Origin of the sequence: Streptomyces sp. NPDC088725 (genome assembly GCF_044751305.1) — a bacterium.
In the GTDB taxonomy this organism is placed as follows: Bacteria; Actinomycetota; Actinomycetes; order Streptomycetales; family Streptomycetaceae; genus Streptomyces.
On record NZ_JBIVLO010000002.1, the window covers coordinates 471,876 to 529,237 of the forward strand.

Annotated in this window: 46 protein-coding genes, 1 other RNA gene and 2 pseudogenes (2 of these 49 cut by a window edge); 27 read left to right on the plus strand and 22 right to left on the minus strand. The window is 70.6% G+C overall.

Features of this window, described 5'->3' with window-relative positions:
• On the plus strand, positions 1-282 hold the 3' portion of the coding sequence (locus ACIP6N_RS05980; protein WP_401813224.1) for a heme oxygenase (biliverdin-producing). It extends 384 nt beyond the left edge of the window; 282 of the gene's 666 nt are visible here — the last part of the coding sequence; the start codon falls outside the window, past its left edge; it ends in the stop codon at positions 280-282.
• Positions 283-378: 96 nt separating this feature from the next.
• Here ACIP6N_RS05980 and ACIP6N_RS05985 read toward each other — a convergent pair whose 3' ends face one another.
• The 3 genes from ACIP6N_RS05985 to ACIP6N_RS05995 all read right to left on the minus strand — a co-directional run bounded on the left by ACIP6N_RS05985 (position 379) and on the right by ACIP6N_RS05995 (position 4,394).
• A complete protein-coding gene (locus tag ACIP6N_RS05985; protein ID WP_401813226.1) occupies positions 379-1,032 on the minus strand; it encodes a PhzF family phenazine biosynthesis protein in 654 nt (217 codons plus the stop codon).
• 97 nt (positions 1,033-1,129) lie between these two features.
• Positions 1,130-2,821: an HtaA domain-containing protein gene (locus ACIP6N_RS05990; protein WP_401813227.1), complete on the minus strand. Its 1,692-nt coding sequence runs from the start codon at positions 2,819-2,821 to the stop codon at positions 1,130-1,132.
• A 133-nt stretch (positions 2,822-2,954) separates the two neighbouring features.
• Complete coding sequence (locus ACIP6N_RS05995) at positions 2,955-4,394, minus strand: HtaA domain-containing protein (protein ID WP_401813229.1); 1,440 nt, start codon at positions 4,392-4,394, stop codon at positions 2,955-2,957.
• Between the two features lie 219 nt (positions 4,395-4,613).
• Here ACIP6N_RS05995 and ACIP6N_RS06000 point away from each other — a divergent pair, with 219 nt between their 5' ends.
• The 7 genes from ACIP6N_RS06000 to ACIP6N_RS06030 all read left to right on the plus strand — a co-directional run bounded on the left by ACIP6N_RS06000 (position 4,614) and on the right by ACIP6N_RS06030 (position 12,076).
• The gene (locus ACIP6N_RS06000; RefSeq protein ID WP_401813230.1) at positions 4,614-5,645 is read left to right on the plus strand and encodes a hemin ABC transporter substrate-binding protein; all 1,032 of its coding nucleotides are present in this window, start codon (positions 4,614-4,616) and stop codon (positions 5,643-5,645) included.
• A gap of 1 nt (position 5,646) precedes the next feature.
• On the plus strand, positions 5,647-6,759 hold the full coding sequence (locus ACIP6N_RS06005) for a FecCD family ABC transporter permease (protein WP_401813232.1): 1,113 nt from the start codon (positions 5,647-5,649) through the stop codon (positions 6,757-6,759).
• Positions 6,756-7,604, plus strand: a complete 849-nt coding sequence (locus ACIP6N_RS06010) for a heme ABC transporter ATP-binding protein (protein WP_401813234.1) — start codon at positions 6,756-6,758, stop codon at positions 7,602-7,604. The genes ACIP6N_RS06005 and ACIP6N_RS06010 overlap by 4 nt, the downstream gene beginning before the upstream one ends.
• A gap of 155 nt (positions 7,605-7,759) precedes the next feature.
• Positions 7,760-8,905 carry an iron uptake system protein EfeO gene (gene efeO, locus ACIP6N_RS06015; protein WP_401813235.1) on the plus strand — a complete coding sequence of 382 codons (1,146 nt, stop codon included), beginning with the start codon at positions 7,760-7,762 and terminating at the stop codon, positions 8,903-8,905.
• A 13-nt stretch (positions 8,906-8,918) separates the two neighbouring features.
• Positions 8,919-10,169 (plus strand): iron uptake transporter deferrochelatase/peroxidase subunit, encoded by a 1,251-nt coding sequence (gene efeB, locus ACIP6N_RS06020; protein ID WP_401813237.1) that lies wholly within the window; start codon positions 8,919-8,921, stop codon positions 10,167-10,169.
• Between the two features lie 76 nt (positions 10,170-10,245).
• Positions 10,246-11,220, plus strand: coding sequence for an iron uptake transporter permease EfeU (gene efeU / locus ACIP6N_RS06025; protein WP_401813239.1), 975 nt, complete (start codon positions 10,246-10,248; stop codon positions 11,218-11,220).
• Complete coding sequence (locus ACIP6N_RS06030) at positions 11,141-12,076, plus strand: hypothetical protein (protein WP_401813512.1); 936 nt, start codon at positions 11,141-11,143, stop codon at positions 12,074-12,076. The genes efeU and ACIP6N_RS06030 overlap by 80 nt, the downstream gene beginning before the upstream one ends.
• Before the next feature lie 96 nt (positions 12,077-12,172).
• Here ACIP6N_RS06030 and ACIP6N_RS06035 read toward each other — a convergent pair whose 3' ends face one another.
• Positions 12,173-12,910, minus strand: a complete 738-nt coding sequence (locus ACIP6N_RS06035) for a bifunctional DNA primase/polymerase (protein WP_401813240.1) — start codon at positions 12,908-12,910, stop codon at positions 12,173-12,175.
• 117 nt (positions 12,911-13,027) lie between these two features.
• Positions 13,028-13,633, minus strand: a complete 606-nt coding sequence (locus ACIP6N_RS06040; RefSeq protein WP_401813242.1) for a TetR/AcrR family transcriptional regulator — start codon at positions 13,631-13,633, stop codon at positions 13,028-13,030.
• Positions 13,634-13,707: 74 nt separating this feature from the next.
• On the opposite strand from ACIP6N_RS06040, the gene ddaH reads away from it, so the two are divergent.
• On the plus strand, positions 13,708-14,553 hold the full coding sequence (ddaH, locus tag ACIP6N_RS06045; protein ID WP_401813243.1) for a dimethylargininase: 846 nt from the start codon (positions 13,708-13,710) through the stop codon (positions 14,551-14,553).
• A 57-nt stretch (positions 14,554-14,610) separates the two neighbouring features.
• On the opposite strand, the gene ACIP6N_RS06050 is transcribed toward ddaH, so the two are convergent.
• Both ACIP6N_RS06050 and ACIP6N_RS06055 read right to left on the minus strand, forming a co-directional pair.
• Positions 14,611-15,612, minus strand: coding sequence for a small ribosomal subunit Rsm22 family protein (locus tag ACIP6N_RS06050; RefSeq protein WP_401813244.1), 1,002 nt, complete (start codon positions 15,610-15,612; stop codon positions 14,611-14,613).
• Positions 15,613-15,673: 61 nt separating this feature from the next.
• Complete coding sequence (locus ACIP6N_RS06055) at positions 15,674-16,987, minus strand: multidrug effflux MFS transporter (protein ID WP_401813245.1); 1,314 nt, start codon at positions 16,985-16,987, stop codon at positions 15,674-15,676.
• Between the two features lie 78 nt (positions 16,988-17,065).
• Between ACIP6N_RS06055 and ACIP6N_RS06060 the strand changes: the two genes are divergently transcribed.
• The gene (locus tag ACIP6N_RS06060; RefSeq protein WP_401813246.1) at positions 17,066-18,076 is read left to right on the plus strand and encodes a Gfo/Idh/MocA family protein; all 1,011 of its coding nucleotides are present in this window, start codon (positions 17,066-17,068) and stop codon (positions 18,074-18,076) included.
• A gap of 40 nt (positions 18,077-18,116) precedes the next feature.
• On the opposite strand, the gene ACIP6N_RS06065 is transcribed toward ACIP6N_RS06060, so the two are convergent.
• Entirely contained in the window at positions 18,117-19,763 is a 1,647-nt protein-coding gene (locus tag ACIP6N_RS06065) for an alkaline phosphatase D family protein (RefSeq protein ID WP_401813247.1), read from the minus strand.
• 294 nt (positions 19,764-20,057) lie between these two features.
• Between ACIP6N_RS06065 and ACIP6N_RS06070 the strand changes: the two are divergent.
• The 4 genes and pseudogenes from ACIP6N_RS06070 to ACIP6N_RS06085 all read left to right on the plus strand — a co-directional run.
• A pseudogene (locus ACIP6N_RS06070) lies at positions 20,058-20,265 on the plus strand (PhzF family phenazine biosynthesis protein); the annotation flags it as partial.
• A 162-nt stretch (positions 20,266-20,427) separates the two neighbouring features.
• Complete coding sequence (locus ACIP6N_RS06075) at positions 20,428-22,143, plus strand: N,N-dimethylformamidase beta subunit family domain-containing protein (protein ID WP_401813249.1); 1,716 nt, start codon at positions 20,428-20,430, stop codon at positions 22,141-22,143.
• 355 nt (positions 22,144-22,498) lie between these two features.
• Positions 22,499-26,089 carry a DNA polymerase III subunit alpha gene (gene dnaE / locus ACIP6N_RS06080; protein ID WP_401813250.1) on the plus strand — a complete coding sequence of 1,197 codons (3,591 nt, stop codon included), beginning with the start codon at positions 22,499-22,501 and terminating at the stop codon, positions 26,087-26,089.
• Positions 26,086-26,436 (plus strand): DUF6300 family protein, encoded by a 351-nt coding sequence (locus tag ACIP6N_RS06085; protein WP_401813252.1) that lies wholly within the window; start codon positions 26,086-26,088, stop codon positions 26,434-26,436. The genes dnaE and ACIP6N_RS06085 overlap by 4 nt, the downstream gene beginning before the upstream one ends.
• A gap of 283 nt (positions 26,437-26,719) precedes the next feature.
• Here the strand turns inward: ACIP6N_RS06085 and rnpB are convergent.
• Positions 26,720-27,119: RNase P RNA component class A (gene rnpB, locus ACIP6N_RS06090), an RNA gene on the minus strand.
• A gap of 116 nt (positions 27,120-27,235) precedes the next feature.
• Here rnpB and yaaA point away from each other — a divergent pair.
• Positions 27,236-28,042 carry a peroxide stress protein YaaA gene (gene yaaA, locus ACIP6N_RS06095; RefSeq protein ID WP_401813253.1) on the plus strand — a complete coding sequence of 269 codons (807 nt, stop codon included), beginning with the start codon at positions 27,236-27,238 and terminating at the stop codon, positions 28,040-28,042.
• A gap of 71 nt (positions 28,043-28,113) precedes the next feature.
• On the plus strand, positions 28,114-28,743 hold the full coding sequence (locus tag ACIP6N_RS06100) for a bifunctional 4-hydroxy-2-oxoglutarate aldolase/2-dehydro-3-deoxy-phosphogluconate aldolase (protein WP_401813255.1): 630 nt from the start codon (positions 28,114-28,116) through the stop codon (positions 28,741-28,743).
• 48 nt (positions 28,744-28,791) lie between these two features.
• On the opposite strand, the gene ACIP6N_RS06105 is transcribed toward ACIP6N_RS06100, so the two are convergent.
• From ACIP6N_RS06105 to ACIP6N_RS06120, 4 genes are all read right to left on the minus strand, one after another.
• Positions 28,792-30,087: a bifunctional RNase H/acid phosphatase gene (locus ACIP6N_RS06105; protein ID WP_401813257.1), complete on the minus strand. Its 1,296-nt coding sequence runs from the start codon at positions 30,085-30,087 to the stop codon at positions 28,792-28,794.
• A gap of 2 nt (positions 30,088-30,089) precedes the next feature.
• Complete coding sequence (locus tag ACIP6N_RS06110) at positions 30,090-30,833, minus strand: zinc ribbon domain-containing protein (RefSeq protein ID WP_401813513.1); 744 nt, start codon at positions 30,831-30,833, stop codon at positions 30,090-30,092.
• Positions 30,830-31,693: a Nif3-like dinuclear metal center hexameric protein gene (locus ACIP6N_RS06115; protein WP_401813258.1), complete on the minus strand. Its 864-nt coding sequence runs from the start codon at positions 31,691-31,693 to the stop codon at positions 30,830-30,832. The genes ACIP6N_RS06110 and ACIP6N_RS06115 overlap by 4 nt, the downstream gene beginning before the upstream one ends.
• Positions 31,694-31,908: 215 nt before the next feature.
• Positions 31,909-32,949 carry an ABC transporter substrate-binding protein gene (locus ACIP6N_RS06120; RefSeq protein WP_401813259.1) on the minus strand — a complete coding sequence of 347 codons (1,041 nt, stop codon included), beginning with the start codon at positions 32,947-32,949 and terminating at the stop codon, positions 31,909-31,911.
• A 191-nt stretch (positions 32,950-33,140) separates the two neighbouring features.
• Here ACIP6N_RS06120 and ACIP6N_RS06125 point away from each other — a divergent pair, with 191 nt between their 5' ends.
• The 6 genes from ACIP6N_RS06125 to ACIP6N_RS06150 all read left to right on the plus strand — a co-directional run bounded on the left by ACIP6N_RS06125 (position 33,141) and on the right by ACIP6N_RS06150 (position 40,794).
• Positions 33,141-34,445: a hypothetical protein gene (locus ACIP6N_RS06125; protein WP_401813260.1), complete on the plus strand. Its 1,305-nt coding sequence runs from the start codon at positions 33,141-33,143 to the stop codon at positions 34,443-34,445.
• Between the two features lie 1,145 nt (positions 34,446-35,590).
• A complete protein-coding gene (locus ACIP6N_RS06130; RefSeq protein ID WP_401813261.1) occupies positions 35,591-37,378 on the plus strand; it encodes an MFS transporter in 1,788 nt (595 codons plus the stop codon).
• A 204-nt stretch (positions 37,379-37,582) separates the two neighbouring features.
• The gene (locus ACIP6N_RS06135) at positions 37,583-38,233 is read left to right on the plus strand and encodes a class I SAM-dependent methyltransferase (RefSeq protein ID WP_401813263.1); all 651 of its coding nucleotides are present in this window, start codon (positions 37,583-37,585) and stop codon (positions 38,231-38,233) included.
• A gap of 23 nt (positions 38,234-38,256) precedes the next feature.
• Positions 38,257-39,228, plus strand: coding sequence for an N-acetylmuramoyl-L-alanine amidase (locus tag ACIP6N_RS06140; protein ID WP_401813264.1), 972 nt, complete (start codon positions 38,257-38,259; stop codon positions 39,226-39,228).
• Between the two features lie 170 nt (positions 39,229-39,398).
• Entirely contained in the window at positions 39,399-40,268 is an 870-nt protein-coding gene (locus ACIP6N_RS06145; protein ID WP_401813265.1) for a hypothetical protein, read from the plus strand.
• Positions 40,269-40,500: 232 nt separating this feature from the next.
• Positions 40,501-40,794: a hypothetical protein gene (locus tag ACIP6N_RS06150; RefSeq protein WP_401813267.1), complete on the plus strand. Its 294-nt coding sequence runs from the start codon at positions 40,501-40,503 to the stop codon at positions 40,792-40,794.
• 59 nt (positions 40,795-40,853) lie between these two features.
• Here ACIP6N_RS06150 and ACIP6N_RS06155 read toward each other — a convergent pair whose 3' ends face one another.
• The 4 genes from ACIP6N_RS06155 to ACIP6N_RS06170 all read right to left on the minus strand — a co-directional run bounded on the left by ACIP6N_RS06155 (position 40,854) and on the right by ACIP6N_RS06170 (position 45,892).
• Entirely contained in the window at positions 40,854-41,906 is a 1,053-nt protein-coding gene (locus ACIP6N_RS06155) for a prenyltransferase (RefSeq protein ID WP_401813515.1), read from the minus strand.
• Positions 41,907-41,983: 77 nt separating this feature from the next.
• Positions 41,984-42,718: a methyltransferase domain-containing protein gene (locus tag ACIP6N_RS06160; protein ID WP_401813269.1), complete on the minus strand. Its 735-nt coding sequence runs from the start codon at positions 42,716-42,718 to the stop codon at positions 41,984-41,986.
• A 235-nt stretch (positions 42,719-42,953) separates the two neighbouring features.
• Entirely contained in the window at positions 42,954-44,315 is a 1,362-nt protein-coding gene (locus tag ACIP6N_RS06165; RefSeq protein ID WP_401813270.1) for a glycosyltransferase family 4 protein, read from the minus strand.
• Positions 44,316-44,674: 359 nt separating this feature from the next.
• The gene (locus ACIP6N_RS06170; protein ID WP_401813272.1) at positions 44,675-45,892 is read right to left on the minus strand and encodes an epoxide hydrolase family protein; all 1,218 of its coding nucleotides are present in this window, start codon (positions 45,890-45,892) and stop codon (positions 44,675-44,677) included.
• Positions 45,893-46,259: 367 nt separating this feature from the next.
• Here ACIP6N_RS06170 and ACIP6N_RS06175 point away from each other — a divergent pair, with 367 nt between their 5' ends.
• The gene (locus tag ACIP6N_RS06175; protein WP_401813273.1) at positions 46,260-47,666 is read left to right on the plus strand and encodes a prenyltransferase/squalene oxidase repeat-containing protein; all 1,407 of its coding nucleotides are present in this window, start codon (positions 46,260-46,262) and stop codon (positions 47,664-47,666) included.
• 61 nt (positions 47,667-47,727) lie between these two features.
• On the opposite strand, the gene ACIP6N_RS06180 is transcribed toward ACIP6N_RS06175, so the two are convergent.
• Positions 47,728-49,782 (minus strand): bifunctional glycosyltransferase 87/phosphatase PAP2 family protein, encoded by a 2,055-nt coding sequence (locus tag ACIP6N_RS06180; protein ID WP_401813274.1) that lies wholly within the window; start codon positions 49,780-49,782, stop codon positions 47,728-47,730.
• A gap of 365 nt (positions 49,783-50,147) precedes the next feature.
• On the opposite strand from ACIP6N_RS06180, the gene ACIP6N_RS06185 reads away from it, so the two are divergent.
• Positions 50,148-50,816: an O-methyltransferase gene (locus ACIP6N_RS06185; RefSeq protein WP_401813276.1), complete on the plus strand. Its 669-nt coding sequence runs from the start codon at positions 50,148-50,150 to the stop codon at positions 50,814-50,816.
• A 187-nt stretch (positions 50,817-51,003) separates the two neighbouring features.
• Here the strand turns inward: ACIP6N_RS06185 and ACIP6N_RS06190 are convergent, their stop codons facing one another.
• Positions 51,004-51,759 carry a hypothetical protein gene (locus tag ACIP6N_RS06190; RefSeq protein ID WP_401813278.1) on the minus strand — a complete coding sequence of 252 codons (756 nt, stop codon included), beginning with the start codon at positions 51,757-51,759 and terminating at the stop codon, positions 51,004-51,006.
• Positions 51,759-52,382, minus strand: coding sequence for a hypothetical protein (locus tag ACIP6N_RS06195; protein ID WP_401813279.1), 624 nt, complete (start codon positions 52,380-52,382; stop codon positions 51,759-51,761). Before ACIP6N_RS06195 ends, ACIP6N_RS06190 begins: the two co-directional genes overlap by 1 nt.
• A gap of 136 nt (positions 52,383-52,518) precedes the next feature.
• Here ACIP6N_RS06195 and ACIP6N_RS06200 point away from each other — a divergent pair, with 136 nt between their 5' ends.
• Complete coding sequence (locus ACIP6N_RS06200; RefSeq protein ID WP_401813281.1) at positions 52,519-53,028, plus strand: GNAT family N-acetyltransferase; 510 nt, start codon at positions 52,519-52,521, stop codon at positions 53,026-53,028.
• Between the two features lie 26 nt (positions 53,029-53,054).
• Here the strand turns inward: ACIP6N_RS06200 and ACIP6N_RS06205 are convergent, their stop codons facing one another.
• Positions 53,055-55,121 carry an MDR family MFS transporter gene (locus ACIP6N_RS06205; RefSeq protein WP_401813283.1) on the minus strand — a complete coding sequence of 689 codons (2,067 nt, stop codon included), beginning with the start codon at positions 55,119-55,121 and terminating at the stop codon, positions 53,055-53,057.
• A gap of 161 nt (positions 55,122-55,282) precedes the next feature.
• Here ACIP6N_RS06205 and ACIP6N_RS06210 point away from each other — a divergent pair, with 161 nt between their 5' ends.
• Positions 55,283-56,167: a peptidoglycan-binding protein gene (locus tag ACIP6N_RS06210; RefSeq protein WP_401813285.1), complete on the plus strand. Its 885-nt coding sequence runs from the start codon at positions 55,283-55,285 to the stop codon at positions 56,165-56,167.
• A gap of 125 nt (positions 56,168-56,292) precedes the next feature.
• Positions 56,293-56,982, plus strand: a complete 690-nt coding sequence (locus ACIP6N_RS06215; RefSeq protein WP_401813287.1) for an HAD-IA family hydrolase — start codon at positions 56,293-56,295, stop codon at positions 56,980-56,982.
• Positions 56,983-57,191: 209 nt separating this feature from the next.
• On the opposite strand, the pseudogene ACIP6N_RS06220 reads toward ACIP6N_RS06215, so the two are convergent.
• A pseudogene (locus tag ACIP6N_RS06220) lies at positions 57,192-57,362 on the minus strand (helix-turn-helix domain-containing protein) (its annotated part continues 129 nt past the right edge of the window); the annotation flags it as partial.

Sequence of the window (57,362 nt, forward strand, 5' to 3'; positions counted from 1 at the left end):
CACTACACCCGCTACCTCGGAGACCTCTCCGGCGGCCAGATCATCCGCGACACGGCGGAGAAGGCCTGGGGCTTCGAGCGCAAGGGTGACGGCGTCCGCTTCTACGTCTTCGAGCAGATCTCCAACCCGGCCGCGTTCAAGCGGGGTTACCGCCAGCTGCTCGACGCGGTGGCGGCGGACGATCTGGAGAAGCAGCGGATCATCGACGAGTGCAAGCGCGCGTTCGACTTCAATGGAGCGGTCTTCCGCGAGCTGGGCGGAGAGTTCCCGCTGAGCGCGTGACGGTTCGGGCCGAGGGCGGACAGCCCGGAGCAGAGCGCTCAATGCCCTGAGGCGCAGAGGTGGTTGGGTCAACCGCCCCTGCGCCTCCCGGCGTTTTCAAGGGGCGTCGAGCAGGCGTACGCGGCCGCCTATCTCGATCTCGCCGTCGGGGCCGGGGGCCGTGAGAATCTGCGACCCGCGGCCCTGAGTGATGTTCAGGGCGCGGCCCAGCTCCGCCGTGAGCAGCAGGGCGGCCGCGCCCGTCGCCTCGTCCTCGATGATGCCGTCGTCACGGCGCGGGAAGGCGCGGGCCCTGACGCGGCCCGCCGCCTCGTCCTGCCACGCCCAGGCGTAGAGCCAGCCCTCGCCGGGCGGCGGCGCGGGCAGCGCGTCGACCTCGGCTACGGAGTCGTACTGGGTGACCGTGCGCGGCGGGGCCCATTCGGGGCGTGCGGTGATCCAGGTGAACTCGCCGTCCTGGCGCGCCCATACCTCTCCGGCGGGCGGATTCACGGCCTCCAGATCGAGCAGCCAGGCAGCGCCCACGAGCGGGTGCCCGGCGAACGGCAGCCGCAGGCCCGGCGTGTAGATGTCGACCACTCCCCGCTCGGGGTCGTCCACGAACACGGTCTCGCTGTAGCCGAGTCGGGCGGCGAGGGCCTGCCGGGCACCCTGATCGGGGTGGTCCCGGCCTTCGCGTACGACGCCGAGCGTATTGCCATGGCGGCCGTCGGCACCGCAGAAGACGCTGAGTACGTCGATGTCAGTCACGCGGGCATTCAAGCATCACACGACGAACAGCCGCACCGCCAGTCACGCGCGGTGCGGCCGTCCGTCACGGACCCCGATCAGGTCCGGTCAAGGTCGGTCAGGATTCGCTGAGCGACGTACGGCGGCGCTTGGCCGCGAAGACAACTGCCGCGCCGGCGGCGGCGATCGCGCCCGCCGCGCCGAGGAGCGCACCGGTGGGAACATCCGAGCCGGTGGAGGCGAGCGAGCCGTCGCCGAGGCCGCCGGTCGCGCCGCCGACGGTGCCACCGCCCACGGTGCCGCCCGTACCGCCGGAGCCGCCCGTGTCACCGGCGCCACCCGAACCACCCGTGCCGCCCGAACCGCCGGTGCCACCCGTGCCGTTCGAGCCGTCCGGGAGATCCGCGTCGGCGTCGAGCGAGACCGCGAGGGTCAGCTTGTCGAGCGCCGTACCCGCCGGGTACATGGCGCCGAACGCCTTGGTGCCGTCTGCCGTGAGCGTCGCGGGGACCGCGCTCAGCGTGAGAACGCCGTCCTCGGCCGTCAGGTCGGCCGCCGGGAGGTTCAGCGTGGCGAAGCTCAGCTTCTTGAACGTGGAAACCTTGCGGGTCTCCCGGTCCTTGGTGCTGACATCGGCGACGAGCGTGCCCTTGCCGCCCTTGGCCTCCACCCGGAGACCGGAGAGCGTGAGGTCCAGGACGTACTCCCCGGACTCCTCGTGGCCGAGGAAGCGGACGCTGCCGTCGAAGGCGGCGGACAGCGTCTGCGCGTCGGCGTCGAAGGTGCCCGTGCCCTTGGGGAAGCGGTACGCCTGGCCCAACTGCTCGGCGCCGTCGCCGAGTTCGATCTTGCCGTTGGCGATCGGGCCCGTCACGTACGAGCGGAAGCTCTCCTTCACACCCCAGTCGAGATTACCGTCGGCGATCGTGCCGTCCTCGGCGGCCGGGGGCGTTTCGGAGGCCGGGCTCGACGGCGTCGGAGTCGGGCTGGGGTTGGGGTTGGTGGTGGGCGCGTCGGTCGGCGCGTCGGTGGGCGCGTCGGTCGGCGCGTCGGTCGGCGCGTCGGTGGGTGCGTCGGTCGGCGCGTCGGTGGGTGCGTCGGTCGGCGTGTCCGTGGGGGCGTCGGTCGGCCCGTCGGTCGGTGTGTCAGTAGGGGCGTCCGTCGGGGGCGGGGTCGGAGCGCCGCCGACCGTCGTGTACTTGACCGACAGGGTCGCCGCGTCCAGCGCCGTGCCCTCCTTGTACATCCCGTTGAACGCCTTCGCGCCGTCGGCCGTCAGCGTGGCCGGGACGGACTTGAAGACCATCGTGCCGCCCGCGGTTTCGGGGCGGATGCCCGCGAGGTCGATCGAGGCGAGCTGGATGTCGTTCTGCGTGTCGCCGTTGAGAGTGACGTCCGCCTCGATGGCGCCGCCCGTGCCCTCGGTGACGAGCTTCACGTCGGAGACCTTGATGTCGAACCCGTGGGCGGTGGACTCGAATCGCACGCTGCCGTCGAAGTCCGTGCTCATGTTGTGCGTGCTCGGGTCGTACGAACCCGTGCCGTTGGCGAAGGTGAAGGGGCCGTTGCCGGCGGCCTGGGTCGCACCGTCGGCGGCCGTGATGGTGCCGGCGGCTATGCGCGACACGTACGTGCGGAAGGACTCCTTGAGGCCCCAGTCCAGCGTGCCGTCCGACAGTTCGAACTGCGGGGCGGCAGCGGCGGCGGGTCTGTCGGCGGCGAGCGCCGGAAGCGCGAACGCCGTGGCGCCGAGGGCGCAGGCCGTCGCGACGGCGGCGGCGAGCGTGACGGGGCGGCGGGTGGCTGCCATGGTGAATGTTCTCCTCGATGGTTCGAACGGTGGTGGGCGCCACGAGGGCGCGCGAATGCGTGGCGATGTACCGCCCGGGAAATACGGCGGGGGAAGTGCGGCGCGCGGGGCGCGAACAGCCTTGTTTTGGAAGTCAGTTGGCGCTGCGACGCCTGCGCGCGGCATACACCGCGAGTCCGGCGACGGCGAGCACGCCCGCGCCGATCGCCACGTACGTCCCGGGACCCGCGGCCGACGAGGACGACGCGTCCTGCGAGGCGAGCGGTACGGGGCTGGAGTCGGCGGCGGGCTTCGGCTGCGCCGAGGGGGTGACGGACGCGGTGTCCGTGCCCAGGTCGGGCAGCGGCGGCAGCTGCGCCTTCTTGTCGACGGCGACCGCGAGCGAGACGGGGTCCATTTCGGCACCCGCGGTGTACAGGGAGCCGAAGGTCCTGGCGCCCTGTGAAGTGAGCTTCGCGGGCGCCTCGTTGAGAGCGGCGAGACCGTTCTTCGGCGTGAAGTCCTTGGCCGTGAAGGTGATGAGGGGCACGGCCTTGCCCGTCGTGCCGGCCGAGGCGACATCGGCCGACAGGGTGCCCTTGCCGTCCTTCACCCGGACGGCGACCTTGCTCAGGGTGAGGTCGAGGTCCGTGCCGGTGAAGCGGACACTGCCCGCGAACGTGGCGTCGAGGGTCCGCTTGCCCGCGTCGTACGAGCCAGTGCCCCGGGGGAAGCGGAACAGCGCGCCGCCGTCCTGGGCACCGCCGCTCAGCGTCCACGCACCCTGGGCGATGGAGCCGGTCACGTACTCGCGGTAGGTACGGCGCACGCCCCAGTCGACGGCCGCGTCCTCGAAGCGGCCCGCCTCGCTCGCGGGCTTCTTCCCGTCGGAGTCCTTCTTCTCGCCGGGTTTCGCCCCGGGCTCCTTCTCCGGCGCCTTCGTGGGCGCCTTCGTGGGTTTCCGCGGCTCCAGGGTGTCGACGGAGAGGCTGATCGGGTCGAGCGGGGTGCCGGCCGTGTAGTAACCGGCGAAGGCGCTCGCGCCCTGTGAAGTGAGCGTCGCCGGGATGTTGTTGAGCGCGACCGGGCTCGTAGCCCCCACCATGCTGATCCCGGAGAGGCCGAGTGTCGCGAGCGGGACCTGCGAGCGGCTGGTGACCCGGCCGGAGCCCTTGGCCTTGCTGGTCATGTCGGCGTAGAGAGTGCCGCTGTTCCCCGAAACGCGCACGGTCGGGCGGCTGATGGTGAGATCCAGCTCGTAGCCGCCGCTCGTCTGCCGGTGGCCGAGGAAGTGGACCCCGCCGGAGAATCCGGCCCGGAAGGCGCCGCTGTCCGGGTCGTACGAGCCGGTGGCCGAGTGGAACCGGAACTGGCTGCCGCCGACGGTGGCCGCGCCTCCGGTGAGGCTCCAACTGCCGTTGGCTATCGGCCCGGTGACGTAGCTCTGGAACGAGGACTTGATGCCCCAGTCCAGCCTGCCGCCCTGCACCGTGCGGTCAGCGGCCCGCGCGCCGGCGGTCGGCAGCAGCAGGGCTCCCGGCAACGCTACGAGAAGCGCGGCGGCGAACGTGCGCACGGGTCTGAAGGACAGCATGAGGTCACTCCCATATCTGCGCCCCGGCACATCCGGCACCGAGCGCATCTGGCGATAAAGGTAAGGCTAACCTAAGCTATTCCCAGCTCGTACGAAACCCCTCCTCGACCACATGAACCTCAGTTACGTCTGGTACCTCTCGAACCTCGGGTACCTCTCGTAACTCTCGTAACTCTCGAACCTCAATAAGCTCCACAGAAAGACAGGAAGGTGCGCTCCGTGCGCAGATCACGCCTGACGACGGGTGCGCTCCTCTCCGCGCTCGCCCTCGCCCTGACCGCCACCGGCTGCGGCGGCGGTAACGGGAGCGCCGGAGCCGACGGCCGTACGGGAACCCCGGCGAAGGCCGCCGTGACGGCGGACGCCGACCGGGTCGAGCCCCTGGCCACCGCTCCCCGGGCGGCGTTGCCGGTCACCGTGGACTCGGCGGACGGCCACCGGGTCACCGTCACCTCGACCGAGCGGATCGTGCCGCTGACCGGTTCTCTGAGCGAGATCGTCTTCACGCTGGGCCTCGGGAAACAGGTCGTGGCCCGCGACATCACCGCCACCTTCGAACAGGCAAAGTCGCTGCCCGTCGTGACACGGGCCCACGACGTGTCCGCCGAGAGCGTGCTGTCGCTCAGGCCCACGCTCGTCCTCGCCGAGACCACCACCGGTCCTGCCGAGGCGATCGGGCAGATCAGGGACGCGGGCATCCCGCTGCTCGTGGTCGAGCCGCCGAAGGACCTCGCCGACGTCGGGACGCGCATCGACACCGTGGCCGCGGCCCTCGGCGTCAAGGCGGCGGGCACCGAACTGAGGCAGCGCACCGAGGCGCGGATCGCCGCCGTACAGAAGGACATTCCGGCGCGCGGGGACGGCGGGAAGCCCCGGGTCGCGTTCCTCTATCTGCGGGGCTCGGCCTCCGTCTATCTGCTCGGAGGCGCCGAGTCCGGGGCGAGTTCGCTGCTGGAGGCGGCCGGAGCGGTCGACGCGGGCAAGGAGTCGGGTCTGAGGAAGGACTTCACCGCGATCACGAGTGAGGCGCTCGCGAAGGCCGCGCCCGACGCGATCCTGGTGATGACCAAGGGACTTGAGTCCGTGGGCGGGACCGACGGACTGGTGGAGATCCCGGGGGTCGCGCAGACACCCGCGGGCATGGACCGCAGGGTCGTCTCGGTCGACGACGGCGTGCTGCTGAACTACGGGCCGCGCACGGACCGGGTGCTGAAGTCGCTGGTCGACCAGCTGTACGCGGACGGCAAGTGACGTGACGACGACACCCGCGACCGGCCGGACACCCGCGTCCGTCACCGCGCCCGCGCCCGCGCCGTCCGCCCCGCCCGGCAGACGGCTGCCGGGAAGCACCACCCTGCTGACCGCCGGGCTCCTCGGCGCGCTGATCGTGCTCTGCCTGCTCTCCGCCGGAATCGGCGCGTACCACATCCCCCTCGGCGACGTGGTCTCCTCCGTCCAGCACCGCGTCGGCCTCGGCGGCGCGGCCCTCGACCGGGTCGGCGAGAGCGTCCTGTGGAACGTACGGCTGCCCCGCGTGGTCCTCGCCCTGCTCGTCGGCGCCTCGCTCGGCTGCGCGGGCGCGCTGATGCAGGGCGTGTTCGGCAATCCGCTCGCCGAGCCCGGCGTCATCGGGATCTCGTCGGGCGCGGCCGTCGGCGCGGTGGCGTCGATCGCGCTGGGACTGAGCTTCTTCGGCAACTGGACGGTCACCGTCTGCGCGTTCGTCTCCGGACTCGCCACCGTCCTGCTGGTGTACACGCTGTCGCGCTCCGGCGGCCGTACGGAAGTGGTGACGCTCATCCTCACCGGTATCGCGGTGAACGCCTTCGCGGGCGCGCTGATCGGCCTGTTCATCTTCTTCGCCGACAACGCGCAGATCAGCCAGATCACCTTCTGGCAGCTCGGTTCACTGGCGCAGGCCACCTGGCCGAAGGTGCTCGCCGTACTGCCGTGCGCACTGCTCGGTCTGGCGGTAGCGCCTTTCTACGCAAGGAAGTTGGACCTCCTCGCGCTCGGCGAGCGGCCGGCACGCCACCTCGGTGTGGATGTCGAGCGGTTGCGCGTCGTCCTCGTCCTCGTCGTGGCGCTGCTGACGGCCGCCGCGGTCGCGGTCGCCGGGATCATCACGTTCGTCGGTCTGCTGGTGCCGCATCTGCTGCGGATGGCGAACGGCCCGGGGCACCGCTTCCTCGTCCCCGGCAGCGCGCTGGGCGGCGCGCTCGTCCTGGTCGCGGGCGACCTCGCGGCCCGTACGGTCGCCGCCCCGGCCGAACTGCCCCTCGGCGTACTCACCGCACTCTTCGGCAGCCCGTTCTTCTTCTGGCTGCTGCGCAGAACCCGCCGCAAGCAAGGAGGCTGGGCATGACCCTCAAGAGCCTGTTCGCCCCGCGCGCCAGGGCGCTGCCCGCGCCCCACTCCCCCGGCGACCCCGTCGCCGAGGCCCGTGGCCTCCATGTCCGGCTCGGGCAGCGGGACGTGCTGGCCGGGATCGAACTCACCGCACGCGCCGGTGAGGTGCTGGCGCTCGTCGGACCCAACGGCGCCGGCAAGTCCACCCTGCTCGCCGCGCTCGCCGCCGATCTGGACCCGGGCCAGGGAGACGTGCGGATCGGCGGGCGCTCGGCCCGAGACTGGTCCGCGCCCGAACTCGCCCTGCGCCGCTCCGTGTTGCCGCAGGCCGCCGCGCTCTCCTTCCCGTTCCCCGTCGCGGACGTCGTACGGATGGGCCGGGCGCCCTGGGCGGGCACGGTCCGGGAGGACGAGGACGAGGCGGCGGTCGCGGAGGCGATGGCGGCCACCGAGGTCACGGTCTTCGCCCCGCGCCCCTTCTCCGCGCTCTCCGGCGGCGAGCGCGCCCGGGTCGCGCTGGCCAGGGTGCTCGCCCAGCGTGCCCCGCTGCTCCTCCTGGACGAGCCGACCGCCGCGCTCGACCTGCGCCACCAGGAACTCGTCCTGCGGATCTGCCGCGAGCGCGCGGCCGCCGGGGACGCCGTGGTGGTCGTCCTGCACGACCTGGGGCTCGCCGCCGCCCACGCGGACCGGACCGCCGTGCTGCACGACGGGCGGATCGCGGCCGAGGGCCCGCCCGCCGAGGTCTTTCGCGACGAGCTTCTCAGCCGGGTCTACCGGCAGCCCGTCGAGGTCTTCCCGCACCCCAGGACCGGGGCGCCGCTCGTCGTGCCGAAACGGGCCCGTTTGACCGCCACTTGACCTGTACGCAAGACGGCGTTCACGCTGTCGTGACCAGATCGTGTCCAAGCGGGCAGATGAGATCCGGGTCACAGGACGAATGACCACAAGGCAGGTAAGCCTACGTTAAGTTAGGTCCGCCTCACTTCCATCCGTCGTCCATCGTGGAGCCCCGCATGCGAGCTGTCCGCCTCTCCGTCGTCACCGCCGTCGCCGCGGTGGCCGCTCTGACCGCCGTTACGGGCTGCGCCGAGAAGACCGACGCCAAGACCGGCGGCCACGACGCGATCAAGGTCACCGCGAAGGACGACTCCTGCGAGGTCTCGAAGAAGGAGTTCCCCGCGGGCCATGTGGAACTGGCCGTGGAGAACAAGGGCAGCCGGGTCACCGAGGTGGAACTCCTCTTCCCCGACGACCGGATCGTGACCGAGCGCGAGAACCTGGGCCCCGGCACCTCCGCCAAGATCACCGCCGAGGTGAAGGCGGGCGCGTACGAGATCGCCTGCGTCCCCGGCATGAAGGGGCAGGGCGTCCGCCAGAAGGTCACCGTCACCGGCGGCAAGGCCGCCACCCGCAGCCCGGAGATGGACGCCGCGGTCGCCGGGTACCGGAAGTACGTGCAGGAGCAGGCGGACGCGACGCTGCCGAAGGTGAAGGTGTTCACGGACGCCGTGCGCGCCGGTGATCTGGAGGCGGCCAGGAAGGCGTTCGCGCCGTCCCGTCTCGGCTGGGAGCGCACCGAGCCGGTCGCGGAGTCCTTCGGTGACATCGACCCCAAGGTCGACGTCCGCGCCGACGGCCTGGAGGACGGCCAGAAGTGGACCGGCTGGCACCGCCTGGAGAAGGAACTCTGGCAGGACAAGAAGCTCGGCTCCGACGCGACCGCGCTCGCCGACCAGCTGGACAAGGACCTCGCCGACTGGCAGCAGCGGGTCGGCAAGGCGGAGATCACGCCGACCTCCATGGCCAACGGCGCCAAGGAGCTGCTGGACGAGGTCGCCACCGGCAAGGTCACCGGCGAGGAAGACCGTTACAGCCACACCGACCTGGCGGACTTCAAGGGCAACGTCGAGGGCGCGCAGCAGGCGTTCGAGCTGCTGAAGCCGATCGCGTCGAAGAACGACCCCGCGCTGACGGGTGAGTTGGACAAGCAGTTCACCGCGATCAACGCGCTGCTCGACAAGTACCGCGAAGGCGGCGCGGACTCTTACGCGTTCATCTCGTACGAGAAGGTCACCAAGGAGCAGCGCAAGGAGCTGTCCGACGGTGTGAACGCGCTGGCCGAGCCGCTGTCCAAGCTCGCCGCGGCCGTGGTCAAGTAGTCGGGGGCTCTCCATGGACGATCAGGCCAACTCCTCCTCCCCTTCCCGCCGTTCGGTCATCGGATGGGGAGGCGCCGGGCTCGCGGCCGGTGCCGTGGGCGCGGGCGGCGCCGTCGCGCTGCTGCACGACGGTGACACCTCCGGGGCGTCTTCCGGCGAGGCGGGCTCCGCGGTCCCCTTCCACGGCGCCCATCAGGCCGGTATCGCCACCGCCGTGCAGGACCGGTTGCACTTCGCCGCGTTCGACGTGACGACGAAGGACCGTGCGGAACTGGTCCGGTTGCTGAAGGACTGGACGCGCGCCGCCGAGCGGATGACGGCGGGCCACACCGTCGGCGAGGGCGCGTACGGCGGTCTCGACGTGGCTCCGCCGGACGACACGGGCGAGGCGCTGGGCCTGCCGCCGTCGCGGCTCACCCTCACCGTCGGGTTCGGCCCCTCGCTCTTCGCCAAGGGCCGCTTCGGCCTGGAGAGCGGCCGTCCCGCCGCTCTGGTCGAGCTGCCGAAGTTCCCCGGTGACAACCTCGACCCGGCGCGCAGCGGTGGCGACCTGTGCGTCCAGGCGTGTGCCGACGACCCGCAGGTCGCCGTGCACGCCATCCGCAATCTGGCCAGGATCGGCTTCGGGAAGGTCGCGATCCGCTGGTCGCAGCTCGGTTTCGGCAAGACGTCGTCCACGACGCCCGGCGCGCAGACCCCGCGCAACCTCTTCGGTTTCAAGGACGGCACCAGCAATGTGGCCGGTACGGACACCGCGTCTCTCGACCGGCACGTGTGGGTGCCCGAGCAGGACGGCGCCGGCTGGATGACGGGCGGCTCCTACCTGGTGGCCCGCCGGATCTCGATGCGGATCGAGACCTGGGACCGTGCCTCGCTGCAGGACCAGCAGGAAATCTTCGGCCGCGACAAGGGCGAGGGCGCGCCGCTCGGCAAGAAGCACGAGCACGATCCGCCCAACCTCAGGGCGCTGCCGCCGGCTTCGCATGTGCGCCTCGCGCATCCCGACTCCAACGGCGGGGCCGTACTGCTGCGGCGCGGCTACTCCTTCACGGACGGGACCGACGGGCTCGGCCGTCTCGACGCGGGCTTGTTCTTCCTGGCCTACCAGCGAGACGTGCGGGACGGGTTCATCCCCGTACAGAAGCAGCTGGCGCGCGCCGACGCGCTCAACGAGTACATCCAGCACGTGGGTTCGGCGGTCTTCGCGATTCCGCCAGGTGTCCGGGACGCGGACGACTGGTGGGGCCGGGCGCTGTTCTCGTGAATCTCCCACCCTCCCGGTCTCCCGTACGACCGCGTTCCCACGTCCCTGTGTCCCCTGAGCGGAAAGGCCACCCGGCATGTTCGGCAACTATCTGATCGGCCTGCGCGAGGGCCTCGAGGCCAGTCTGGTCGTCTGCATTCTCATCGCGTATCTGGTGAAGACCGGTCGGCGCGACGCGCTGCGGCCGATCTGGATCGGTATCGGCATCGCGATCGCCATCGCGCTCTCTTTCGGCTTCGGGCTCGAATACGGCTCGCAGGAGATGACGTTCAAGGCGCAGGAGGCGCTGGGCGGTTCGCTGTCGATCGTCGCGGTGGGGCTCGTGACGTGGATGGTCTTCTGGATGCGGCGCACGGCTCGTCATCTGAAGAAGGAGCTGCACGGAAAGCTCGACGCCGCGCTCCAGATGGGGACCGGCGCGCTGGTCGCGACGGCGTTCCTGGCGGTGGGCCGGGAGGGCCTGGAGACGGCACTGTTCGTCTGGGCGTCGGTGCGCGCCTCGCAGGACGGTACGCACGCGCCCCTGATCGGGGTGCTGTTGGGCATCGCGACCGCCGTGGTGCTGGGATGGCTGTTCTACCGGGGCGCCGTCAGGATCAACCTCGCGAAGTTCTTCACCTGGACCGGCGGCATGCTGGTGATCGTCGCCGCGGGTGTACTGGCGTACGGGGTCCACGACTTGCAGGAGGCGAACCTGCTGCCGGGCCTCACGAGGACGGCCTTCGACATCAGTTCCACGATTCCGCCGGACAGTTGGTACGGGACGCTGCTGAAGGGCGTCTTCAACTTCCAGCCGGATCCGACGGTCTTCCAGTCCGTTGTGTGGGTGGTGTATCTGGTCCCGACGCTCGCGCTGTTCCTCGCCCCGGTAGGGTTCGGACGGTCAGCGGGCGGTGGGGTCTCAGAGCAGAAGGCGACCGATGAGAAGGCCGGTTCGGGCGATTCGGGTGGCGGCAGGTCTGGCGGCAGTGATGGTGCTGTCGCTGGCGACCAGCGGGTGCGTGACGGTGCACGGGGAGCTGGCGGTCGTACCGTCGGCGAGCCGGAGTGAGGCGGCGCAGGCCCTGAAGGAGTTCACCGACGCGTACAACGCGTCGGACAAGGCGTACGACGCGAAGCTGGACGCGGGACGGGTCACGGGCGCTTTCGGGGCGATAAACCAGGCCGGGCTGACCTCGCGCGCGGTCACCAGCCCGAACGGCAACCCGGGACACCAGGACCTCGAACTGACCGACGCCAAGTTCACCATCCCCAAGAAGGCGGGCTGGCCGCGGTGGTTCGTCGCGGACACCGACAGCAACCGTGACGCGGAGAGCGGCCCCGGGGACAACACCTGGCTGCTGGTCTTCGTACGGAACGGACCCGAAGAGGCATGGAAGGTCGCCTACCTGACGATCGTCTCGCCCCGCTCGGTCCCGGAGTTCAAGACGGACAACGACGGCTGGGCGCAGGCGGTTTCACCGGACAGCGACGCGCTGGCGGTGGCGCCGGAGGATCTGAGTACGGAGTACGCCTCGTATCTCAAGACCGGCGAGCCGGCCCACTTCGCGCCGGGTCCGCACACGGACGCCTGGCGCGCGAGCCGGGAGAAGGACGCGCGGCGGCCCGGTCTCACCACGCAGTACATCGACCAGCCGGTGAGCGACGGCGACTTCGCGCCGCTGGCGCTCGCCACGAAGGACGGCGGCGCGATGGCCTTTTTCGCCACACGCTTCTTCGACCGTCAGACGGCCGCGAAGGGCTACCGGCCCAAGGTGGACCCGGACGTGCGGGCGCTGCTGACCGGCGAGGTGAAGAACACCCTCACGCGTGAGTGGGTGTCGAGCCAGACGGTGGTGGTACCGGCCCCGGGCAAGGTCGCCGTCGTGGGCCGGCTGCAGGGCGTGGTCGCGGCGAAGGGCTCGTAGACCCGCCGCGAAGGACTCATGAGCCCGTCGGCGCCTTCGTACATGGCTGAGGCTCGGACGTCACGTCCGGGCCTCAGCCATGTACGAAGGTCCGGGTCAGCGGCCCAGCGGCCAGGCCACCGCGTGCGGGTCCAGTTCGCCGTTCTCGCCCGCGTACTGCGCGCACGCGTCCGTCAGGATCTCCAGCAGCGTCAGCGGGTCGGGGAGCGGGTGCTCCGGGCCGCGGAGCCAGGACACGGCGAGGTCGCCCGGCAGGCTCGCGGGCGGTACGAGTACGTAGCTGCCCCGGCAGTGCCAGCGCAGTCCGGGGTGCTCGTCCGTGGTCTCGGGGTGGGAGTCCAGCTCGCAGGGCCACCACTCGTCCTCGTCCTCGGGCGTGCCCCGGGTGGCGGTGAAGAAGAGCATCCGGTCGCCGCCGGAGTCGGCCACGGGACCGACCTCGACCCCCGCCTCCAGCAGACGTTCCAGCGCGCGGCTGCCGGCCTCCAGCGGGACGTCCAGGACGTCGTGCACCAGGCCGGTGGCGGTGATGAAGTTCGCCTGGGGCTGGTTGCGCGCCCACCGTTCGACCTGTGCCTGGTCGGTGGTCGACTGCGTCTGCCAGGCGAAGGACAGCGGATGTCTGGCGGGGGTGGGACAGCCGATCCGTTCACACGAACATCGGTAGCCGACCGGATGGGCGGCGGGCGCGAGCGGCATACCGGCGGCCGCTACGGCCAGGAGCAGCGCTTCCCGGCTGCTCCCGTCGGACTCGGCGCTCTTCTTCGGGCGACGGCGCAGCCAGTGGGGAATCCTGCTCTCCGTGCCGCGGTAGCGGCCGAATTCGTCGCCCATCTATCCCCTCACACCTCACGCTTGCCTTCACGGCCCTTGCCATCGTGCCACCATCCTGCGCCTCAGGTGGCCGCCCCCGGTAACCGGGGGCGTGCGCGGGCGGTGGGATTCGACACATCAGGGGCGCGGGGCCAGACCGTGGAGCACGTACTCCACCAGCGTGTCCGTGTACGCGTGCGTCAAGGGCAGCGTGCGCATCAGCCACCGGTGGGCGACGGGTCCGACCAGCAGTTCCAGGGCGATCCGCAGGTCGAGCGTGGCCCGCAGGTCGCCTGCCTCCTGGGCGGCGCGCAGCCGTTTCACGTACAGCTGGAGCTGGGGTTCCAGCAGCTTCGCGGTGAATTCGGCGCTGAGGTCGGCGTTGACGATGCCCTCGGCGGCGAGCGCTCGGGACGGCACGGCGAAGGCGGGATCGTTCATCTGATCGACGGTGGCGCGCAGCACGTTCTTGAGGTCGGCCGTCAGATCACCGGTGTCGGGGATCTCGTACTCCCCTTGCGCGGCCTGGTCGCCGAGGGCGAGGAACGCCTCCAGCAGGACGGCCCCTTTCGAGGGCCACCAGCGGTAGATCGTCTGCTTGCCGACGCCCGCGCGGGCGGCGATGCCCTCGATGGTCGTCCTGCCGTACCCGACCTCGCTCACCAGCGCGAGGGCCGCCGCGTGGATCGCGCGGCGCGAGCGGTCGCTGCGGCGGGCGGTGTCGGGTGCCTTGCTGTCAGCCATGCGCAATAAGTACCCGATCGGATCACTGCGGGAAAGCGCGCCGGAGTGGACGATGGCTCTCAGCGCACAATGTCGTGCGTGCCACCGCTCGTGAGGAGCCCTCGTTGCCTCGTGATGCCTCTGCCCGCAGCTATCTGATGTGTCCGCCGGCCCACTTCAGGGTGACGTATTCGATCAACCCCTGGATGGACCCGGCCAAACCCGTGGACCTGCCGCTCGCGATGGCCGAGTGGGGGGTCCTGCGTGACCGCTACCTCTCTCTCGGCCACACGGTCTCGTTCCTGGATCCGCGGCCCGGTCTGCCCGACATGGTGTATGCCGCCAACGGCGCCACGGTCGTCGGGGGCCGGGTGCTCGGCGCGCGCTTCGCGCACCCGCAGCGGGAGGCGGAGGCCCAGGCGCATCTGGACTGGTTCCGTGCGCACGGCTACACGGACGTCCTCGACCCCGTCCACATCAACGAGGGCGAGGGCGATTTCGCCGTCACCGCCTCCTTCCTGCTGGCCGGGCGCGGGTTCCGGTCGAGCCCGCTGGCGCAGGACGAGGCACAGGAGTTCTTCGGGCGGCCGGTGATCGGGCTGAATCTCGTCGATCCGCGCTTCTACCACCTGGACACGGCGCTGTGCGTGCTGGACGACGCGGCCGACGAGATCATGTACTACCCCGGCGCCTTCTCCCCCGGCAGCCGCACCGTGCTCGCGCGGCTGTTCCCCGACGCTCTGCTGGCCGGGGAGGCGGACGCGTCGGCGTTCGGGCTGAACGCGGTGAGCGACGGCCTGCACGTCCTGCTGCCGCAGGCGGCGGCCGGCCTCTACCGGCCGCTCCGGGAGCGCGGATTCGAGCCGGTCGGGATCGATCTGGGCGAACTGCTGAAGGGGGGCGGCAGCGTGAAGTGCTGCACCCAGGAGCTACGCGCCTGACGCGCGCGCCGGGGTGACGCGCCCGACGCGCATGGAGGTTGGGCGCTTCACGCGTCCCTACGCGTCCGTCTCCTCCGGCGGCGGCCAGGCGTCGCCCCACGCCGTGTCCCGTGCCGCCCGGTACAGCGGGCCGTGCCGCTTGGCGACCGTCTCGCGGCGCAGCCCGTCGTCCCGGGTGCACAGTTCGAGGAGCACCTGCCCCTTGCGGATCTGCGGCTTGCGCGTCACGCGGGCGGGCGCGGGCGCCGTCGCGAACCGGGTGGCGGCGACGTAGCTGAACTTCTCGTCCTCGTACGCCAGCGATCCTCCCTTCACCTGCCGGTGCAGGGAGGACCTGCTGACCCGGGCCGAGAAGTGGCACCAGTCCTCGCCGCGCACGATCGGGCAGGCCCCGTCGTGCGGGCAGGGCGCGGCGACCCGCAGGCCGGCCGCGGTCAGCTGGTCGCGGGCCTCGATGATCCGCAGATAGCCGTCGGGCGTGCCGGGCTCCACGACGACGACGGCCTGGGCGGCCCGCGCGGCCTCGGCGATCAGCGCGTGGCGGTCCTGCTCCGTCAGCTCGTTGAGCACGTAGGAGACGGTGACCAGATCGGCCTCGGGCAGCTTCAGGTCCTGTCCGATCTTCGACCTGCGCCACTCGGCCGCGCGCGGGCCGGTTGCCTGCGAGGATTCCGCGAGTTCGCGGCCGAGGGCGAGCGCGGGCTCCGCCCAGTCCAGCACGGTGGTGGTCCGCGGCCCGTCCCAGACCGCGTCCGCGGCCCATACGGCCGATCCGGTGCCGCCGCCCACGTCCAGGTGGCTGCCGGGCGCCCAGCCGGGGGCCGCCTCGGCGAGACCGTCCAGCGCCGCGCACACCGCCTCGTACGTCGCGGGCATCCGGTACGCGGCGTACGCGGCGACGTCGGACCGGTCGCGCAGCAGCGGCGTGCCGGTCGGGGTGGTACCCCGGTAGTTGGCGATCAGCCGCTCGACGGCCTGGGCCGCCTGCGTGGGCGGGAGCCCGTCGAGCAGACCGGCGAGGGCGGCGCGCAGGGCGTCCGCGGTGGGGATGGCGTTCACCGCCGAATTGTAGACACGGGGGCGTGCCCGCCATCCCCCCGCAGGTCAGGCGGTCAGGCGGTCAGGCGCGCTTGCGCTGCCAGGGACGCACCATGCCCAGGAAGCAGCCCACGGCGCCCAGCGAGCAGACCAGCTGGACGACGGCCATCGGGACAGCGGTGGCGTCCCCCGCGATCCCGACGAGCGGCGAGGCCACGGCGCCTATCAGGAAGGACGACGTACCGATGAGAGCGGACGCGGAGCCCGCCGCGTGCGGCGTGCGCATCAGCGCCTGGGTGTTGGTGTTGGGCATGGCCAGGCCCATCGCGGACATCAGCACGAACAGCGCGGCGGCCACCGGGAACAGCCCCACATGGCCGAACAGCCCGCTGGTCATCAGCAGCAGCGAGACGGCGGCGAGCGTGATGACCGCCAGGCCGAAGGCGAGCGCCTTGTCCATGCTGACCCGGCCGACGAGGATCTTGCCGTTGATCTGGCCGACGGCGATCAGGCCGACCGAGTTGATGCCGAAGAGCAGGCTGAAGGTCTGCGGTGAGGCGCCGTAGATCTCCTGCACGACGAACGGCGAGGCGGACACGTACGCGAAGAGCGCGGCGAAGGCCAGCCCGCCCGCGAGCATGTAGCCGGTGAAGACGCGGTCGGCGATCAGCCCGCGCATCGTCCGCAGCGCCTCGCCGATGCCGCCGCTGTGCCGCCTCTCCGGCGGCAGCGTCTCGTGCAGCCACTTCCAGGCGACCACGGTCAGCGCGAGACCGACGAAGGTCAGCACGACGAAGATGCCGCGCCAGTCGGTGAGGCGCAGCACCTGACCGCCGAGCAGCGGCGCGACGACCGGCGCGACCCCGGAGATCAGCATCAGGGTGGAGAAGAAACGGGCCATCTCCTCGCCGTCGTACAGGTCACGCACCACGGCGCGGGAGATCACGATGCCGGCGGCGCCGGCGAGACCCTGGAGGAGGCGGAAGCCGATGAGGAGTTCGGTGGTGGGCGCGAGCGCGCAGATGGCGGTGGCGACGATGTACGCGACCATGCCGATCAGCAGCGGTCTGCGGCGGCCCCACCTGTCGCTCATCGGGCCGATGACTATCTGGCCGAGCGCCATGCCCGCGAGGCAGGCGGTCAGGGTGAGCTGGACGGTCGCGGCCGGTGAGTTCAGCGACCGGGTGACCTCGGGGAGGGCCGGCAGATAGCCGTCCATGGAGATGGGCGGCAGGGCCGTGAGCCCGCCGAGTACGAGGGTGACCAGAAGCCCGGTGCGCCGTGCCGCGGGGGTGTGCGGCCGGGGCGGACCCTGAGGCGGGACCCCGGGTGACGGATGCTGCTCCGACCGTTCTGTTCGATGATGACCGTGGGTGGTCTGGGCGCCGTCCGGCATCCGCGTCTCCATGTCGTTGAATGCGTACCTATGCTCTCAGCTCAGGCGGAGTGCTCGGAACCTTTTAATGAGGCAGCTATGAGTTCGGAACAAACAGACCGCGGCGGGAAAGTGCGCTGGGGCGTACTGGCCACCGGCGGCATCGTGTCGCGCTTCGTCACAGAGGTACGCGGGCTGCCCGATGCGGAAGTGGTCGCCGTGGCGTCGCGCAGTGACGCGTCCGCGAAGGCGTTCGCCGAAGAGCACGGCATTCCGCGGGCGTACGGCTCGTGGGCGGGGCTCTTCGCGGACGACGAGGTGGATGTCGTCTACGTGGGGACGCCGCACTCCGCGCATCACGCGGCGACCCGCGCGGCCCTCGAAGCCGGAAAGCCGGTGCTGTGCGAGAAGCCGTTCACGCTCAACTCGCGGGAGGCCCGCGACCTGGTGTCGCTGGCGCGTGAGCGCGGCCTCTTCCTGATGGAGGCGATGTGGACGTACTGCAACCCGGTGATCCAGCGTCTGGCGGAGCTGGTGCGCGACGGAGCGATCGGTGACGTCCGCGCCATCCACGCCGACTTCGGGATACAGGGCACCTTCGCTCCCGAGCACCGGCTGCGCAACCCCGACCTCGGCGGCGGCGCGCTCCTCGACCTCGGTGTCTATCCCGTGTCCTTCGCGCAGCTGCTGCTGGGCGAGCCGGACCGGGTACAGGCCGAGGCCTCGATCTCTCCCGAGGGCGTGGATCTCAACACCGGGATCCTGCTGGGCTGGGAGTCGGGCGCGACGGCGCTGCTCAGCTGCTCGGTGGAGACCCAGACCCCGAGGACGGCGTCGGTCTCCGGCACGAAGGGCAGGATCGAGGTGGCCGGTTTCTTCGCACCGGACAGCTTCGTCCTGCACCGGCACGGCGAGGAGCCCGAGGAGATCAGGGTCCCGAGCGAGCAGTGGGGCATGCAGTTCGAGGCGGCCGAGGTGATGCGCTGTCTGCGGGCGGGCGAGACGGAATCGCCGCTGGTGCCGCTGGACGGCACGCTCGCGGTGATGCGGACGCTCGACGCGGCACGTGACCGCATCGGCGTCCGTTTCCCGGCGGACGCACGGAGCTGACGGGACGTCATGAACGGGGCCGGGGTGACGCGCCGGGCGGTCAGGCGGGCTTGAGGCCCTGATCGCCCACCTCAGTGACGAAGGACGCGGCCGTCGAGACCGCCGCGCCCGGCGTCGTCACCGCGGGAATGGTCCGGTAGTCGGCGCGCGCCCGCTGCTCGCCGAGCGTCACCGTCACGTAGCCGCGGCGCCCGTCGTAGAACTTCATGTGCGGGTTGGCCTGCGTGTACAGCTCCCAGGTGCTGAGGTGTTCCGCGCCGTCCCGGCCACTGGAGATCGAGGTGGCGACGATCTCCGTGCCGATGGTCTTCGAGGCCGGGTCGTCGAAGTTCTGCTTGATGTCGTACGCGTACGCCACGTGCACATCACCGCTGAGCACCATCAGGTTCTCGACCCCGGCGGCGGCGACCCCGTCCAGGATCCGCTTGCGGGCGGCGGGGTAGCCGTCCCAGGCGTCCATGCTGAGCATGGGTACGGGGTTGAGGTCGAGACGGCGCAGGGAGAAGTTGACCTGCTGCGGTACGACGTTCCAGGTCGCCGTGGAGTTCTTCCAGCCGTCCAGCAGCCAGCGCTCCTGCGTCGCGCCCGTCATCGTGCGCGACGGATCCTCGGACTCGGGTCCCGGCAGGTCGAGGCCGTCGCCGTACGCCTGGTCGGAGCGGTACTGCCGGGTGTCGAGGATGTCGAACTGGGCGAGACGCCCGTACTGGAGCCTGCGGTAGAGCTGCGCGTCGGGGCCGTTGGGCAACTGCGGTGAGCGCAGCGGCTGGTTCTCCCAGTACGCGCGGTAGGCGGAGGCCCTGCGCAGCAGGAACTCGTCCGGCGGCACGTCGTTCTTGGGGATGTCGTCGGCGTAGTTGTCCTGGACCTCGTGGTCGTCCCAGGTGACGATGAAGGGATGCGCGGCGTGGGCGGCGATCAGGTCGGGGTCCGACTTGTAGAGGGCGTACCGCAGCCGGTAGTCCTCCAGCGTCATGGTCTCCCGGTTGAACAGCGCGGGGAGCCTGCGGTCGGTGTACTGGCGTACGCCGCCGACCGCGGTGACGGCGTACTCGTAGAGGTAGTCGCCGAGGTGGAAGACGACATCGAGCTCTTCCTCCGCGAGGTGCTTGTACGCGGTGAAGTAGCCGTCGTGGTACGCCTGGCAGGAGACCGCGCCGATCCGCAGCTCGTTGAGTTTCGCGCTGCTCTCGGGGGCGGTGCGGGTGCGGCCGGCGGGGCTGATCCACGTACCGGTGCGGAAGCGGAAGTAGTACACGCGGTCGGCGGCGAGGCCGACGGCGTCGACATGCACGCTGTGGTCGAACTCGGGGTGCGCGTCGGCGGTACCGCGCGCGACGATCCGGGTGAAGGCCGCGTCGCTCGCCACCTCCCAGCGTACGGAGATCCGCTGTGCGGGCAGGCCGCTGCCGGGTTCGTACGGGCTGGGCGCGAGCCTGGTCCAGAGGACGACACCGTCGGGACGCGGATCGCCCGAGGCGACACCAAGCGTGAACGGGTCCTTGGTGATCTTCCTGGCGTCCAGCTCCGCGGCGCCCGCGACGCCCGCGGCCGGCAGGTTGACCGCGAAGGCGAGTGCGGCGGCGGCCGCGGTCCCTGTCAGGAACCTGCGGCGGCCGATCCGGGCGGCGGCTGCTCTGAGTTCAGGTGTGTGAGTGCCCGGCGCGTGGCGGTGTGCGGATGTCATGTGCCCCTCCCCTGACGGCGGTTGTCACTTCGAAGTGCAGTCGGGGACGAAGTCACCCTGTTGTCGGGTACACAACATGCGCAGGGCGGACGGGTGACTTCCACGTGCCCGGCATATCTGCACTTCGGCTCTTTCGTGCCTTGCGTCTGCGGCCTATCTGTACCGCACGTACGCGGTCGGTCCGTGTACGCCATGCGGGAGACCGCCAGAGTCGCCGGAGCGGGTCCGGGCGGCGGGCAGTCCTGACCACGGCGCACTGTGACGGCGCGGCGCCGGGTCGGTGGGCGGCGCGAGACGGTCTTTCACGTCCGCGGCCCGTTCCCGGTGGGCGGTGTCGTGGCGGATCAGGCAACGGGAGCCGCGGCTGCGGCATTCGGCGCGTACGCCCGTCAACTCGGCCTCGTGGCAACGGACTCGGTCCGACGCCCGGCAGCAGGGTGAGGACCTGGGCCATCCTGACGTGCTGCCGGTGGGGCTGCGGGCGGACGCCCCACGGACACGGTGCGGCCGCCCGCCCGATGCCCGGCGGTACGGGCCGGCGCGTGCCGCGAACGGGCTGTGGGCGCGTACACGCGGATGGCCCCCTTGCGGTCGCCCGGCGCCGCACATCAACGGATGATCATCTGAGGCAGACGGCGGGCGAAGGCGCGTGCGGGAGGTTTCGATGGGCACCGGCGCACAGCATGGCGACCGCCACCGGAGCGAGGCGAAGAATTCCGGCCGCGGCCCCGGACCGGACTCCGGATCAGGCCCCGGACCGGACTCCGGATCAGGCTCCGGACCGAAGCGGACGTCTGCGCCCGGCCCCGGCGGCCCGCACGGCCTGGACCGCCGGCGTTTCATCGGGGCCGCCGTGGGAACCGCCGGTATCACCGCGGGACTGATGACCGGCTGCGCGGCGCCCTCCGGCACGGGCGCCGATGTCTCGCCCGCGCCCTCCGCGACCGGCTCCGCCGGTGTGGACGAGCCGGCTGTCGGCGCGGAGCAGGGCCGTTCCGGCAACCACGACTGGCGCATCCGCTCGGTGGGCCCGTCCGACGCGATCGAGGGCCACACCGACAAGGTGAGTGTCCTGTCCGGCGAGGAGTTCGGCCTGTACGTCTCGACCACCGCCCCCGGTTTCCGGGTCTCGGCCTACCGCGTCGGCTGGTACGGCGGGGCACAGGCCCGGCTGGTCTGGCGCTCGGACCGGATGCGCGGACAGCGTCAGAGCAGCCCGAGGCTGGTGCCCCACACCCGCACCGTACGGGCCGACTGGCGCCGCAGCCTCGGCGTGCGCACCGACGGCTGGCCGCCGGGCGCGTACCTGCTGCGGCTGGACGCGGAGCACGGACACCAGCGGTACGTGCCGCTGATCGTGCGTTCGGTGAGCGCCTCGGGAAAGACCCTGCTCGTGCACGCGACGGCGACCTGGCAGGCGTACAACGCGTGGGGCGGTTACAACCTCTACCAGGGCGGGGACGGCACGTACGGGACACGGTCGCTGGCCGTCAGCTTCGACCGGCCGTACGACAAGAACGGCGCCGAGAAGTTCATGGTCTACGAGCGGGCGGTGGTGGTCCTCGCGGAGCGGCTCGGCATCCCGCTGGCGTACACCACCGGCGTGGACGTACATCTGAGCCCCGCGGTGCTGCGAGGAGCCACGGCGGTCCTCTCGCTCGGCCACGACGAATACTGGACCCCGGAGCAGCGCCGCCACATCACCCAGGCGCGCGACGCGGGAGCCAACCTCGCATTCCTCGGCGCCAATTCCTGTTACCGCCGGGTCCGGCTGGAACGGGGTGAGGGAGCGCCGGGCACCGCGCGCACGGTGGTCTGCTACAAGACCGCCTACCGGGAGGACCCCTACCTCGCGGAGCACCACCGCATGCCGACCATCGACTTCCGCCAACGGCCCGCCGCGGACCCGGAATCGTCCCTGACCGGCGTCTTCTACGAGGGCTATCCCACGGACGCGCCCTATGTCGTCCACAGCGCGGATCACTGGTTGTTCGCGGGTACGGGGGTCAAGCGCGGCGATTCCTTCAACCACCTGGTCGGCGTGGAGTACGACCGGGTCACCCCGGGCGTGCCCACCCCGTCGCCGCTGGAGATCGTCGCCCACTCGCCGCTGCTCTGCAAGGGCCGGCACAGCCACTCGGACTCCTCGTACTACACGGTGCCGAGCGGCGCGGGCGTCTTCTCCTCGGGAACGATGCGCTGGGTCGAAGCCCTCATGGCGGGCACCCGCGAGATCGGCCGCGACCACGGAATGGACGCGCGCACGGCGGCCTTCGTCACCCGCACCACGGAGAACCTGCTGCGCGGCTTCGCCAAGGGCCCGGCAGCGAAGGAACACCCGGCGCCGAGGGACAACGCGGGCAGCGTGTACGGGACCTGACGGCACCGCGTCCGCCGAGACGGACACGCTGGTGCACGTACCCGTCCCGAGGGACCTCCGGCACAGCCGGCCCCAGGGCCGGAGCCCACCGTGGGTGCTTGCTCACACAGGCCCGCCCCTGTCGGTGGGTCCCCCCATCGGCAAGTAGATGAGCGACCTCAGCCTGAGAGCTGATCGGCTTGAGTGCTCATCCGAACGTGAAGTGCAAAGAGACGGCCCGGGGCCGGCTCGCGGTGAACATCACCGAGTGCGGGATGGACCGAATCACCCTGTGGGCGGCTCGGGTTGAGGAACGGTCCACCTCTTCGACCGCTAGGGTGAAACCTTCCCACAGCCCCATGGAGGTGCTCTCCCGGTGCCCGATTCCTTCGTCCACCTGCATAATCACACTGAATACTCCATGCTCGACGGCGCGCAGCGGCTCAAGCCGATGTTCGAGGAAGTCGCTCGGCAGGAGATGCCCGCGATCGCGATGAGCGATCACGGGAACATGTTCGGTGCGTACGAGTTCCAGCAGGTGGCCAAGGGCTTCCAGGACGTGAAGCCGATCATCGGGATCGAGGCGTATGTCGCTCCTTCCTCCCGGCGTGCGCGCAAGCAGGAGTTCTGGGGCCCGGGTGGTGTCCGGGCGATGTCGGACGACGGGGAGGGTTCAAAGGACGTCTCCGGTGGCGGGCGCTTCACTCACATGACGATGTGGGCGCGGAACGTGCAGGGGTTGCAGAACCTCTTCTTCCTGTCGACCGAGGCCAGCTACACGGGCCAGTTCCCGGCCGGCAAGCCCCGCATGGACATGGAGCTGATCGCCGAGCATTCCGAGGGGATCATCGGGACGACCGGCTGCCCGTCGGGGGCGATCCAGACGCGGCTGCGGCTCAACCAGTACGACAACGCGCGTGAGATCGCCGCGTCCTACCAGGACATCCTCGGCAAGGAGAACTATTTCCTGGAGCTGATGGACCACGGCCTGGATCTGGAACGCAACGTCCGCGAGGACCTGCTGCGGCTGGCGAAAGATCTCGGCATCCCGCTCCTGGCCACCAATGACGCGCACTACGTCCTGGAAGAGCACGCCGACGCGCACGACAACCTGCTGTGTATCGGTGTCGGCAAGGACAAGGCCGACCCGAAGCGTTTCCGGTTCAACGGCAGCGGCTACTACCTCAAGACCGCCGCGCAGATGCGGGAGCTCTTCTCCGAGATTCCTGAGGCGTGTGACAACACGTTGCTGATCGCCGAGCGCATCGAGTCCTACGAGTCGGTGTTCAAGAACGTCGACGAGATGCCGAACTTCCCGGGTGTCCCTGAAGGGGAGACCCAGGAATCCTGGCTTCGGAAAGAGTGTCTCAAGGGCCTGGCGATGCGCTACGGCGATCCGATCCCGGCTGAGGTCCTGGAGCGGTTCGAGACCGAGATGAAGGTCATCGGGCCGATGAACTTCTCCAGTTACTTCCTTGTCGTCGCGGACATCTGCAAGTACGCCCGCGACAGCAAGATTCCCGTCGGGCCCGGCCGTGGATCGGCGACCGGGTCGATCGTGGCGTACGCGACGCGCATCACCGAGCTGTGCCCGCTGGAGCACGGGCTGCTCTTCGAGCGGTTCCTCAACCCGGAGCGCATCAACCCGCCGGACGTCGACCTCGACTTCGACGACCGCCACCGGGACCGGATGGTGCGCTACGTCGTGGAGAAGTACGGCGACGAGTACACCGCCATGGTCAACACGTTCGGCAAGCTCAAGGCCAAGAACGCGATCAAGGACACCTCCCGGCTGCTGGGCTACCCCTTCTCGCACGGCGAGCGCATCACCAAGGCGCTGCCGCCCGACGTCATGGGAAAGTCGATCCCGATCGGCGGGATCTTCGACTCCAGCCACCCCCGCTACGGGGAAGCGGGCGAGATCCGCGCCCTGTACGAGGCGGAACCCGACGTCAAGAAGGTCGTCGACGGCGCGCGCGGGGTGGAGGGACTGATCCGCGGCACCGGCGTGCACGCGGCCGCTGTCATCCTTTCCAAGACCCGGCTCACCGACCGCATCCCGCTGCACATGCGCGCCAAGGACGGCGTCAAGATCACCGGGTTCGACTACCCGTCCTGCGAGGACATGGGCCTGGTCAAGATGGACTTCCTGGGTCTTCGGAACCTGGGTGTCATCGACCACGCCATCCAGAACATCCGCGAGAACCGCGGCATCAACATCACCACCGACACCGTGCCGACCGACGGCTCCCAGCCGATCCCGCTGGACGACGTCACCACCTACAAGCTCCTCGCGCGCGGCGACACCTTCGGGGTGTTCCAGCTCGACGGCGCCGGCATGCGTACCCTGCTCAAGCAGATGGAGCCCACCCGGTTCGAAGACATCGCGGCAGCGCTCGCGCTGTACCGTCCCGGCCCGATGGCGGCCAACGCGCACACCAACTACGCGTTCCGCAAGACCGGCAAGCAGCCCATCACCCCGATCCACCCGGAGCTGGAATCAGCCCTGGAGCCGATCCTCGGCAACACCTTCCACCTGCTCATCTACCAAGAGCAGATCATGGCCATCGCCCGGCAGCTCGCCAACTACACCCTGGGCGGCGCCGACCTGCTGCGCCGGGCCATGGGTAAGAAGAAGCCCGAGGTCCTGGCGGCGGAGTGGGACAAGTTCTCCGAAGGCATGATCAAGCAGAACGGCTACAGCGAAGAGGCCACCAAGGCGTTGTGGGACGTCATGCTCCCCTTCTCCGGGTACGCGTTCAACAAGTCCCACACCGCCGGGTACGGCCTGGTCAGCTTCTGGACCGCCTACCTCAAGGCGAACTACCCGGCTGAGTACATGGCTGCCCTTCTCACCTCGGTGGGGGACGACAAGGACAAAGCCGGGATCTACCTGGCCGACGCCCGCAAGATGGCCGTCCAGGTCCTTCAGCCCGACATCAACGAGTCCGTCGCCAACTTCACCGCCATCGGCGACGACGTCCGCTTCGGGCTCCGCTCCGTACGCAACGTCGGCGAGGGTGTTATCGAGTCCCTCGTCGCCACGCGCAAGAAGAAGGGGAAATTCAGCTCCTTCGCCGACTTCCTCGACAAGGCAGATATCGGGGCGCTCCAGAAGCGAGCCCTGGAATCCCTGATCAAGGCCGGCGCCTTCGACTCCCTCGACCACTCCCGCAAGGGACTGTCCGCGATCCACGAGGAAGCCGTCGACTCGATCATCCCGGTGAAGAAGCAGGCCGCGATCGGGCAGGACGACCTGTTCGGCGACCTCGGCGGGGACAGCGGCGAACCGGTCTTCGGCCTCGACTTCGCCATCGACCCGGGCGAGTGGCCCCGCAAGGTCCTGCTCGCCGCCGAGCGGGACATGCTCGGCATGTACGTGTCCGCGCACCCCCTGGACGGCACCGAGCACATCCTGTCGCGCAACCGCGACGCCACCATCAGCGAACTCCTCGCCTCCGGTCGTACCGAAGGCACCGTGCGACTCTCCGGGCTGATCACCGGCGTGACCCTGAAGATGACCAAACAAGGCAACGCCTGGGGCCTCGTGAACCTCGCCGACCGTGACGGGGAGATGGAAGTCCTGTTCTTCCCCGCCGCCTACACCCTGGTACAGCACGCCTTGATCCCCGACAGCGTGATCTCCGTCCAGGGACGCCTCAACGACCGCGACGGAAGCATCAGCCTCTTCGGACAGGAGATTCAGGTCCTGGACGTGTCCTCCGCGGAAAGCGGCAAACGCCCGCCGGTACAGCTCGCTCTGCCCTATCACCGGGTCAACGAACCGAACGTGCAACGCCTGAAAAGCATCCTCAGCGCGCACAAGGGCGAGAGTCCCGTACGGCTCCAGGTACGGACGCCCGGCAAGACCGTCGTGTACGAGCTGGGCTTCCTCGTGGACCCGACGTCGGTCGCATCCGACATCAAGGGCACCTTCGGCCCGGATACCTGGGTGGGCGTCGCTTGAGCGGAGACGGGCACGGTCTCGCGGTCCGGCTGGACGACGCACCGGAATGCCCCGGGTGCGGAACACCCGGGCTGTTACGTGTCTCTTTCCCACACGTCTGGCTGAACCAGAGCGGACGAGAGGTCCGCGGGACGGGTGAAGCCGTACTGTGCCCGCTCTGCCACAGCCGCGCTCCCGCTGCCGCCGAACTGCTCGCGCTGTTCGCCGTGGACGGGAGCGCTACGGACGAGAACATGCACATGCTCGTCGAGTTGGCGGTGCCGTGGGCGACAGCGATGAGTCAACGATCACCCGATTCCAGATCCCTTGCAGAAGAGGAAACCCTCTGGAGGCTCGGGGAACTCTGACCTCGGAAATTCGTCAGCCCGCCAGTGCGACTGGCGGGCTGTTCGCCTTTGCTTGCCTGATGGTGGGAGGCCGGCTCCCCGGCTGTCGCGTCGGGTGGGTTCCTGGCTCCACCGCTGCGGTGGGACTGCCTACCGGGACAGGAATGTGCTGGTCAGCCTGGAGCCGGGAGCGGCACTTGTCCGAGGGTCTTCCCGCCGCCTGACGCGGCAGGCCCCCGAAAGACCGGAAAGGGCGTTCGCCCCAGGTCAGCGGCCGCCTGCTGGGCAGAGCCGCGGATAGCGGCAGACGAGTCGGGCTGTACGCCGGGTTCTGTCGCCCGGCTGCCTCGCGGCGACCGGGGAGACGGTCATCCATCTAGGACCGGCGTTGCCGCCGGCCTCGTGCGGTCTACCCGCGGACATCGGGCGGGCAGCCCTCGAACGTCCGCGCAGGGCCGTCGAGACGGCCCCTCTTGACCTTGCTCCGGGTGGGGTTTACCTAGCCGCCCGAGTCACCTCGGGCGCTGGTGGTCTCTTACACCACCGTTTCACCCTTACCGGGGACCGAAATCCCCGGCGGTCTGTTTTCTGTGGCACTGTCCCGCGGGTCACCCCGGGTGGGCGTTACCCACCACCCTGCCCTGTAGAGCCCGGACGTTCCTCGGCAAGATCGAAGATCTTGACGCGACCGTCCGCCCGGCTCGTCTGCCGTGCCGGACATGTTACCCGTCACGGCGCGGTCCGCGTTCCGCCCCGGCCGTCACCTACGCTGGCGCGGGGGCCGCACCTCCGTTCCGTACGTACACCGAGGAGAACCACCGTGCTCGTGCTGTTGCCGCCGTCGGAGGGCAAGGCCGCTTCCGGGCGCGGAGCCCCGCTGAAGCCCGAGTCCCTGTCCCTGCCGGGGCTCTCCGGCGCGCGGGCCGCCGTGCTGGACGAGCTGGTGGAGTTGTGCGCCGCCGACGAGGAGAAGGCGCGCGGGGTGCTCGGGCTGAGTGAGGGGCTGCGGGGCGAGGTCGCGAAGAACGTCGAACTGCGCACGGCGGGCACGCGGCCCGCCGGGGAGATCTACACCGGGGTGCTGTACGACGCGCTGGAGCTCGGTTCGCTCGACTCCGCCGCGCGGCGGAGGGCGACGCAGGCGCTGTTGATCTTCTCCGGGCTCTGGGGAGCGGTACGGGTGAACGACCGGATCCCCTCCTACCGCTGCTCGATGGGCGTGAAACTGCCGGGTCTTGGCGCGCTCGGCTCTCACTGGCGCGCGGCGATGGCCTCCGTACTTCCCGAGGCGGCCGGTGACGGGCTCGTACTGGATCTCCGTTCGGCCGCGTACGCCGCCGCCTGGAAGCCGAAAGGCGAACTGGCGTCCCGTACGGCGACCGTCCGCGTGCTGCACGCACAGGTCGATCCGAGGACGGGGGTGGAGAAGCGGTCCGTCGTCAGCCACTTCAACAAGGCCACGAAGGGCCGCTTGGTCCGCGATCTGCTGACCACGGGCAGCAGCCCCCGGAACCCCGCCGAACTCGTCGATTCACTGCGGGACTTGGGGTACGCCGTGGAAGCCGGCGCCCCGACCGCCGCGGGACGCCCCTGGGCGCTGGATGTCGTCGTCTCCCAGATCCACTGAGCCCGCGAGGCTTCGTTGCACCCTCCGCAACGATCGTTGCGCACGACGCCTGGCGCGGGCAGGATATGTCCATGACTTCCCTGCTTGACCAGGCTCCCGTGATACCCGTGGTCGTCCTCCACGACGCCGCCGACGCCGTTCCCCTCGCCCGCGCTCTCGTCGCGGGCGGGCTGCCCGCGATCGAGGTGACGCTGCGGACCCCCGCGGCGCTGGACGCCATCCGCGCGATCGCCGCGGAGGTGCCGGACGCGGTGGTCGGCGCGGGCACGGTCATCACACCCACCGCCGTGGCCGAATCCGTCTCCGCCGGCGCGCGCTTCCTCGTCAGCCCCGGCTGGACGGACGCGCTGCTGGAGGCGATGCGGGCGTCCGGCGTACCGTTCCTGCCCGGGGTGTCGACGGTCTCGGAGGTCGTGGCGCTGCTGGAGCGCGGGGTGACGGAGATGAAGTTCTTCCCGGCGGAGGCGGCGGGCGGCACGGCCTATCTGAAGTCGATCTCGGGACCGCTCCCCCAGGCCCGCTTCTGCCCGACGGGCGGCATCACCGCGGAATCCGCACCGTCGTACCTGTCCCTCCCCAACGTGGGCTGCGTGGGCGGTACGTGGATGCTCCCGGCGGACGCGCTCGCGGCGAAGGACTGGGACCGGGTGGAGGCGCTGGCCCGCGAGGCGTCGACGCTGGCCGTGAGCCGCAGGGCCTGAGTCGCGGCAAGGCCTGATGTCCCTGAGGGCATCAGGCCTCTGCAGGCGTCAGCGCAGGTGCGACGTGTCGTTCAGCAGCCGCACCGACGCGTTGCCGTCCGCGTAGTACGCCACCGCCGAGATCGACGCCGCCGACAGCTCCATCCGGAAGAGCGACTCGGTCGGTGCGCCCAGCGCCAGCTGTACCAGCGTCTTCACCGGCGTCACGTGCGTGACCACCAGCACCGTGCGCCCCTGGTACCGCTCCAGCAGCCGGTCACGCGCGGCCTCGACCCGTGAGCCGACCTCCGCGAAGCTCTCGCCGCCTCCCGTAGGGGGCACGTCGGCCGAGCCGAGCCACGCGGTCAGGTCGTCGCCGTACCGTTCACGCACCTCCGCGAACGTCAGGCCCTCCCACGCGCCGAAGTCCGTCTCGCGCAGGCCGTCCTCGATGTGGATCTCCAGGCCGAGCCGGGCGGCGACCGCCCCCGCCGTCTCGCGGCAGCGCCGCAGCGGCGACGAGACGATGTGCTGGATGGTCCCGCGCGCGGCCAGCGCCGTGGCGGCCGCCTCCGCCTGTCGGCGGCCGGCCGCCGACAGCTCCGGGTCGGTGCCCCCGCTGCCGGAGAAGCGCTTCTCGGGGGTGAGGGCGGTCTCGCCGTGCCGCAGCAGTACGAACGTGGCGGGCGTCCCGAGGTCGGCCGCCACGCCCCAGCCGACGGCCGGCGTGACCTCCGGCGCCGGAGGCGTGTCCGTCACCGTGCCGGAGGTGCCCGTCATCGGAACACCGGGGACGGACAGCTCCGTCTGAGCCGCCCGTACCAGCGAGGAACGTGCCTCCTCGGAACGCGTCTCCTCGGAACGGGCCTCCCCGGCGGCGGACGCCGACCGCGCCGCCCGCGTGTCCAGCTCAGCCGTGGACGCCGACGGCTCCCACTGCCCGCCCCTCGCGCCCGCGTCCATCGCCTCGTTGGCCAGCCGGTCCGCGTGCTTGTTCCGCTCGCGCGGGATCCACTCGTACGTCACCTGCCCGGCCGGGAACACCCGCGCGGCCTCGGCGGCCAGCGGCTTCATGTCCGGGTGCTTGATCTTCCAGCGGCCCGACATCTGCTCGACCACCAGCCGGGAGTCCATCCGGACATGGATCACGGCCGCCGGATCCAGCGCCTTCGCGGCTCGCAGCCCGGCGATCAGGCCCTTGTACTCGGCGACATTGTTCGTGGCGACACCGATGTACTCGGCGGCCTCGGCGAGTGCTTCACCCGTGCGCGGGTCGAGGACGACAGAGCCGTATCCCGCGGGCCCCGGGTTGCCCCGGGAACCCCCGTCCGCCTCGACGATGAACTCCGTCGTCCCCCGCGTCATCGCTACAGACCCGAATCGGCCGTGCGGACCAGGATCCGCCGGCAGTTCTCGCACCGCACGACGGTGTCGGGCGAGGCCGCCCTGACGTCGTTGACCTCGGTGATGTTCAGCTCCAGCTGGCAGCCCTCGCACTTGCGGCGGTACAGCCGGGCGGCGCCCACGCCGCCGCTCTGTCCGCGCAGCTTCTCGTACAGCTTGAGCAGATCGGCCGCGACGGAACCGGCGACGACCTCGCGCTCCTTGGTCACGGTCGCGGACTCGGCGTTCAGCTCCTGGGTGGCCGCGTCACGGCGGGCCGCCGCCTCCGCCATCTTGGTCTCCACCGACGAGACCCGCCCGGTCAGCTCGGACACCCGCTCCTGCGCGGCCTCGCGGCGCTCCATGACCTCAAGGACGACGTCCTCCAGGTCCCCCTGGCGCTTCGCGAGCGAGACGATCTCGCGCTGGAGGTTCTCCAGGTCCTTGGGGGACGTGATCGCGCCCGAGTCGAGCCGGTCCTGGTCGCGTACGGCGCGCACCCGCACCTGGTCGACGTCCTGCTCCGCCTTGACCTGCTCGCGGGCGGTGTCGCTCTCCTCGGTCGTCGCGGCGACCAGGAGGTCGCGCAGCTGGGTGAGGTCCTTCGTCAGGGACTCGATCTCGGCGTGCTCGGGCAGGGAGGTGCGCTTGTGGTCGAGCTGGGACAGTCGTACGTCGAGGGCCTGGACGTCGAGAAGTCGGATCTGGTCGGCGGGCGCGGCGTTCAGTTGGGGGCTCCTGAGGAATGGTGGAAGGACCAGGGGTCGGTGACCGTCTTCGAGACGTGGACCCGCAGGTCCCAGTCATGGCGGTCGGAAATCTCGTCGAGCTGGGCGGCGGCCTGCTCGCACCACGGCCACTCCGTGGCCCAGTGCGCGGCGTCGATCAGCGCGGGCCCGCCGGACTGCCCCGCCCGGCCTTGCGGCGCGGGCTGGGTGGCTTCCGAGGCCGGGTGATGGCGCAGGTCTGCCGTGAGGAACACGTCGACCCCCGCGGCTCTGACATCGCCGAAGAGGCCGTCGCCGGAACCGCCGCTGACGGCGACGGTACGGATGACGGCGTCCGGGTCGCCCGCGACCCTGATGCCCTGCGCGGTGGCGGGCAGCCGGCGGGCGACGCGCGCGGCGAAATCGCGCAGCGTGGCGGGGCGGTCGAGTTCGCAGACGCGGCCGAGGCCGCGGCGGCCCGAGGGATCGGTCGGATCCGGCACGAGGGGACGGACGACCCGGAGGCCGAGCGCGCCCGCGAGGGCGTCGGAGACGCCGGGATCGGCGGTGTCGGCGTTGGTGTGCGCGACATGCAGGGCGACGCCGTGCTTGATCAGCGTGTGCACGACGCGGCCCTTGAAGGTGTCGGCCGCGACCGTCGTCGTACCGCGCAGATACAGCGGATGGTGCGTGACGATCAGGTCGGCGCCGAGCTTCAGGGCTTCGTCGGCGATGTCCTGGACGGGGTCGACGGCGAACAGGACACGGGTCACGGATGCGTCGGGATCGCCGCATACCGTACCGACGGCGTCCCACTGCTCGGCCCGCTCGGGGGGCCAGAGGGCGTCGAGTGCGGCGAGGACTTCGGACAGACGGGGCACGTGGGAAAGGCTACCTGCCCGCCGCGCCCCGCCCACCATGGCTTACGTACCTTCCGGCCTTCGGGGACGGGCCGGGGGAGGTACGCAAGCCGGGAGGTGGCATCAGGGCGACGTGCCCGCCTCCTGAGGAGGCAGGCGACGTGCCCGCCTCCTGAGGAAGCGGGCAACGTGCGCGCCTCTTCAGGACGCGGCGGACACGGCTGAACGCGCGGGTACTACTTGACCAGGTATCCGCGGAGGTCGCCCAGGACCTCTTCGGCGGCCGTGACGCCGATACCCAGGTACCAGGTCTCGTCGGCGACGTCCTTGGCCTGACCATCCTTGACCGCCTTCAGGTTCTTCCACAGCGGGTTGGAACGCGCGCTCTCGCGGTCGGTCTTCTTCGCGTCGCCGTAGACCCCGGTGAAGATCCAGTCGGCGTCCGCGTCGTCGATCCTCTCCGGGCTGATCTCCACGGCGAGTTCGTCGATCTGCTGGTTCCTGGGCCGCGGCAGGCCGACGTCTTCGAGGATCGTGCCGATGAACGACGCCTTTCCGTAGAGCCGCAGCTTGCCGGGCATGTAGCGGACCATCGAGACGACCGGCTTGTCGGGGCCGACGGCCGCGCCCAGCGCCTTCGCCTCCTTCTCGTACGCGGCGAGCTTGGCCTGCGCGGTGTCGAGCCGGTCCAGCGCCTTGGCGTTCAGGAGGTAGTTCTGCTTCCAGGTGAAGCCGGGGCGGATGGAGAAGACCGTCGGGGCGATCGCCGACAGCTCCTTGTACTTGTCCGCGGCGCGCAGCTGGCTGCCCAGGATGAGGTCGGGCTTGAGTGCGGCGATCGCCTCGAGGTTGAGGTTGTTGATCGTGCCGACGTTCTTGGGGGCGCCCGCGTCCTTCTTCAGGTAGCTGGGGATCGCCACGTCGCCCTCGGTGGGCGCGTAGCCGACCGGCTTCACACCGAGCGAAACAACGTTGTCGAACTCACCGACGTCGAGCACGATGACCCGCTCGGGACGCTTCGGCAGCACGGTCCTGCCTTCGGCGTGCGTGATGGTGCGGGGGAACTGGCCCGGCTTGGCGTCGGTCCCGAAGGCCGCGGTCTTCTCCGCCGCGGTGGCGAACTCCTTGCCGCCCGTGGCGACCGCGGCCTTCTTGCCCCCGGAGTCGCCGGACTCGGCCGCGTCCTTGTCGGAAGAGGCGTTGCCGCCGCAGGCCGCGAGGGACAGCGCGGCCGCGAGGGCGATGACGGCGGCTGTGCCGCGGCGTCGTATGGACATCTGCGTTGCTCCTGGGGGCCAGTACGTCACTTAGGAGTGCCTAACCTTAGCCGTCGCTCAATCGGGCAGCACACCCACCCCCGCACTTTCAGGCGAATCCGCACATGACCACCCTTATACGTGAAGCATGCGGTCTCGTGTTGTTCGGCAGGGAGTGCGATGCCTAGCTTCGTCGCCGGAGGTGACGAACCATGACGACGGCCTGTGCCATCGAGACGGCCACGGAGAACGGTGCGGCACGGCGTGCGGCGTTCGCGATCACGGCGGACGGTACGTACGCCGCGCGGCTCAGGCTCGGCGCGGTCAGTGAGGCGTGGTTTCCCGAGCGGTGGACCCTGGACGGGCCCGAGCCCTACGCCGTACCGCTCCCCCTGGACCAGCCGGAGGAGCCCGACACGGAAGTGCTGCCGCTGAACGACGGCAGGGTGCTCATCTCCCGCCGGGTGGCGGACCGGCACGCGTTCTCGCTGCTCTATCCGGCCGGTCCGGGGACCGGGCAGCTGCAACTGGGCGCGGTCGAGGGCCCGGAACTGTCCCTGCTGCCGCCCGCCCCCGACGGCCAGTGCGCGTACGCCCTGACCGTCGGCGAGCGTTCCACGACGATCTGGCAGGTGGCGGGCGGGGCGTTCGGACCCGCGTACGTGGTGGAGGTGCCGGGACGCTGCACGGGCGGCGTCTGGCTGGACGGTACGGGCCGGATACTCGCGCTCGACCGGGAGCTGGACGGCGTGGTCAAGGCCGTCGCCGTGGACCTGGGACGGGACGGGGAGGTGACGCCGCTGCTGCAGATCACGGAGGAGAGCAACGACCGGCTGCTGCTGGCGGACGCCGACAGCGGGCTGCTGCTGATCCGTTCCGACGCGGCGGGCCACGACCGGCTCGGCTGGGGTGTGCTGGGGAGCCTGAGCCCGGTCCGCTTTCCCGAATGCCTGCGGCCGGCGGACTGCGCGGTGACGCCGTTCGCCGTACAGCCGGGGCAGGTGCTGACGCCGGAGGCCTGCGCGGTCGCGCTGCGGATCGACGGCGCTGCGGGCAGCTGGGTGGGCGTGTGGCGGCCCGCCGGACGCCAGCTGCATCAACTGCGCCCACCGGAAGGGTGGTTGGCGGGGGCCGGGCTGTGGACACGGGACGGCGCGCTGCGGCTGCCCTACGCGACACGGGAGGTGCCGTGCGGGGTGGCACGCGTGGCGGCGCCTGCGGACGTTCCGGGAGCGGGGGCGGGGCTGGGCGCGGGTTCGGGCGGTGGTCCGGGGCTGTGGCTGGGCGGGGGTCCGGGCCCGGGCTTCGCGCCAGGACCGGGCACAGGTGCGGGCGCGGCCGGTGCCGTCGCCCCTGCCCTGGGCGATGCCATGGGCTGCGCCATGAACGCCGCCATGGAACCGTCACAAACGCAATCCGCGGGCGGGGAACCGTACGGCGCTCCACACACTCCTGAGATGTGCAGGCCGGTGCCGTTGCAGCAGGCACCGCTCACCGGCCGCGGGACGGCCGACTAGGCCCTGTCCGGCGGACCTTCGCGGGCCCGGAACGCCTGGCACGGCACCTCGCCGTGTTGTCGGAGTCATCCACGTACGTCCTGTACGAGCATGCTCCTCCGCCTTGCGATGCACCGCACCAGACGCCCCGGGCCGATCCACGGAGACCCGCCGGACAGGACCTAGACTCTGATCACGGCTGGGCAGCCACACCGACCGGGCGCCGTCGGTGACTTCGTCGCGGACGTGACCGTTCCGTCGCCGGGCGGTACGTGGCCGGCCTGAGCCTCACGCCCACAGGAAGCGATCATGACGGGGTGAATTTCCCACATGTCTGAAGCCAGGACCGACATGTCCCAGAAACGTCCGCAGGCAGCGGCCGGCGGACAGGGCGAAGCCGGCGGCGACGGAAAGCACAGAGGTGGCGCGGCCTCGACGGAGGACTCGGCGGCTCCGGCCCACGGCCGCCACCGTCGCCAGGAAGGAAACAACCGCAGGGCCGCCTGAGCGGTCACACGCACACAACGGCCGGCAGCTCGGAGTGTTCCGGGGCGCGCGGGAACGCGCCCCGGAGTGCACCTCGGGGCGCGCCTCGGAGCAACGCAAGGCGCTTCAGGGCGACTCGGGCCGGCTCGGAGCACAGGTCACCGCGCGAGGGTCGTCATCGCGCACGAGGCCGCCGCGGTCCAGCCGCGGCGGCCGTGACAGTTGTACCGCTTGATTCCACACCACCGCCCGGGTACGGACGGCTCGGGCGGTGGGGATACGGTAGGCGCGGATACGGCGGTGTCGGCCGCGGATGCTGTAACGGCCGATGCTGGAGTGGCCGCGGAAACGGCCGTGCCGGAGGTATGGGGACGGCTTCCGATCCCGCACGGATCATGGCGCCGCGGTCGCAGTCACCGGCGGCCTTCACACGGGGATTTCCCGCTCCTGATGTCTCTCGCCGATCCCGAATGGCCGGATCGCATCGGACTGATATTCGTGCCGGGTTTTCCGGAATAACGATGAGATAAGAAAACGTTCATGCTGCATCGACCCCGCGAGCGGCGCTGTCCGCCGGGGTCCGTTCACGTCCGCTCTGAACTCGCATCACCCTCGCACCACCCTTGCTCAGCCCTTGTTTTCTTTGCCCCTTCCCTTCTCCCTGCCCGGAGGCCGCACGTATGCCGCAGACGACGACCGATCAGCACGCCGGGATCCTCGCCCCGGATCCGCGGGAGCGCAGAACCCGTGGTGTCGTCCCCGTCCTCGCCTTCGCGGGCATCACCGTCGCGGTGATGCAGACCCTGCTCGTTCCGGTCATCAAGGACCTGCCCACCCTCCTCCACACCGCACCGGCCAACGCCACCTGGGTCATGACGGCCACGCTGCTCGCCGGGGCGATATCCACCCCGATCATGGGGCGGCTCGGTGACCTGTTCGGCAAACGGCGGATGCTGCTCGCCAGCCTCGCCGTCATGGTGATCGGTTCCCTGATCTGCGGTTTCACCGACAACCTGCTCATCATGATCGTCGGCCGCGCGCTCCAGGGCTTCGCCATGGGCGCGATCCCGCTCGGCATCGGCATCATGCGCGACGAACTGCCGCGCGAGAAGCTCGGCTCGGCCATGGCGCTGATGAGTTCGTCCATCGGCGTCGGTGGCGGACTCGCCCTGCCCGTCGCAGCGCTGATCGCGCAGAACGCCGACTGGCACGCGCTGTTCTTCGCCTCCGCCGGGCTCGGTGTGCTGTCGATACTGCTGACCGTCATCGCCGTACCGGAGTCGTCGTCGCGGGCCACCAGCCGGTTCGACTGGTTCGGCGCGATCGGCCTCTCCGCCGGGCTCGTCTCCCTGCTGCTGCCGATCACCAAGGGCAGCGACTGGGGCTGGACCTCCTCCACCACCCTCGGCATGTTCGCGCTCGCGATCACGATCCTGGTGCTGTGGGGCGTCATGGAGCTGAAGGTCTCGGCGCCGCTGGTCGACCTGCGCACCACCGCACGCCGCGAGGTGCTGCTCACCAACCTCGCCTCCATCATGGTCGGGGTCGCCTTCTACGCGATCTCGCTCGTGCTGCCGCAGTTGCTCCAGCTGCCCGCCTCGACCGGGTACGGCCTCGGCCAGTCGATGGTGGTCGCCGGTCTGTGCGTGGCGCCGCTCGGACTGACGATGATGTTCACCGCACCGCTGTACGCGAAGATCTCGGCGACGTACGGCCCCAAGGTTTCGCTGATCCTCGGCATGATCATCATCGGGATCGGGTACGGCGCGGGCCTCGGCCTGATGAGCGCCGCCTGGCAGACCATCATCATCTCGGTCGTCGTCGGCGCGGGCATCGGCCTCGCGTACTCCTCGCTCCCCGCGCTGATCATCGGGGCCGTCGACGCGTCGGAGACGGGCGCGGCCAACGGTCTGAACACCCTGATGCGCTCCATCGGTACGTCGGTGTCGAGCGCGGTCATCGGGATGGTGCTGGCGAAGACGTCCGTCCGGATGGGCGGCGTCGCGGTGCCCACCATGAGCGGCTTCCGCATCTCGTTCATGATCGCCACGGGTGCGGTACTCGGTGGTCTGGCCCTGGCGATCTTCCTGCCGGGACAGCGGTCGGCGCGCACGGCCAAGGGGCGGGGGCTCCTGGGCCAGGACGAGGTCCTCTCGCAGTCGACACTGGTCGCCGGTTCCGGCGGCTTCGCGGGTCGCGTCCTGGACGCCGACGGGACGGCGGTCGCACGGGCGAACGTCACCCTGATCGACCGCAACGGCAGGCAGGCGGGCCTCACCGTCGCCGACGAGGACGGCCACTACCTGCTGCTGCCGCCGGCCGGCGGCGACTACGTCCTGGCCGGTTCGGCCACCGGATACGCGCCGCTCGCCAGGCCGGTGACCTACCCGGGTGACGGACTGCGGATCGAGATCGATCTCGTCCTGACAGAGGGAGCGCCGGAGCGCAGCGCCGCCGTCACGCCGTAACCGGCGCCCGGCTCGCCAGGTACTCCTGCGGACCGGTCTCGCCTCGGCCCCGCACGGGTGCCCGCACCGCAGCTCCAGTGCGGGAGTCACGGTGAGGCGGGCCCCGCACGCCCCCGGCGCCGTCGCGCCGGGGGCGTGTTGCGATCATGAGCGCGCACGCACCACGCACCCCGCGCAGCGAACCCGTACTACGAGGAGAGCCCGATGGCCGCAGGGACCGAGCCGAAGCCTGAGACCCTTGCCGCCTTCGAGGCCGCCAAGGGGTTCATGCCCGTCCATGAAGGCCTCGCCCTGTACGCGGCCGCGGCCGAAGCGGGCGGCCTCGGCCTGCCACTGCTGGAGGTCGGCACGTACTGCGGGCGCTCGACGCTGCTGCTCGCGGACGCGGCCCGGCAGGCGGGAACCGTCGCCGTCACCGTCGACCACCACCGCGGCAGCGAGGAACAGCAGCCCGGCTGGGAGTACCACGACCCGCAGGTGGTCGACCCGGAGCTGGGCCTGATGGACACGCTCCCCACCTTCCGGCGCACACTGCGGCGGGCCGGTTTCGAGGACGACGTGATCGCGATCGTCGGCCGTTCCCCGCAGGTCGCCAAGGTGTGGAACGGCCCGGTCGGGCTCGTCTTCATCGACGGCGGCCACACCGACGAACACGCGAACGGGGACTACGAGGGCTGGGCCCCGCACCTCGCGGAGGGCGGTCTGCTCGCCATCCACGATGTCATCCCCGACCCGGCCAAGGGCGGTCAGGCGCCGTATCGCGTCTACCTGCGCGCGCTCGCCTCCGGGTCCTTCACCGAGGTCTCCGCCACCGATTCCCTGCGCGTCCTGCGCCGTACCGCCCCAGGAATCTGACGCCTCGGGACTACGATCGCCGCGTGTCGTACGACGAAACCCCACCTCCCGCCCGCCGCCTCCCAGGCCGGAAACCCCTCACCGTCGCGGCCGCCGCGCTCGTGATCGGCTCGCTCGGAGGGTGGCTCCTCTATCAGGGGACCAGTGGACCCGACGGAAGCGGATCGTCCGGCGCGGACACCTCCGCGGGCGCCTCCTCCCGGGCCGCGGCACCGTCCGGCTCCCCCACCGACTCCAAGCCCGGCTCCGGCTCCGGTTCCGACTCCGACGACAACGCTCCGGGTGGCGAGGACCCCGCCGACCTGCCGCTCGCGGGCAGGGTCGTGGTCATCGACCCCGGTCACAACCCCCGCAACTCCCAGCACACGACCGAGATCAACGCGCCCGTGCACATCGGCACCACCAGCAAGGAATGCGACACCACCGGCACTTCCACCAACTCCGGTTACGCAGAAGCCGCGTTCACCCTCGACGTGTCACACCGGCTGCGCACACTGCTGGAGAAGCAGGGCGCGAAGGTCACGTTCACCCATGACGACGACCGTCCGTTCGGCCCGTGCGTGGACGAGCGCGCCGCCATCGGCAACAAGGCCGGGGCGGACGCCGCTCTCTCCATCCACGCGGACGGAGCGGCGGCCGGCAATCGCGGGTTCCATGTCATCCTTCCCGCGAAGGTGAAGGGCGAAGGCGCCGACACCTCGGAAATCGTGGGCCCCTCCCGCGATCTCGGCGAACGCATCGTCTCGGATTTCGCCCGCGCGACCGGGAGCGAACGCTCCAATTACATCGGTGGCGGTACGGGGTTGGATGTGCGGGAAGATCTCGGCGGACTGAATCTGTCCACTGTGCCCAAGGTCTTCATCGAATGCGGCAATATGCGGGACGCGCAGGACGCCGCGCTCGTCACCAGCGCCGACTGGCGGCAGAAGGCGGCCCAGGGACTGGCGGACGGCATCGGCTCGTACCTCAAGTCGCTGAAGCGGTCCGGGACATAAGAGGCTTCTGAGAATACGCACCGGTCCCGATACCGAGCGGGCGCCCGGACCGGGCAGACGATACATTCATCCGTACGATAGGGAGCCACCCCTGAGCTTCGCACCGCGCACCGCCGCGTGAGCGGCGGCGTCGGCCGCCCCGACGAGACGATCTACGAAGGACTTTCCACGTGAACATCCGCTCCCTCACTCGAGGCGACGGCGTGGTGATCGGAGCAGCGGTGTTGCTGTTCATCACCTCGTTCATCAAGCTGTACGAATTCGGCCCGACCGCCTGGGACCTGCTGGGCACCGTGATGAGCATTCATCTGGCCGGAGTCATCGCGGCGGCGCTGATCATCCTGACCCGCTCAATGCCCCAGACGCGCCGGGTACTCGGGCTCGATGTCAGCCAATTCGGCGTAGCACTTTCGGTGTTCGCGCTCTGGTCGGCGCTCTGGACCCTGATCGACCTCGGCGGCCACGCCGGTACCGGCATGATCCTCGGCTTCGTCGCCGCCCTCCTCCTGGCGGCCGGCGCCGTCGGCAGCCCGCTCGTCCCGGCGCTGAAGGTCGCGCTCGTCGGCCCGCCGAAGCCGCAGACCCCGCAGCCGTACGGCGGCCAGCCACAGGGTTATGGATACCCCGGCCAGCCTCAGCAGGGTTACGGATACCCCGGCCAGCCCCAGCCGTACGGCGCCCAGCAGTCACAGGCCGGCCAGCCGGGCCAGCCGCAGCCGTACGCACCTCAGGCGGGACAGCCCCAGGCAGGAAACTCGCAGGCAGGACAGCCCCAGGCGGGCCGGGGCCAGGGCCAGCCCCAGCAGGGCCAGCCGTCCCAGGGCGGCGCGGCGCCGGCCGGCGACTTCTCCCCGTTCTGGTTCGCGGTGCCGGTCGCGCGCCCGCTGTACGGCGAGGACGGCGCCCCCGCGCCGATCGCCGAACTCGCCCCGGGTACGTGGTACTTGGCAGTCGAGCAGCGCGGGCCCGGCCTGGTGGCCCAGACGCAGGACGGCCGGCGCGGCGTTCTGCGCGAGATCGCCGACATACAGCGCGGCTGACGACTCCACGCACACCAGCACACCAGCACTGCGGCCCCGCGTCCTTCCGGACGCGGGGCCGCAGTCGTCACACCCGCGCCCTGAAGGGCCGTTCAGCCGATCGATGTCCGCTCCAGCCCAGAAGTCCGGCAGCTTCGGGCCGCTCAGCGTCACAGTCAGGCTCTACCCAAAGGTTTTCGACTGTCGTACACCAGTCGGGTTTCACGCGCTCACAAGGGGCAACACGGTCGGCATGTCCTCACGTACCCGAAGCGGAAGCAGCTCCGCGGCAACGATCCTCATCGTCATCGCGGACGTCATGGCCTTCATCCTGGGCCTGTGGATCCTCATGTACCTGCTGGACGCCAACCGCGCCAACGATCTGGTGAACTTCGTCCAGGACGCGGCCCGTTGGCTGGCCGGCTGGTCCTACGACCTGTTCACCTTCGACGAGGCCTGGGCCCGGGTCGTCTGCGGCTACGGACTCGCCGCCGTCGTCTACCTGTTCATCGGGCACGGCCTGGCCAGCCGGCTGCGTCGCCTCTGAGCCCGGCCCCCGGACCCGTCGGCCGCCCACCGCCTGCCGGCAGCGGGCGGCCGGACAGCTCAGCGGCAGCAGTCGGGGTCGAGACCGCGCGGCAGTCGTTCGCCGCTGAACACGGCGGTGGTCGCCTCGTCTCCCCCGAGAGCGGCCACCGCCAACAGCAGCGATCCGGCGGTCCACGTGGTGCGTTCCACCGGCCATATCGCGCGCTCGCCCTCGAAGACGTATCCCGTCCAGTACATTCCGTCGTCCGCGCGCAGGTGCTGGATCGACTGAAGGATCTCCAGCGCCCGGTCGGACTCCCCCATCACCCAGAGCGCCAGGGCGAGTTCACAGCTCTCGCCACCTGTCACCCAGGGGTTGGGAGACACACAGCGCACTCCGAGATCCGGGATCACGAAGCGGTCCCAGTCCTCCTCGATCCGGACCTTGGCCTGCGTATCCGTCACGGCACCACCCAGTACGGGGTAGTACCAGTCCATCGAATAAAAGCTCTTGTCGAGGAACCGCTCCGGATGCGCGCGCACCGCGTGGCCGAGCGCGCCGGTCGCCAACTCCCATTCGGGCTGCGGCTCTTCCCGCTCCTCAGCGATCGCGAGCGCACAGCGCAGCGCCTGGTACATGGAGGAACAGCCGGTCAGCAGCGCCTCGTTGACGGATGTCCCGTCGGCCTCACGCTTCCAGCCGATCTGACCGCCGGGCTGCCGCAGGGTCAGGACGAACTCGATGGCGGCGCGCACGACGGGCCACATCCCGTCGAGGAAGCCCTCGTCGCCGGTCGCCAGGTAGTGGTGCCAGACGCCGACGGCCGCGTACGCGCAGAAGTTGGTCTCGCGGTCCAGGTCGAGCGGGAGCGTCGGCTCGCCGTCCCGGTCGGGGTCCTGGTAGGAGGCGTACCAGGACCCGTCCTCGTTCTGCTGCCCGGCCAGCCAGGCGTACGCCCGGGCGGCGGCGTCGTGTTCACCCGACGCGTCCAGCGCCATGGCGGCCTCGACGTGGTCCCAGGGGTCGAGGTGGTGCCCGCGGAACCACGGGATCGCGCCGTCGGAGCGCTGGACGGCGAGGATGCCCGCGACGGTCTCGACGGCCTGTTCCGCGGTGAGAACACCGGGCAGGACAAGATGTTCCGTGCGAGCGGGTTCCGGCCCGGAGCCTGACCCTGCCCCTGTCCCTGTCCCTGGTCCTGAGAAGGTCACTTGGCGTCCGCCGCGGGCAGATGCGGCTTGGTCGCGTAGGCCACGAAACTCTTGCCCACAACGGGGTTGAGGAGTTGCTCCGCGACGCGGGTGGCGAGCGGTTTCTTCATGATGTCCCAGACCAGCAGCTTGTGGTACGCGCGGACGGGCAGCGCCTTGTCGTTGTCCACGCCGAAGGCGCACTTGAGCCACCAGTACGGCGCGTGCAGCGCGTGCGCGTGGTGGGTCCCGTACGGCTTGAGGCCCGACTCCCGCATTTTGCGGAGGAGTTCATCGGCCTTGTAGATGCGGATGTGACCGCCCTCTACCTCGTGGTACGCGTCGGACAGCGCCCAGCACACCTTCTCGGGACCGTAGCGCGGCACGGTCACGGCGATCCGGCCGCCCGGCCGCAGGACACGGACCATCTCGGCGAGCACGCCCTTGTCGTCCGGGATGTGCTCCATGACCTCCGAGATGATGACGACGTCGAACGACTCGTCGGGGAAAGGCAGATTGAGCGCGTCGCCCTCCAGGGCCGTGGCGGTCGCGCCCTCCGGGACCTCTCCCTCCGCCTTCATCGCGGCGAACCACTTGGCCACTTCGCGGATCTCCTCGCCGTTCTGATCGAGGGCCACGACCTGAGCACCGCGCCGATAGCACTCGAAGGCGTGCCGGCCCGCGCCGCACCCCAGATCGAGCACTCGATCGCCTGCGGCGAGCGGGAAGCGGGTGAAATCCACGGTCAGCACAGAGTCCTGCTTTCGCGATCGAGGGGGGAGGCAAGACGGGAGGAGGGGCGGAGACATGTGCGAGCGCGGGCGGTGACGCGGGCGTTGATACGGGTGCGGGCGTGGACGCAGGCGCGGGCATCGTCGCAGACGTGGACATCCACGCAGGCGCGGGCATCGTCGCAGACGTGGACATCCACGCAGGCGCGGGCATCGTCGCAGGTGTCCGGGCGCGTGCGGAGGCAGGTGCGTGCCATCAACGGACGCCGCCCGGGACCGCGCCACGACGGCCGGACGGCCGCTGCTCCGCGATCGCCGCGCGGTACAACTCCACTGTGCCCTGGGCCGCTTTCGCCCAGGTGAAGCGGGAAAGCACCCGCTCGCGGCCCGCCACGCCGAGCCGGTTCCGCAGCTCCGCGTCGCCGAGCAGCCGCCCGAGGGCGGCGGCCAGCGCGCCCGCGTCGCCGGGCGGTACGGCCAGACAGGTCTCGCCGCCCGCTCCCGTAACCTCGGGGATCGCCCCGCCCGTTGTCGCGACCAGCGGGGTGCCGGTGGCCATGGCTTCCACCGCGGGCAGCGAGAAACCCTCGTACAGGGACGGTACGCAGGCGACCTGCGCGCCGCGGACGAGGTCGACCAGCTCGTTGTCGGAGATGCCCTTGACGAACTCGACGGCGTTTTCCAGTCCGTACCGCTCGATGGCCTGCGCGACAGGACCGTCCTCGGCTCGCTTGCCGACGACGACCAGGTGCGCGGCGGGTTGTCCGGCGCGGACCTTGGCCAGGGCCTCCACCAGGTGAACGAGCCCCTTGAGCGGGACGTCCGCGCTGGACGTGGTGACGATCCGGCCCGGAATCTCGGGCACGGCGGGGTCCGGCGAGAAGAGGTCCGTGTCGGCGCCGATGTGCACGACATGGACGCGGTCGAGCCGTACGCCGAGGTCGTCGATGATCTCCTGCTGCGAGGACCCGGAGACCGTGAGCACCGAAGGCAGCCGGCGCGCGACACGCTTCTGCATCTGTGTGAAGCCGTACCAGCGGCGTACGGAGACACGTCTGCGCAGGTTCTCCGCCGCGATCAGATCGAGCCGCCGGTCGACGGTGATGGGGTGGTGGACGGTGGTCACCAGGGGCGCGCCGAGGTCGCCGAGGAGCCCGTACCCGAGCGTCTGGTTGTCGTGGACGACGTCGAACTGCCCCGCACGGGCGAGCAGATGACGCCGGGCGCGCAGCGAGAACGTCAGCGGCTCGGGGAAGCCGCCGGTCCACATGGTGGCGATTTCGAGGGCGTCGATCCAGTCGCGGAACTCCGACAGCCTCGGCATCCTGAACGGATCGGGCTGCCGGTACAGGTCGAGGCTGGGCAGCTCGGTGAGCGGTACACCGCCGTCGAGTACGGGGTAGGGCTGGGCACCGATCACCTCGACGCTGTGCCCGAGGCGGGCCAGCTCACGCGAGAGGTGTCGTACGTAAACTCCCTGGCCACCGCAGAAGGGGTTGCCCTTGTAACTGAGGAGCGCGATGCGCAGCGGCTGGTCGTCCCCGCCCGGGGATTCCACCGGCGCCTCCGCCGGGGGCCTCACCACACCGGTGCCCGCCACAATGGTCTCAGCGGTCACTCTCGGCCCCCTTCTCACAGCATTCTCTGTTTTCGACGGATCGTAATCGGCTGCGCAGAAATAGGACAAGCTGCGGAGTAATCGCCGACCGCTCCTGAATCTACCGTCCGGTAGCGCGACCGGAATGCCAGGGTCGGGTGATCCATACCACGGCGGGGTGTCCGGAGATGGCCTGGCGGCATGTCGACGCGACTCCTGACAGGAGACAGGCCCGGAGGTCCGGCACGGCTCCTGATGGAAGGCCCGAGGACGCACGGTCCCATCCGGGTCCCGGACGTGGCGTGGCATGGCAGGTGGCAGCCCGGTGAGGAGGCTCGCGGCCGGGTCCGTTCACCGCGGACCCGGCCGCGAGGGAACCGTCACGGTCGGCGGGCTCCGGGCGCCTGCCGGGGGAGCTTGCCGAAGAACGTCCTGATGTCACCGACGAGCGCTTCCGGTTGCTCCATTGCGGCGAAATGCCCGCCCCGGTCGTACTCCGTCCACCGCACGATGTTGTTCGTCCGCTCCGCGAGGTGCCGCAGCGGAATGAAGTTCTCCTGCGGGAAGTCGGCCAGTGCGGTGGGTGCGGTGGACGGCTCCGGCGGCGCTCCCCAGTAGTCGGCGTGCGCCCTCTCGTAGTAGATGCGGGCCGACGAACCTGCGGTGCCGGTCAGCCAGTACAGCATCACGTTGGTGAGCAGCCAGTCACGGTCGACGCCGAGGGCATCGCTCGGAAGACCACGCGTATCTGTCCATTCCTTGAACTTCTCGGTGATCCAGGCCAATTGGCCGACCGGCGAGTCGGTAAGACCGTACGCGAGTGTCTGCGGCCGGGTGGACTGGATGTCGGCGTAGCCCTGGCGGTCACGCGTCCATCGCCGGCCGCGTTCCCACGAGGCCAGCGTCCGCCCGCGCTCCGCCGGGCTCAGCGCGGCCAGTTCGGCGGGGTCCGGCTCTTCGGTGGCGGACGAGCCCGGGAGCAGGTTCAGGTGCACGCCGATGACCCTGTCGGGGTAACTACGGCCCAGTTCGCGGGAGATGACGGCGCCCCAGTCGCCGCCTTGCGCTCCGTACTGCCCGTAGCCCAGTCGCGCCATCAACTCGGCGAAGGCGCGGGCCACTCGGTGGAACTCCCAGCCGGTCTCGCGCGTCGGCCCCGACAGCCCGAACCCGGGGATGCTCGGCAGCACCAGGTGGAACGCGTCTGACGGGTCGCCACCGTGTGCGCGTGGATCGGTCAGCGGGCCGGCGACCTTGGCGAACTCGACGATCGAGCCCGGCCAGCCGTGCGTCATGATCAGCGGGGTCGCGGCCGGTTCCGGAGACCGGATGTGTGCGAAGTGCACGTTCGCCCCGTCGATGGTGGTGGTGAACTGCGGCCACTCGTTCAGCCGGGCCTCGGCGGCGCGCCAGTCGTAGGTGTGCCGCCAGTGGCGCACGAGATCCTTGAGCCAGTCGCGCGGGACGCCGTACGCCCAGCCCACGGCCGGGAGTTCGTCGGGCCACCTGGTTCGGTCGAGGCGGTCGTGGAGATCGTCGAGGTCGCTTTGCGGGATGTCGACGCGGAACGGCTGAACGCTCTCGGCGGGGCTCGTCATGCCGACGGATATTAGACACCACCCGTAGCGAAGGCGATCGGGATTCGGCGGCCGCGCGGTGGTCGTTCGGCGAAGCCCGGTGGGCAGGAGCGTCGCAGATGAGGGCGTGAGTAGAGTGGGAGTGTCGTCCTCGGGCTCATATCGTGCCCGTACGGGCAGAAGCCGGTACGAAACCAATGCGAAACGGTGCCAAGTCGGTGGAATGTCGGTGGGAACCGGCCGTCGGCTTGTGTCACCGGTGCGCGTCGGTGCCGGCCCGCACCGTCGGGGTTGGCCGAGGTTACGGGGTCGAGCCCGGTGCCTGAGCGTGCCCGGGCGTTCGGCCCCCGCGTATCCACGCGCCCACAGGAGAGGCCCAGTTCCGTCCATGACCACCGTTCGCAGCAGCGCGGCCGTGCTCACCGCAACCGCCGTCCTGTGCGTGACCCTCGCACCGGCCGCCGTCGCGGGCGGTGACGTCCCCGCCGGGCCGCCTTCCGCCGCTCCTTCCGCCAACAGCCCTTCACACGGAACCGGAGCCTCCTCCGCGAACAGCCCCTCGCTGGGGGCGCCCGCCCCCACACCGTCCCCGGCGCCGCCCGCGTCGGTGGTGATCCCGCCGGGGCTCTACGGCACGACGGACCCCACGTACGACGGTGTCTGGCGGCAATCCCTCGCGATGCTCGGGCAGTTCGCCGCCGGTGTCAGACCGGCGGACCGGGCGGTGACCTGGCTGAAGGGCCAGCAGTGTGCCAACGGCGCGTTCCCCTCGTACCGCGCCGACCCCGGTACGCCGTGCGACGCCGGGACGACGCTCGATTCCCAGGCCACCGCCGCGGCCGTCCAGGCGCTGTCCACGATCGGCCATCAGCGCCCTGCCATGCGAAAGGCCCTGAACTGGCTCACATCCACGCAGAACACGGACGGCGGCTGGAGCCGCAGCCCCGGTGCGCCGAGCGACGCGCAGTCCACGTCGCTCGTGATCGGCGCGCTGACAGCCGCGGGCGTGCGGCCCAGTTCGGTGAAGTCGTCGGCGCACCAGAGCCCGTACGACGCACTGGCCGGCTTCTCGATCCCGTGTGACGTGACAGCTGGTGGCGGCGTGCGTACGGCAGGCGGTGGAGCGTTCGCCTACCAGCCCGACGCGAAGGGGAAGTTGACCGCGAACGCCGAGGCCACCACGGCGGGCGTGCTCGCCGGGATAGGCAAGCGGATGGTGGTGTCACCGGTGCGCCCGGGTCCGGCACCGGCCTGCCAGAAGTCCCTTTCCCCCGCCCCGGAGCGCGCCGCGCGCAACGGCGCCGCCTACCTGGCCGCGGCCCTCGCCGAGACCGGCCACCTCGACCGGACTCCGGCGCCCGGCACCGCACCCGACGCGCCGCAGCCCGACCCCGGGAGCACGGCCGACGCGGTGACGGCACTGTCGGCCGCCGGTTACGGAAGGGAAGCGAGCGGCGCGCTGGAGTGGCTGAAGCGGAACTCGGCGGCCTGGGCCCAGCAGAACGGCCCTGCCGCGTATGCCCGGTTGATCCTCGCGTGTCATGCGACGGACACCGACCCACGCAACTTCGGCGGCATCGACCTGGTGCAACGCCTGAACGCGACGGGCCCCACGCCGAAGGCGAAGGCCTCCAAGACGTCCACCGAGCTGACCGCAACGACCGCGAGCGCGAGCAGCGACGGTGGCGGCGGCATGGGCGGCATCTGGTGGATCGTGGCCCTGGCGTTGGCGGCGGGGATCGGGCTCGGCGGCAGGTCGCTGCTCAACGGTGTGCGAAAAGCCCCGCAGTTGTGACCGAGAGCGCCCGTTCCGGCAACAACGGTGATGGGCCGCAACGGAGACGACGAAGTCGTCATCACCCGTCCTCCCCTTCCATACCTTCAGACGCAACAGCCACCCCAGCCCCTCCCGCCACCCCGACCCCGACCCGCGCCGCCCTCGGCTCCCCCGCCCCCAGCAGCCTTCTCGGGCCCGCCAGCAGGTACGTCAGGGCGAAGCCCGTGCCCACCACCGTCGCGCCGCCCACCGCGTCCAGTACCCAGTGGTTCGCCGTGGCGACGATCGCGCAGACCGTGAAGAGCGGGTGGAGCAGACCCAGCAGTTTCATCCAGGTTTTCGGCGCCAGCACGACGATCACCAGACCGCACCACAGCGCCCAGCCGAAGTGCAGCGAGGGCATCGCCGCGTACTGGTTGGTGAGCGCCGTCATCGCCCCGTAGTCCGGGTTCGCGAGGTCCTGCGGGCCGTGCACCGTGTCGATGAAGCCCAGGCCCGGCATCAGCCGGGGCGGGGCCAGCGGGTAGAACCAGAAGCCGATCAGCGCGAGCACCGTGGCGAAGCCCAGTGAGGAGCGCGCCCAGCGGTAGTCGGCCGGGCTGCGGACGTACAGCACGCCCAGGACGGCGAGCGGCACGATGAAGTGGAACGACTCGTAATAGAAGTCGAAGAAGCCCGAGACCCACTTCACCTGCGCGACGGTGTGGTTGACCCAGTGTTCGACGTCGATCCCCAGCGCCCGTTCGACGGCGATGACCTGACCGCCGTGCTTCTCGGCGGCCTCCCGGCCCCCCGTCGCCGCAAGGCGGATGTGGGAGTAGACGGAGTAGCCGACGCGAATGACGAGCAGTTCGAGCAGCAGGTTGGGGCGGCCGAGCAGCCGTCGCCAGAACGGCAGCAGGGGGACACGGCTCCAGCGTGCCGGCACGGGCCGCGCGTATTCGGTCGGCACCGGTCTTTCGAAGTACGGCGACGAACGGGACAGGAACGGCACCGCGCAGGCCGCCGCGAGCGCGGCGATCAGCGGGATGTTGTCCCGTACGGGGAGGAGCGCGGTCATGTTGGGCAGCAGCATCGTCCCCGGCAGTGTCATCACCAGCACCACCACCGCCGGCCACACCAGCCGGTCCCTGGCCTTCCTGCCGACCCGTCCCACGAGGGCCAGCAGCACCCACAGCAACTGGTGCTGCCAGGCGGCGGGTGACACCGCGACCGCCACGCAGCCCGTCAGCGCGACGGCCAGCAGCAGCTGGCCGTCCTTGGCGTACCGCACCGCGCGCCGCAGTCCCGCGTACACGACGGCTGCCGCGAGCACGAGGAAGAGGCCGACCTCCGGGGGCCCTTCCAGGCCGATCCTGAGCAGTGCGCCGTGCAGCGACTGGTTGGCGAGTGTGCCGGGGCTGTCACCGAGGCCCGCGCCCGCCACATGATGCACCCAGTACGTCCACGAGTCCCGGGGCAGCGCCGCCCACGCGAGGGCCGAGCACGCGGCGAACGTACCCGCCGTCGTCACCGCGCCCTTCCTGCGTCCGGTCAGCCAGAGCAGCGCGGCGAAGAGCAGCACGGCGGGCTGGAGCGCGGCGCCGACGCCGATCAGCAGGCCCGGGGCGCGTTCCCCGCGCACCGCGAAGCAGCCGAGCAGTACCAGCAGGACAGGGATGATGCTGGTCTGGCCGAGGTAGAAGCTGTTGCGCACCGGCAGGGACAGCATGAGCAGGCTGATCGCGACCGGCGCCGCGATCAGGCCCGTCCCGCGCGACAGGCTGCCCGGCAGGGCCTTGGCCACGACGAGGCCGAGGGCGACGACCAGCAGCAGTGTTCCGAACGTCCACGCGACGCCGAGGCTCTGTTCGGCCGAACGGGTGAGCGGTTTCAGGACAAGGCCCGCGAACGGTGTACCGGTGAATCTCTCCGTGTCGTAAAGCGATCCCGTCACATGCAGGACTCCGTTCTCACCGGTCCACGTCTCCAGATCGATCAGCCGCTGCCCCGGCGGCAGCCTCAGCACGGCGGCCGCCTGTCTGACCGCGAGCACGGCGGCGACCAGCCACAGAGCCGCACGGGCCAGGGCGAACCGGCCGTCCGCATCCCTTATCGCCGCACTCCCGCGCACACTGTGCTCCGCATTCGCCACGCCTGCCGACCCTCCGTACGAAACCGCCGTCCCTGGGGCATAGAGCCTTGCATTGCCCCAATGAGAAGACTCAGGCAACCCCCTCTTCGCCTGGCTGTCATCCCCGTTTCGGCTCAATGCCCTTGGTTTCCGATCCGAACGGGCCGGAGACGGGACGACGGCCGGGTGCCGAACCGCGCGCCGGGCCGCCGGAATCCCGGCCCGGCGGGAGAGCACAACGAGACGGGAGCCCAGGTGGTTGCGGGTCCGGGCGGAGGATCCGAACCGCGCGGGGCCGACTCCTGTCGTCCGGAACCCGGGTCCGGGCAGAGCCGACGCTCTAGGGTGAAGTCCCCTTCGGGAATCCCGGTAGCAGAAAGGCCCCCATGTCCCAGGACCAGTGGAACGCGGTCGACCGTTACTTCACCGAACAGCTCGTCCCCGGCGACGAGGTGCTCTCGGCCGCCCTCGCGGCGAGTGACGCGGCCGGCCTGCCCTCCATCAATGTCGCCCCGAACCAGGGCAAGTTGCTGCACCTCCTCGCTCAGCTGCAAGGCGCGCGCACCATTCTGGAGCTGGGCACACTCGGCGGCTACAGCACGATCTGGCTGGCCCGCGCCCTGCCGGAGGACGGCAGGCTCGTCTCGCTGGAGTACGACCCCGCGCACGCGGAGGTCGCGCGCGCCAATCTCGTACGTGCCGGGCTCGACAAGCTCGCCGAGGTCAGGACGGGCCCGGCGCTGGAGTCGCTGCGGGCGCTCGTGGCGGAGGACGCCGGCCCCTTCGATCTGGTCTTCATCGACGCCGACAAGCCCAACAACCCGCACTACGTGGAGTGGGCGCTGAAGCTGACCCGTCCCGGCAGCGTGATCATCATCGACAACGTCGTACGGAACGGCCGCGTGGGCGACGCGGGCAACTCGGACGCGGGAGTGCGGGGAACGCGTCAGGCCATCGAGCTGATGGGGGCGCATCCCCGGCTGTCCGCGACGGCGGTGCAGACGGTGGGGAGCAAGGGCTACGACGGCTTCGCCCTGGCGCGGGTGATCGGCTGACGGAGAGCCCCGGGCAGGGCCGTTCTGCACGACAGCGTCTTCAGCGCGTTGGCCGTCAACGTCGGGATCGCGCATCGTCTCGTCAGAGAAACGCAGCCGACAGACGCAGGCGGCGGTCCGTTTCCGGGCCGCCGCCTGCGTGGTCGTCATGGTCCTGCCGGGTCATGGTCTGCCGGGGGAAGTCGGTTCAGACCCGCAGCAGCCGTTCCGTCACCTCGCGGTAGCTCTGGAGCGCCAGCCGCAGGTTCTCCGTGTCCGAAGTGCCTTCCTTCGCACCGGCCTTGTCGCCGGAACCGGTCTTCGCGTTCCCGTCCCAGCTGGCGCGCAGCGAGCGCGGGCGTTCCGCGAGTACGGTGCTGAGTCGCTTGGCGGCTTCCTCGAGCACCCCGGCGGCCTCTTCGACCGAGTGCCGGGGCTCGTCCACGAAGGTGGTCAGCGCCTCCTGGAGCCGGTGGGTCAGCTCGTCGCTCTCGTGCTGCGGGATCAGCCGTCCGGTCTCGGTGCCAACCGCACCCGCGCCCTGGCCGGTTCCCGTCCCCCGAGTCGTCGTGCGAGAGGTCGCCGTGCCGGCCGTCGGCTTACGCGTGGACGTCTTACCCGCGCTCCTGGCGCCGGTCGCCTTCGCGGGTGTCGCGTCCGGGGCGTAGTCGGGCTTGGCGGGCTCGTACGTGTCAGCGGTCCTGTCGGCCGTCCTCTCGGTACCGACCCGTTCCGCGCCGACCCGCTCCGTACCGGCCCGCTCCGGAGCCGCAGTGCCGTCGTCCGCCGAGCCGTCCGCTACCGGCCACTCGGCCCGGTCGGTCCGCCCCGGCCCGTCGTCGTGGTTCGTGACGTCCCGGTACTCGGTGCGGTCGTCGTGCACGGCTCGGTCCGGCCGTACGGCTTCCTCGCCCGCCGGGTCGAATTCCAGGTTCTTCCGCTCACTCTTCTCGTCGTAGGTCATTACGCTCCACTTCCTTTGGGCCGCAGTGAAAAGTTGCTGTTCCGGTCGGCGTCCCGGGTGCGGTGGTGACCGCTCTTCTCCGGGTGGGCGCCGACCAGCCGTTCAAAAAGCTCACGCGCGCCGATCATCGCCTCGCGCAGTTCCTCCGTGCTCGCGTCGCGTCCTTCCGAAGAGGCCGCGTGGTGCACCCTCCGGTAGCCGTCCACCTGATGGGCGTGCTCTACGGAGAGGGCATTGAGCTGGTCGTCGTGGTGTGTGCCACCGGGGTAGCCGCGTTCTTCGGCCACTCGGGCCACCAAGTGGTCCGCCTCCGCCACCGCTTCGTGCGGGGCCTCGACGAAACGCTCCTGGAGTGCGGTCCATTGGGCGAGATACTGGTCGCGCTTCTCGGCCGACAGGTCCTGGAGGTGCAGATCCTCGTGGAGGCGGACCCGCTCGCTCAGCTCCTGTTCGGCTGCCTTGGTGTCGCCGTCGTGACGGGCCACCACACGGTCGTACTCCGGGCCGAACCGGTGCTTCAGTCCGGTGCGCCCGCGGCCTTTGCCGGGGCCCGCGTACTGGACCACACCGGCAATGATCACGAGGACCACGAGCAGACCGATGACGATCAGGACTGTGGACATGTTTGCCTTCCTGTTTTCAGCTCGTCTCGGTTTGTTCTCGTACTTGTCCGCTAGGGGTCGTAGCGGGTCGTTCAGGAATTCGGGTTGCCCGTAATTCCCTGGGCAAACAGACCCGCCTCCCGATAGAAAGACGACCATGAACTGGTACGTGCGCCCCGAGCCGTTCAGCACCCCCGAGGCCACGCGGTTGCGCCGCGCCTACTACGCCGAGGTCGCGAGCCGCTATTGGGGGCGTCCGGCGACCGAGGCGGAGATCGACCGGGGGCTCGCCGACGACCCGCCCGACCGACTCGTCCCGCCCACGGGCGAGTTCGTCGTCGGGCGGCTCGACGGTGAGGCGGCTGCCTGCGGCGGCCTGCGAATGCTCGACGGGGGAACGGCCGGACCCGCGGCCGAGCTGACCCGGGTGTACGTATGCCCCGAGGCACGCGGCAGTGGCGGCGGGGCGGCGCTGACGGCCGCGCTGGAGCGGGCCGCGCGCGGACTCGGGGCTCGCCGGCTCGTCCTGGACACCCGGCTCGATCTGATCGAGGCGCGGGGCCTGTACGTCAAACACGGCTTCGCGGAGATCCCCGCGTACCGTGAGACGGGCCCGTACAGCGAGATCTGGTACGGCAAGCAACTCACGCCCCACGCAGACCGGTAGGGCCCCGCAGGCCCCGAGGTCCTGCGTCAGTACGACTCCGGTGGTGGGGGCGCGTGGTCCCTCGGGGGTTCCGGAGTGTGCGGGCGGTCGCCGTCCGAGCCGCACAGCTCGGCGTTCAACTCCTCGACGAGCCGCACCAGATCGGTCGGCCTGTCCGGGCCCCACCAGTCGCCGAGCAGCTCGGACAGGGAGTCCTCCCGGGCCTGCGCCAGCCCCTCCGCCGTCCGCGCGCCGCGCCCGGTGAGGACGAGCCCGATCCCGTCGCGTACGGCCAGCCCCTCCACCTCCAGCTGCCGGGTGGCGTCGTTGACCACGGTGAGCGGTACGGGCGCGAACTCGGCGAGCGTCGAGGGGTCCACGACGCCGTCGCGTCTGATCCGCAGCAGCAGCCAACTGGACGCGGGGCGCAGGTCGTACCCCGCCTTCGCGGTGATCGTCTCGTAGATCTGGTGGCGGCCCTCCCGCGTGCCGAGGACGGACAGGGCGCGGGTCGTCTCGTCGGCGGAGGAGCGTTCGACGGGGTTGGACGCGAGGGTTTCGCTGACCTCCGGGGCGGTCACCGACGCCCGCAGCTTGTCCTCCTTGAGGAACCACGAGACGACGAACGCGAGCAGCACGACGGGCACGGCGTACAGGAAGACATCGGTGATGGACGTCGCGAACGCGTGCAGCACGCGCGGACGCAGCGGGCCCGGCAGCCGGGCGATGGCCCGCGGATCGGCGGCGAGCCGCCCCGCGTCCGCGTCGGGCGGCAGCCGCTGTCCCGCGAGTGCCGCGTTGAGTTTACTGATGAGCCTGTTGGTGAAGATGGTGCCGAAGATGGCCACACCGAAGGACGCGCCGATGGAGCGGAAGAAGGTCGCACCCGAGGTGGCGACGCCCAGGTCCTGGTAGCCGACGGCGTTCTGCACGACCAGCACGAGCACCTGCATGACGAGGCCGAGCCCGGCGCCGAAGACGAAGAAGTAGAGGCTCATCACCGCTGTACCGGTGAACTCCGTCATCCGGTGGAGCAGGAAGAGCCCGACGGCGGTGATGCCGGTGCCGGCCACCGGGAAGACCTTCCAGCGGCCCGTACGGCTGACGAGCCGGCCGGAGAGTGTGGAGGTGAGCAGCAGACCCGCCACCATGGGCAGCATGTGCACACCGGACAGGGTGGGCGTCACGTGCTGGACGACCTGCAGGAAGGTCGGCAGGTACGTCATCGCGCCGAACATCGCGAAGCCCACGATGAAGCTGATGAGCGCGACCAGTGTGAACGTCCTGACGCGGAAGAGCCGCAGCGGGAGTACGGGCTCGGCCGCGCGCAGCTCCACCCGGACGAACAGGGCGAGCAGGACGACGGCGAGCGCGGCGAGGCCGATGACCTGGGCCGATCCCCACGGCCAGGTCGTACCGCCGAGCGAGGCGACCAGCACCAGGCAGGTCGCGACGGCGGCGATGAGGAAGGTGCCGAGGTAGTCGATGGTGTGTTTCGCCGAGCGCACCGGGATGTGCAGTACGGCGGCGATGACGAGCAGCGCGGCGGCGCCGACGGGCAGGTTGATGTAGAAGACCCAGCGCCAGCTGAGCTGTTCGGTGAAGAATCCGCCGAGCAGGGGTCCGAGGACGCTGGTCGCGCCGAAGACTCCGCCGAACAGGCCCTGGTACTTCCCGCGTTCGCGCGGCGAGACGAGGTCACCGACGATCGCCATCGACAGTACGATCAGCCCGCCGCCGCCCAGTCCCTGGATGGCGCGGAAGCTGATGAGCTGGGGCATGTTCTGCGCGACACCGCACAGCACGGAGCCGATGAGAAAGATGACGATGGCGCTCTGGAAGAGTTTTTTGCGGCCGTACTGGTCACCGAGCTTGCCCCACAGCGGGGTGGCGGCGGTCGACGCGAGCAGATAGGCCGTCACGACCCAGGACAGATGCTCCAGGCCGCCGAGTTCACTGACGATGGTGGGCAGGGCGGTGGAGACGATGGTTTGGTCGAGTGCGGCGAGCAGCATCCCCATCAGCAGCGCGCCGATGGAGATCAGGACGGAGCGCCGGTTCTGGCCCTCGCCTGGCGCCGCGCTCATGGCCGGGGTGCTCACTTCCTGAGCCATCCGCATCTCCTCGGGATCCGCCGGATCTCCATCCTGGTGGTTCTGTCCCGGTATTGCCCGCCGAGCGCCGCCGGAGGGTTCGGGCGGCGGCACACCAGGCGAAGAGTGCCTGCATAATCGCAGGCACTCCTTACCAGCCACCTCGGGAAAGGGACCCATTGGTGACCGGACAGCTCTGTCCCGTATGCGGCACTTCACAGCTCGCGGAGGGCAGACCCGGCTGCGACTGCGGGGAGCGTACGGCTGAGCACGCCGCGCCCCCGGAGGACTTCGAGGGGCCGGGGACACCGCCGTACGCTGCGCCCGCCGATGAGGGCCAGGACCCGGCCGGCTTCGCCGCGTCGGAGCCCCTGCCGCCTCCCTCCGGAGTGACAGCGGCGAGGGGTCCCGGCAGACGGCAGGCGCGGATCTCGGCGCGCGCGCAGGCGCGGGAGCGCCGTAAGCCGCTGCGGAAGGCGGGGGTCGTGGTGGGCGGCGCGGCCGTCTTCGGGGCCTTCCTGGCCGTCGGCGTCAACCTTTCCTGGGACGACGGGAAGGACCGGGCGATGCCTGCCGAGGCGCTGGACGAACCGGACCCGGGGGCGGTGTCGGGCACCTCACCGGAGCCGTCCGCGCCGCCCACGCCGTCCGCGTCGGCCTCCCCCTCCCCGATGAAGGCGTCCACGAGCCCGAGCCCCTCGCCCACGAAGACCCGCGAGGCCGCGCCGCCGGCGCCCGCCACGCGGACGGTGGCCCAGGCGCCCCAAGCACCTCAGGCGCCGTCGGGGTCCTCGCTCGGTCCCGGGGACAGCGGTCCGGCTGTCGTGGCGCTCCAGCAGAAGCTGACGTCGCTGCACCTGTATCAGGGGCCGGTGGACGGTACGTACGACCAGGACGTGGTGAACTCCGTCACCATCTACCAGGCATACCGGCAGGTACAGGGCGATCCCGCGGGGGTCTACGGTCCGAACACGAAGGCCAGTCTGGAGTCGGAACCGGCAGGCCAGGGCCCGCCCGGGTACGGCGGTGGCGACCACGGCGGGCCGCGGCACGGCGGCCGGCACTGACCCGGGGCCGGGTGGTCCGGATTCGCCTCCGGGCCGCCCCGTTTGTACGATGACGAAACAAAGTGGCTCCGTCCGTACTCCCTGACCGGCGGGCGGGGCCGCTTCTTTCTGCCCTGGAGCCCAGCATGACGGCCACACCCGCGCCCAGCACGTCCGCCACCACCCCGACCGTCCTGACCGCACGGGCGCTTCTCCTGGACATGGACGGCACGCTCGTCAATTCCGACGCGGCGGTGGAGCGCGTCTGGAGCCGGTGGGCGACCGAGCACGGCCTGGACCCGGAGGCGGCACTCAAGGTGGTGCACGGCCGGCAGGGGCACGCCACGATGGCGGTCCTTCTCCCGGAACGCCCGATGGAGCAGAACTACGCGGACACCCGCCGACTGCTCGCCGAGGAGACCGCCGACACGGAGGGCGTCGTCCCGGTCGCGGGCGCACCGGCCTTCATGGCGGCGATCGCGGAGCTGCCCCACACTCTGGTCACCTCGGCCGACGCTGCCCTGGCCCACGCCCGCATGACGGCGGCGGACCTCCCGATGCCCGCGACCCGCGTCACGGCCGAAAGCGTCACCGCCAGCAAGCCCCACCCCGAGGGCTTCCTCAAGGGCGCGGCGGCCCTGGGCGTGGACCCGGCGGACTGCGTGGTCCTGGAGGACTCGGAAGCGGGCATCGCCGCGGCGCGCGCGGCGGGCACCCAGGTCCTGGGCGTGGGCCCCCGCGCGACGGCCTTCTCCCCGGACGCCCATGTCACGGACCTCACCCAGCTCCGCGTGACCACGGAGAACGGCGAGATCCACCTCCACGTCCAGCCCTGACCCGCCGGCCGTCCCCGCCCGGCGCGGACGGCAACCGGCCGCACGCCAGAGGCCCGGCCCGCGCGGACGGCAACCGGCCTGCGGACAGGCCGCCGAGGAGCGATCGCCCGACGCCGTCCCGTCAGGCCGCCCGCTGCCGTGCGCCGTGCGCCGTGCGCCGAGAAGACGAACGCTGAAGTGTCGCCGTCCAGGCCGATGGTGAGCGACGCGTCCAGCGCCTTGGCCAGGCGCGTGAGCAGAGCCGGGGCCGGTACGGAATCGCCGCCCTCGATGGTGGAGATCTGCGGTTGCGTCATCACGGCGCGGCGAGCCGGTTCGGCCTGAGACAGCCGGAGTTCGGTGCGCCGGTCATCGACAGCGTGCCCCAGGGCGAACGCGTA

What these genes read in the sequence shown, in the direction of transcription:
- ACIP6N_RS05990 (WP_401813227.1), bottom strand. Translation starts at nt 2,821, where the DNA reads ATGGCAGCCACCCGCCGCCCCGTCACGCTCGCCGCCGCCGTCGCGACG.
- ACIP6N_RS05995 (WP_401813229.1), bottom strand. Translation starts at nt 4,394, where the DNA reads ATGCTGTCCTTCAGACCCGTGCGCACGTTCGCCGCCGCGCTTCTCGTA.
- ACIP6N_RS06010 (WP_401813234.1), top strand. Translation starts at nt 6,756, where the DNA reads ATGACCCTCAAGAGCCTGTTCGCCCCGCGCGCCAGGGCGCTGCCCGCG.
- efeO (WP_401813235.1), top strand. Translation starts at nt 7,760, where the DNA reads ATGCGAGCTGTCCGCCTCTCCGTCGTCACCGCCGTCGCCGCGGTGGCC.
- efeB (WP_401813237.1), top strand. Translation starts at nt 8,919, where the DNA reads ATGGACGATCAGGCCAACTCCTCCTCCCCTTCCCGCCGTTCGGTCATC.
- efeU (WP_401813239.1), top strand. Translation starts at nt 10,246, where the DNA reads ATGTTCGGCAACTATCTGATCGGCCTGCGCGAGGGCCTCGAGGCCAGT.
- ACIP6N_RS06030 (WP_401813512.1), top strand. Translation starts at nt 11,141, where the DNA reads ATGGTGCTGTCGCTGGCGACCAGCGGGTGCGTGACGGTGCACGGGGAG.
- ACIP6N_RS06035 (WP_401813240.1), bottom strand. Translation starts at nt 12,910, where the DNA reads ATGGGCGACGAATTCGGCCGCTACCGCGGCACGGAGAGCAGGATTCCC.
- ACIP6N_RS06040 (WP_401813242.1), bottom strand. Translation starts at nt 13,633, where the DNA reads ATGGCTGACAGCAAGGCACCCGACACCGCCCGCCGCAGCGACCGCTCG.
- ACIP6N_RS06055 (WP_401813245.1), bottom strand. Translation starts at nt 16,987, where the DNA reads ATGCCGGACGGCGCCCAGACCACCCACGGTCATCATCGAACAGAACGG.
- ACIP6N_RS06060 (WP_401813246.1), top strand. Translation starts at nt 17,066, where the DNA reads ATGAGTTCGGAACAAACAGACCGCGGCGGGAAAGTGCGCTGGGGCGTA.
- ACIP6N_RS06065 (WP_401813247.1), bottom strand. Translation starts at nt 19,763, where the DNA reads ATGACATCCGCACACCGCCACGCGCCGGGCACTCACACACCTGAACTC.
- ACIP6N_RS06075 (WP_401813249.1), top strand. Translation starts at nt 20,428, where the DNA reads ATGGGCACCGGCGCACAGCATGGCGACCGCCACCGGAGCGAGGCGAAG.
- ACIP6N_RS06100 (WP_401813255.1), top strand. Translation starts at nt 28,114, where the DNA reads ATGACTTCCCTGCTTGACCAGGCTCCCGTGATACCCGTGGTCGTCCTC.
- ACIP6N_RS06105 (WP_401813257.1), bottom strand. Translation starts at nt 30,087, where the DNA reads ATGACGCGGGGGACGACGGAGTTCATCGTCGAGGCGGACGGGGGTTCC.
- ACIP6N_RS06120 (WP_401813259.1), bottom strand. Translation starts at nt 32,949, where the DNA reads ATGTCCATACGACGCCGCGGCACAGCCGCCGTCATCGCCCTCGCGGCC.
- ACIP6N_RS06125 (WP_401813260.1), top strand. Translation starts at nt 33,141, where the DNA reads ATGACGACGGCCTGTGCCATCGAGACGGCCACGGAGAACGGTGCGGCA.
- ACIP6N_RS06130 (WP_401813261.1), top strand. Translation starts at nt 35,591, where the DNA reads ATGCCGCAGACGACGACCGATCAGCACGCCGGGATCCTCGCCCCGGAT.
- ACIP6N_RS06135 (WP_401813263.1), top strand. Translation starts at nt 37,583, where the DNA reads ATGGCCGCAGGGACCGAGCCGAAGCCTGAGACCCTTGCCGCCTTCGAG.
- ACIP6N_RS06150 (WP_401813267.1), top strand. Translation starts at nt 40,501, where the DNA reads ATGTCCTCACGTACCCGAAGCGGAAGCAGCTCCGCGGCAACGATCCTC.
- ACIP6N_RS06170 (WP_401813272.1), bottom strand. Translation starts at nt 45,892, where the DNA reads ATGACGAGCCCCGCCGAGAGCGTTCAGCCGTTCCGCGTCGACATCCCG.
- ACIP6N_RS06175 (WP_401813273.1), top strand. Translation starts at nt 46,260, where the DNA reads ATGACCACCGTTCGCAGCAGCGCGGCCGTGCTCACCGCAACCGCCGTC.
- ACIP6N_RS06185 (WP_401813276.1), top strand. Translation starts at nt 50,148, where the DNA reads ATGTCCCAGGACCAGTGGAACGCGGTCGACCGTTACTTCACCGAACAG.
- ACIP6N_RS06190 (WP_401813278.1), bottom strand. Translation starts at nt 51,759, where the DNA reads ATGACCTACGACGAGAAGAGTGAGCGGAAGAACCTGGAATTCGACCCG.
- ACIP6N_RS06195 (WP_401813279.1), bottom strand. Translation starts at nt 52,382, where the DNA reads ATGTCCACAGTCCTGATCGTCATCGGTCTGCTCGTGGTCCTCGTGATC.
- ACIP6N_RS06200 (WP_401813281.1), top strand. Translation starts at nt 52,519, where the DNA reads ATGAACTGGTACGTGCGCCCCGAGCCGTTCAGCACCCCCGAGGCCACG.
- ACIP6N_RS06205 (WP_401813283.1), bottom strand. Translation starts at nt 55,121, where the DNA reads ATGGCTCAGGAAGTGAGCACCCCGGCCATGAGCGCGGCGCCAGGCGAG.
- ACIP6N_RS06215 (WP_401813287.1), top strand. Translation starts at nt 56,293, where the DNA reads ATGACGGCCACACCCGCGCCCAGCACGTCCGCCACCACCCCGACCGTC.